Source organism: Pseudomonas sp. 7P_10.2_Bac1 (assembly GCF_025465935.1).
Taxonomy (GTDB): Bacteria; Pseudomonadota; Gammaproteobacteria; order Pseudomonadales; family Pseudomonadaceae; genus Aquipseudomonas.
The window spans coordinates 1-57,671 of record NZ_JANLNV010000041.1; the positions used below are offsets into that span (position 1 = coordinate 1).

The window sequence follows — 57,671 nt, forward strand, 5'->3', positions numbered from 1 at the left end:
GATCGGCTGGTCAGGGTCCCCGTCAAAGTACTGGATGATTAGCTCCTGGCCGATGCGTGGTATGGCCATCGCACCCCAAGTGGTGCCCGCCCAGCCTTGAGCCACGCGGATCCAGCAGGAGCTGTGTTCGTTGTTTTGGCTGGCGCGATCCCAGGGGAAGCTGACTTTCACGCGGCCCCATTTATCACAGAAGATTTCTTCGTTGGGTGGGCCGACCACGGTGGCGGTTTGCGGGCCGTCGATGCGCGGTTTGGGGCGCAGTGGGGCTTTCCAGTCGAACGCGGCAGGCGCCAAGGTGGCGGTGTAGTGATAGCGGGTGCCTGAGGTGCTGCCGGCGGCTTCTTCCTGTTGGCTGCTGTGCTGGATGCCGGTGTGCTCGATGCTCACCGTGCGCCAACGGATGTTCATGTCGTCGCGTGGGTGGTCGATCAGATCGAAGGATTTTCCCGGTTGCAGGCGGGCATCGTCGCCTTCGACCTCGGCGATGCGGGCATCGCTGCGTAGGGCATTGAGCCGGGTTTTTGTGAAGGGCTTGCCCGCGATGTCACGCTTGTAACGGCCGGGATAATCGAAGCGCTCATAGTCGCGCCCCTGGTGCTCAAGCTGGGTGCCGGTGGCGATGTGTTCCTGGTCGTAGCGGGGGTGGGTAAAGGTGTAGTCGCGCTGCACCTGGCGGGCGGTGCGCACGTGTTCGGTGTAGCAGAAGCGGTGCAGGGCAGGTGCGGGCTGGTCGCCGCCGCCGTTGGCCTGATAGAGGACGTTGCAGGCTTCTTCGGGATCGACGGTCTCGTTGGGGGTGATGGTGCCGATGGCACTGACCCGGTCGGTGATGATCAGGCGATGGCCGTCGGTGCGGTGTTCGAAGGTGTAGAGCAGGCCTTCTTCAGCGGCCAGCCGGGCCATGAAATCCAGATCGGTTTCCCCGGCCTGGACGCAGTATTCGCGAGGTTGGTGGTCGTAACTGAGGTGTTGCACAGTGTCGTGCAGGCGATGGGCCTTGAGCACGGCATCGAGGATTTGCGGCACGCTCTGCTGCTGGAAAATCCGCCAGTTGGAACACAACCGGGTGCGGGCCAGCGCGGGTTCAACCACGGCGCTGTAGCGGGTGCGGCGAAAGCCGGTATCGCCTTGGGACAGGGAACTGATGAGGCCGTGTACATAGCGCACCGGGGTTTCGCCCTGCCAGATCGTCAGCAGTGCGGGCTTGTCGAGCAACGTGCCGAAGTCCAGTTCGGCGTCAATGCTGGCCAGCTCCAGCGAGAGGTTGAAAGGCCGGGACAGGCCTTCTTCAAGCTTGAATTCGATGACCTCGAAGGCGGCGCCGCTGGCCGGTTCAAAGGTGAAACGCAGGTCGCTTTGGCGGGGCATAACGCCCTCCTTGGTGCACGCTACCGCCCAACCCGTAAGCGTACGCTCGACGGGCTGGAAGGCAGCGAACAGTAGAAGCCCTGCCCATCAGTGGGGCAGGAGGGGTGGGTTAAACCGGCTTGCGCCAGTCGTCCGAGCCTTCGGTGCCTGAGATGCTGTGTTCCCAAACGATTTTTCGGTACGACATGCTGACTTTGATCAGTTGCGTGTAATCGCTGTTGGCAGGGTTTTGGGCATGGGGCAGCTTGGTGTCTATGGCGACGATGACGGCGTCTTCGAGCTTGGTGCTAAAGAATTTCTCCTGCTTGCCTTCGGTGGAGGTGCGATACCAGTCGACTTCAACGGACGGCAACATTTCTCCAGTTGCCAATGCCTGGTAGAGCAAGGGCGTGGCCTTGTTCAAGGCGCAAGCAAAAGTGAATGGGCCGTGCACGCGCTGCCCTGAAGGCTGTCCGCTTTGTGGATCGGTCGGTGTGGAAATCAAATGATCGATTTCCTGAACGAGAATTTGGTCCTCATGACCTTCGACAAACACATTGCCGACCGAGTCAGCGGTGAAGGCACCTTGAGTGATGAGACCCTGAGTTTTCCCTTGGATCTTGATATACGCGGGTGTAGGCATGGCCAACTCCTTGTAGCGATTAATAAACGACCCGAGGGTCGCCACCGTCGACCTGACGGTGGGTACTGGCGCTCAAGGCGCCAATTCGTGGATCGCGCTCAGCCGTCAAGACCGAGCGCGATGGCATTCAGTGGGCTGTCCGAGGCTATAAATTGAGAATCCCGTTCAGGGCGTGCAGCACTTCCTGGGTGATGGTGTTGAGGCGCACGGCGTACACCGTGTAAGCGGCCATCAGCACTGCGGTGACCGCAGCCCAGGGTGTCCACCATGGCCATTGCTGGTTGACCCGGTAGTGGCGCGGGGCGACGTTGCTCAGCGGGTCGGTCAAGCGCTCGGGCGCAGGGCCACGCAGTTCACGGAGGGTGCGGTGCAGTTTGGTGATGATCTTTTGCCGCTCGGCATCGCCGTTGGGTTGCAGGGCGTATTTGCCTTTAAGGCCCATGCACAGGCACAGGTACATGAACTCCAGCAGGTGTTGGTACTTGGCCGCGTGTATTTGCAGGCGTGAGAGCACGGTGAAAAATTTCTCACCACCCCAGGTTTCTTTGTGGATGTCACTGAGCAAGGAGCAGCCACTCCACGTGGAGTGTTTGCCCCAAGGCGTCGCCATGACGGTTTCGTCCATTAGCAGGCACAGGCTGTAGGAGTAGGCCAGCCGGGTGGCATCGTCGTAGTCCGATTGGCGTACTTCTTCGAGGATCGTGGTGATCTGGTTATGCACGCTGCGGTACAGGGCGGGCACGTCTTTGCACTGATCCAGTGAGCGCAGACGGATGACCAGCCCGAACAACGGCATGGCAGCGTCGGCCAAAGGGTTGTAGGCCAGGCCACGCAGTTGGAATTGCGGGTCTGCCTGTTCCCGTTCCTGCGGCGTTTGAGGCGCAGCGGCTGATGCAGTCGAGTCGCCGTCGGTTACTTCGTGCAGCATCTTATTCAGTGACGGATCGGGCTCATCGGTGTGAGGTGCAGTAATCGAATCTGTCATCTCATTGGCTCCTGATGGCCCAGAACTGCAGTTCCAGTTCCGGGAAGTCGGCGGCGATATGGAAGCCGAAGCCGGCCGCGCCGCTCAGGCTCTGCCAGGCGGGATGATGGCGGTCGAGTTCGAAGTAGCTGAACCCGGCATGGAAGGGCAGGTGCCGAGGCGCCACGGGCAGCGGAATCAGTGGGATACCCGGCAATTGCAGGCTGACCAGTTTGCTGAGTTGCTCCAGCGAGCTGACCTTGGTCTGTTGCAGGAACTGTTGACGCAAGATCTCCAACGGCATCTGTGCGCGCACCGCGAGGATGAATTCGGCGTCCTCCAGCAGCAGGCGGTCATTCACGGCGGCAGTCAGCACCCCGTATTGCTGGGTTTCGATCGGCAAGGAGACGGCGCGCGGTTGGAGCACGGTGCCCAAGGCCCGGCGCAGGGTGTCCTGCAGAGGTTTGAGCGATTTGCGCAGGCTGTCATGTTGGTAGGCCGGATACTCCAGAGGCAAACGACCGTCGTCGGTAAAGGTGACCAGTTCGCCACAGGCCTGGCTTAAAGCGATGTAGAGCTGTTCCGGATGCACATGGTGGCGGCGTGCCAAGTGCTGGAACAGCGGGTAGAGGCGGTTGAGGGTTTGCAACAGGTTGAAGTCGGTGACATCCGCCACCCCGGATTGGCTGGCCGAGCCGATACGCTCGGCAATGGCTCGGGCACGTTCGCGCATCAGCCCGGCAATTTCACCCAAATAGCGCTTGAGCGGTGGCACGGCGTACACGGACACACTGGTGGGGTAGAAATCTTCGTCCATCAACAGGCTGCCATCCGGGCGCTTGTCCAGAATTCGCCCTAATGCGATACCGGTAAATGCACTGCGATCATCGCGTTCGAGCATCATTTGCAGGTTCGGTACTGCCAGCTCCATGCCCACTTGGTCGCCTTCTTCGCTATGGGTGTCGTGCACCTCGCTGCGCTGGGCGCTATAGCGGCTTTTGACGTAGCTGTCCGGCCATTGCACCTCCACCGCACCATCGCTGCGTAATAACAGGCACAGGTGCACGATCTGGTTCACCGCCGAGCTGTCGGGGATGTCCAGTGGTGGCGGGGGGGGCTGATCATTGGGAATATCAAAGACACTGCCATCGGGCATCACGCCGCGGGCGCGGATGATGGCGATCTTGCCGAAACTCAGGTACTCGGGATTGAGCTCCAGCTCACTGAAGCCATACAGCATGTCATTGAGGCAGTTGAGGCGTTGCTGCAACTGCGCCTCGCTCGCACGTGCCTGCTGCTGAAAATGTTGGGGTTTGACGAACAAACCTTCGTGCCATATCACGGGGTTGGAACTCATTGGCAGGCTCTCTGCAAAGGTAAGAAAGGAGGAGTCGTCGAAGGACAAAAGATTCGGACGCAGCGGGTCATGGCGTCTCGTCCTTGAACTCGATGTGGGTGCTATCGAAGTGCGCCAGCAAGGCGTACTGACGTCCCTTGGGGTCTATGCGTAGAATCTGCTTCCACTGTGTGCCACTGGTTTCGTGGTAGCGGGCAATCACCGCCAGGTAGCGGGTTTTTTCGTCGATGGGCTGGTAGTCGATGAACTTGAATTGGCCGGGTAGAAGCACGTAGTCATCGGCATCGATATAGGTGCTGCCCAGTGCCTTTTGCAGATCTTGGGTCAGCCCTTCGAGGTTGGCGTTGCGCAGCAGCGAATCGTCTTTCAACTGCACGATCTTGAAGGCAATGGGTGTGGCGATGTCTTCGGGTGTGGGTGCTGTGGACGCACGGTGGCCTGGCTCTGTGAGGCTGACCTGCGGGTCGGTGTAGTCACCGAGTACGGAGCGCTCAAGGGGTGACATCGCAGGGGCATCTGCCGAAGGTGTCTCGGCGGAGTACGCAGGGGATTGGGTGTAGAGGTGGTCGAGCAGAGCTTCCAGTTTTTCTGTCAGATCGAGCGGGTTATTGGCGCTTAAATTCACCGTATAGCCGGTAGCGGCTAGAGTCACACTGTCTACTTGATTACCTGTCGCCAGATTATCGCGCACGCTGCCAGCGTTCGGGTTGACGGTGTGGGTGGCGTACAGGCTCAGGGCGATCTGGGTAGGCCGATCTTCTGGTGCGCCGACAGGTGTGGAGGGGTTCATGATGACGTGGCCAATTTTGCCCAGCATCGTGCAGCCCCCCAACAGCAAGCAGGCGAGGATTAAGGTGAGGGTGCGTGCGACCACCGCAGGGTATCGCGCCGGCGATGTGCCGGCCGAAACAGGCTGTTGTGTCATGGGAGTGCCTCCAGCGGCGAGTCGGCAAGAAAGATCGGGGCGGCGCACGTTTTCGAACGTCGCCAGCGTCAGCGCTGTAGTGGCCGGGGTTGTTGGAATCGCATCCAGCGCCCGCAAGGGGTCATGCTGTTCATGCGAGCCGAGCGGTGTGCCCAGGCGTTCGAACTCAGGTGAGTGCTCCTGAGTGAGGACATCCGGTTGCGGGGTGGGTTGATACTCATCCAGCAATGTTTCCAGCGGGCAGCGGCTTTGATTGAATAGCGCCGTGATCGCGTGCTGGCTGAGATGTTGGTAGGCCATGCTGTCTATTGCGCTAGGGTCGTGCTGCAGGAACACGTTTAGCGAGTAGGCACCTACATGCAGGCAGTCGCCGTCGTTGAGTCGTACCGTAGCGTTGCGTCCCATGGGCAGGTCATGACCATTTAGACGAGTGAGCCCGCAACGGTCGATCACGCAGAAACGGCCTTCTACCAAGCGTATTTCGCAATGCAAAGGCTGAATCGCATGTTGGCGGTCGTTGAGCACCCAGTCACAGGCCCCACTGCCGATGCTGCCACCCGCCGTATTGAACTCGTGGTTGGCCGTACACCCATGCAGCAGGTGTTCCGGGTTGCGCACCACCAAGGTCAATCGAGAAGCCGTCGGGGTCATGAGCGCCCCTTGATGCGCACCACGGCGGTCTGGCGGTGGTCCTGCTTATCAAGAAAGCTGGTCCATCCCAAGTGGGTGCCGTGTTGGCGGCCGAGGTTGAACGGCGGCACATCCTCCTGGCGCAATCCCAGTTCCAGGTCGTAGGCAATCACGTCCCGCATCAACACATTCATCAGCGTGCGCAAAGCTTGAAACTCTTGGCCGCTGGGCAGGAACTGGCGAAAGCGCGTTTCATCCAGATCCGGAATGACCAGGGTGAATTTGCTGCGGCGGGTTTTGACGCGACCGCCGATAACAAAATTGTCGCCCAGTACCCCTTTGTCAGGACGGCCTAATGCCAATTGTTCAACGGGCTGGAGCAAGACGTAGCGCGCCTCGAACTCGCGGATATACACCCCCTGCAGATCAAAGCAGTGGCCAACGATCCCGGCGACGATGGTGGGTGAGCGACTACGACTGGCGAGCAGGCCGGCAAAGCTCAGCAAGCGGCTCCATGGGAGTGCCGTGTGACCCCGCAGTTCGCTGTCGCTCAGCCCGATCATGGCAAAAACGCAGCGCGAAAAGCCGTCGCGCGCCTCTGGCTGGAAGCGGATGTAGTAGCGATAGCGACGCCAGCTGTCATGCAACAAGGTCAGCAGGCGGTGGTTGAAAAAATCCAGAAACGCCGGCCGAATGCCACGGCCCTGGGCGTCTTCATAGGCGATCAGATCCAGGTAGTAGCCGGGCAGGGGCGAGTCGCTGCCGTGCAAGCCCAGGAACGTGGTCTGCACACGGTAATGGTCTTCATCCAGACGTTCGGCCATGGTCACGTCGGAAGCCGGAAACCCCAGCCTAGGATGGCTTTGCAAGCGTACACGTCGATGCTTGGCTGCACTCGGCGCATCGACTTCAAGGTCATCGCCATGCAACGCATGCAAATGCTCCAGCAGGCGATAGAACGAGTAGTTCCGTGCGTCGGCCAGCAGCGTGTCAGTCAGATCACGGGTTGTTTGCCGGTCAGCAGAGGCCATTGGTAGTGCTCGTTGTTGGTGGTATTGGTCACTTCCAGTTGATGGAAGGAATTGATGCTGGCGTAGAGCGCGAAGAAGTGGGAAAGCACGGTGCTGAACAGGTACAGGTCGCCCTCGCACAGGAAGGCTGATTGATCCAGCTTCAGGTGTGTGGTCAACCCGCGTATGGGCAAGCCCTTCATCAGCAGGTCAATGGGCCGGGTTGTGGCTTCGCCGATGCCATCCAGACGCTTGCGTGTGGCGCGGGCTTGTTGCAGGTCGTGCAGCGCAGCAAAGTCATAGGCACGTATCACCTCTTTCATTGGCTCGGCCGACAACAGCGACAGGTAGTTCAGTGACAGGTTGGAAATCAGTGTCCAGTGCAAGCTGGCATCCAGCACGGGTGGGTAGCTGCGGGTCGGCGTGGTGAGGTTGGTGTAGGTGGCCAGCGTCGGAGTGTGCTCGGTGGTCAGGCACAGGTCGCCCACGGCCAGTGACTGAGGCAAGTCGCGGTTGCTGCACGTCAACTCAAGCGAAACAGTTTCCTGGTGGTTGATATAGGTGCTTTCATCGCCACGCACAAAGGCGATGCGATGCGTCACGCCTTCGCGGCCCAACGAGTCTTCGACACGGAGACGGTAGTAAAGGGCCGTGCGCTGCTGGGCATGTTCAATTTCATGCTGGAACGATTCGAAAGGGGTGTAGGTGCGGGCGCTGAAACCTTCCGCTTGACCGGTCACCTGGTCGACGCTGAACACCTCGTAGGCATCCGGGCGCTGGCCACTGGGCTGGACACGCTGGTCCACTGTGCGTGGGTTAAGGTTGAGCGGTTCCGCGTCATGCTTGAACAGGTTGACTGCGGGTGCACAGTACAGGCTGATGTCACTGGTTTTCAGCCGGACCGTGGACGGCATGGGCCTGGAGAACTCGAACTCAAAGCGCAAGTGCTGGGCCTGAATGGCTGGCCATACCCGCCGCAGCCGCGTCAGGCTGAAAAAATGAAACCGTTGGGGGAAAACAAAGTATTCCTGCAGTATGCGATAGCCATCGAACACATTGCGCGGGTAGGGCAGCAAGGCCTCCTCGGGGCTGAAACCTGGAAAGGCCAGGTCTTTGCTGGACAGGCTGTGACGCGTACCGTCGATCTGGACATGCACCGATTTGAGGTAGCGGGCGATCCACAGGTACAGGGTCAGGGCGGTGCTGTTGTCGCCACTCAGGTGAAAATCCAGGCGATCACAGGCGATTTCATTGAGCGGGTGTTGGGTCTGTACCTGGAGGTCAATGCGCATCACCGATTTTTCGCGGCTGTGCGCATCGCTGACCTGGAGCAGTGACAATGGATAAAGCGTGACATCGGTGCAGGTACGAAATTCGCAACGGATACCATCCACTTCCTTGGCGAACAAACGGCTGCCTTTGGGCAAAACCTGGCGCTGGGTGACCGATTGCTTGACCGGATCGAAGCGCACCATGGTCATGCTGGGCAGCGGCCGCAGGTAGTTGGGCCACAGCATTTGCAGCAGGGGATGGGTCAGCTCTGGAAAATCACTTTCAATTTTCAGGCGCAATTTGGCGGTCAGAAAGGCGAAGCCTTCCAGCAGCCGCTCCACGTCCGGGTCGCCTGCCTCGTCACCGAGAAAGCGTGCCAACTGCGGATTGTCCTGGGCAAACTCGCGACCCAGCTCGCGCAGATAACGCATCTCGTCGCTGAACATGTCACGTAGATTCATAGAGTCCTCAGGTCACGCGGGTGTAACGATCCTGGCCGTGCATGGCCACGGTGAGTTGCACCAATTCGTCCTTGTTGTTCAATCGCACCTGGCAGTCGAGCCGGAACGTCAATTCCAGTGGCAGTTCCGGATTGGGCTGGAACCGTACGCCGCGTACTTTGATCCGCGGCTCGAAGGCTTCCACTGAACGTCGGATATCGGCGCTGATGTGGATCACCAGGTCGGCACTGCCCATCGCGCCCCCGTTGAAATCACTCAAGCCCAGTTCGGGGCTGCTCTGTGAGCAGCCCCGACGAGCATTAAGCAAGCGTTCCAAGTGCTGTTTAATCGCGTCGACTTGATGGCGGGCCAGTTGCTCGCGTGTCTGGCGCTGACGCAGTGGGGCGTCGGGCTCAAGCCGTTCGAACAGGCTGGCCACCAATAGGCCCCGTCACTGCGTGTCCAACCGGCCGACCAGCGAGATTTCAAAGTTGGCGCCCATGTATTTGAAGTGCGGGCGCACTGCCAACGAGACCTGATACCAACCTGGATTGCCCTCAACGTCATGCACCTGGATCTTGGCGGCACGCAATGGACGGCGGCTGCGTACATCGGAGGAAGGGTTTTCCTGGTCGGCGACGTACTGCTTGAGCCACATGTTGAGTTCACGTTCCAGATCCTGACGCTCCTTCCAACTCCCTATCTGCTCGCGCTGCAACACTTTGATGTAGTGAGCCAGACGGTTGACGATGAACAGATAAGGCAATTGTGTGCCCAGCTTGTAGTTGGTCTGGGCCTCTTGGCCTTCTCTGGTCTTGGGGAAGTTCTTCGGGCGCTGTACGGAGTTGGCCGAGAAGAACGCCGCGTTATCGCTGTCCTTACGCATGGTCAGCGGCATGAACCCTTCTTCGGATAGTTCAAACTCTTTGCGATCGGAGATCAGTACTTCGGTCGGAATCTTGGCCTGTAACTGCCCGAATGCCTCGTACAGATGAACAGGCAGATCTTCGACTGCGCCACCCGATTGCGGGCCGATGATGTTGGCGCACCAGCGGTAACGGGCAAAACTGTCGGTGATGCGGCTGGCAATCAGGTACGCGGTATTGCCCCATAGGTAATGGTCGTGTTGGCCGTCGATGGTCTCGTCGTACATGAAGCTGGTGGTCGGGTTTTCTAGCGTGTCGTAAGGCTGGCGCAACAGAAAACGCGGCATGCCCAATACCAGATGGCGTGCGTCCTCGGAGTCACGCAGGGCACGCCATTTGGTGTGGCGCGGACCGTCGAAGATGTCTTTGACCTCTTTGAGGTTGGGCAGATTCTGGAAGCCGTCCAGATTGAAGAACTCCGGGCCCGCCGCGGTCACGAAAGGGGCGTGGGCCATGGCGCCGATCGAGGCCATGTAGCTGAGCAATTTGATATCCGGTGAGGACGGACCAAAGGTGTAGTTGCCGACAATGCTGGCAACCGGTTCGCCCCCGAACTGGCCGAAGCCAGCGGTGTAGACATGCTTGTACAGTCCGCTGCGGGTAATGTCACCGGCGTTGTCAAAGTCCTCAAGCAATTCATCTTTGGTGACGTGCAACATTTCCAGTTTGATGTTTTCGCGAAAATCGGTGCGATCAACCAGCAGCTTCAAGCCACGCCATGCTGATTCCAGTTCCTGGTAGGCCGGCTGATGCAGAATCACGTCCATTTGTTTGCCCAGGGCACGATCCACCTCGGCAATCATCTGGTCGACCCTGTGCTTGTTGATCAGTTGGTCGGTGTTGTCGCTTTTGAGGATTTCACTGATGAAGGCGGCCACACCCTGCCGGGCGACGGCATACCCCTCCTGGCTGGGATGAAGCATGGTCTGCTGCATGATTTGATCTAGCAGGGTGCCTTCCAAGGGGGCGTTCTGGACGTCCAAAGAAGTGGCGAGAGGGCTTTGCGTATGCATGGCAATACTCCGTACGAATCGAGTGGCGGGAAGACGAACCAACGTGGGATATCAAGCCGAGGGTGAGGGGGCGTCTAGCGCCAAGTTCAACTCGCTGATCAGGCGGGCCCGTGTCTGCTCATCGCTCAGCAGGTGCTGTAACTGCTTGCGAAAGGCAGGGACATTGCCCATCGGCCCTTTGAGGGCGACCAAGGCTTGGCGCAGTTCCAGTAACTTGTTTAGTTCGGGAACTTGGCGCGCCACGGCGTCAGGGCCGAAGTCATTGATTGTGTTGAACTGCAAGTTAACCTTGAGATCGTTCTCTTGGTCGCCATTGAGTACACATGGGACGGCCATTTCCAAGCCGATGTTGGCCTTGGTCAGCACTTCATTGAATGTGTCTTTATCGATGCGAACGGCTTGACGCTCTTCCAGAGAAGTTAATTCGCCGTGACCTTTGAAATCACCGGTGATCAATAATTTCAACGGTAGTTCTACTTCTGTCTGTTGATCGCCTGTGGCTGGGACATACTTGATGTTGATGCGTTCTTTTGGGGCGGCTGAGCCAATTTTCTTCGACATGGGGAACATCCTTTTTCAGAAGTTGCGATATTTAACTCATAAAAAAAGAGAACTGTAATGTAGGTTATTGGCTTGTTTTTTGTAGGAATATTCATAGTTAATACCTGTTAAGGATTTTACCGCTTGGGATTGTTGGTAATTATTCAAATAAAAGAATATTCCTACTGAAAAATAAGTTTTTTTGTGGTTATTTTGGAGTTTTTCTTATTGTATCTTTTGTGGTGTTATGAGTTGGTTCTGATTATTGCTTTTCGCGTGATTGGTTGTTGGGGGGATTTGATGTAGGAAATTTTGATACGGTTTTTTGTGGGGCTGACTATAAAAATATTGAGAGTTTGGCGATATAAAATTAGCTGGGAATTATTGCGCTATAGGGTTTTTAGCTCTCAAGTTTCAAGGGCTTTTAATGGCGTAGTAGTTTGCCTCATGACGTGCGGCGCAGGACCTCTAAGGCTCAACAAAATGGATGGAACTGTATTGATTAAAAACGCCGGAATATGGCTGCTGGGCAGCGTTGCTGGTTGGGCAGTACAGGCACAGGCAACGCCCGCGCGCGACTGCACTGCGGTGGTGTCGGCTTTGGAGCGTCTTGCCTGTTTCGACCAAGCTGCTGGTACGCCTGCCAGGGTACCCCCCATGTCTTCACCCCGTACGACGGCTGAGCGTCCTACGGACGTGGCGGGTTGGGTGCTGGCGAACGAAGCCCAACGCCCAGCCGAAGACAGTCGTTTTTTGCTGTCACGCTGGCCAGCCTCGGAGGATCCTCTTCAACCGCAGATGTTGATTTCGGCGCCCGCGTTGGGTGCGGTCGGCTTGCGACCTCACTTGGTGATCAGTTGTCAGTCGGGTATCTCAACCTTGCAATTGCTCATGGCCGAACCTGTGGCGCCAAACCGCATACGCTTACGGCTTTTCAAGGATGACCGTCCGCTGGCTGCGGCGCGAGAGTGGCGGGTGCTCGACACCGGCCAGGTTATCGATGCCGGCCGCGGACTCCCCGCCATTGACTTGTTACGTGGCATGGGAGGGGGGCAGCGTTTGCGTTTGGAAAGTGATTATCCAGCGCTGGATGGACTGATGTTCGACGCCGACGGATTAGGCGCGTTGATCGAACAGGAGCGCCAGCTATGTCGCTGGTAATTGATGTGCCGCCGGGGATCGTGGCCTTGCTGCTGGCGCCGATCGATGCACAGCAGCCGGCCGGATATTTTGATGTGGAAGATGAAACGTATCAGGCGATCGATCAGGAGATGGTCAAGCTCGGCGGCCTGCACGAGGCCCGTATTGATTGGCCCTATATCGACGAAGCAGCGCGCCAATACCTGGCCACCCAGTGCAAGCACTTTCGTATTGTTGCCCATCTGCAGACGGCCTGGCTGCGTACCCGGCAATGGTCGCAGTGGGCGGATGCGCTCAGCCTGTTGGCCGGGATGGTTGAGCAGTATTGGGACAGCGCCCACCCGAAGCCGGGTCCGACCGGATACCTGGCCAAACGCAAGCAGGTCAAGGCGCTGTTGCTGCGCCTGATTGAAGCGTTACCTGGATTGGATCCATTGAGTTTCAATTCGGCGCATCAGGCACTGGCCAAGCGGGCCTTGATCCAGCTTGATGGTCGAGTCAAGGCGGCGCAACTGGATCAATCCGAACTTGATTCGCTGCATCAGGCGTTAGAGAAACACGCGATGCAGGCGGTAGCGCCGGCTTCGACCAATACCGTTCGCGGACCCCGACCTCAGGCGGATGCCGCGCTCACTCCGGCGTTTTTGTCTGGCTCCAACGCTATGTCGGCAGGCAATGAGCGCGAGCAGCGCCGTGCGCTATTGAATATGGCTGAGGGGGTGAACCAGCAGGATCTTTACGACCCCACCGGTTATCAGTTGCGACGTTTCGGCCTGTGGTCGCATCTGCATGCAGCTCCTTCAGTGACCCGTGACCGGCGAACAGAGTTGATGGCAGTGCCACGTGACATCGTTGCCGGGTATGAGGACGCGCTGGCGTCCAATGCTGTTGATCCGGGGTTGCTGCTACGCATCGAAAAAAGCGTCAGCGCTGCGCCGTATTGGCTGCGTGGCAGTTTTCTGGCTGCCAGCGTTGCCGCCCGGCTGGAAATGAATGAGGTGGCCGATGGCATCCGCCAGGCCTGCGCGCGTTTTGTGCGTAGGGTTCCTGCCTTGCTGGAGTTGTGTTTCAGCGACGGCACTGCCTTTGTAGACGCGCCTACCCAGGCGTGGTTGAGCGGTACCGATGGGGCTGAAAGCAGCGGTAGTTCGGTACAGGAATACGCCGGATTGCGCGACGAATTGGTGACTCAACTGAATCAGGAAGGTGTGGAAGTGGTGTTGTTGCGCTTGCAGGAAATGCAGGCGGCCTACCGTGCGCCTCGGCAACGCTGTTATGCCACTGTGATTGCCGCCGATTTGTTGGCCGCCCGTGGGTTGGCCTGGCTGGCCACTGATCTGTGCGCCAATGTGGCTCGGGTGATGCAGGCCACCCCAGCCGCGCAATGGGAGCCGGATCTGTATCAAAAGTTGGTAGAGCAACACCCAGCCGAACTCGCCACCGCAATGACTGCCGTCAAGGATTAGGAGCCTTATGCCCCGTCAAAACGACGTGCGTTTCACCTTTGAACCGGCCAGCGGCGCCGCCTTCGAGGTCATCGAGTTCAAGCTTGAAGAAGGCCTGTCCCGGCCTTTCAACCTCTCGCTGGAGCTGGCCAGCATTGACGCCGAACTGGACTTCGGCACGTTGCTCGACAAGCCCGCACTGCTGACGATCTGGCAGGGCGAAACCCCGGTGCGCTATGTACACGGCCTCATCAGTTCCCTGTCCCAAGGCGATACCGGATTTCGCCGCACCCGCTACAGCGCCGTGGTTGAACCCGCGCTGGCCCGCACCCGGTTGTGTTCCAACTGGCGGATTTTCCAGCAGCAGAGCGTGCCGCAAATCCTCGACGCCGTGCTCAAGGCCCATCGCCTGCACGACGTTGTGCAACACCTCAGTTACGACCACCAACCTCGCGAATACTGCGTCCAGGCCGGCGAAACCGATCTGGATTTCATGGCCCGGCTGGCCGCCGAAGAAGGCTTGCTCTACACCTTTGAACACCGCACCGACGGCCATCGCTTGATCATCACCGACCGGGTCAGCGCCATCGGCACCATCACCCCCAACGAGACCGTCGATCCCGAAGAGGCCTGCAACGTCCTCTATCAGGCCAAGGGCGGCGGCGATCAGCCCGAACCAGCGCTGCACAGCTTTCGCTACACCGAACAGGTACGCACCGCCCGCCAGGTGCAGCGCGATTACACTTTTACCCACCCCCGCTACGACCAGGAACACATCGCCACCGGCACCCAGCTTGAGCACCAGGGGCGCGACTATGAGCGATTCGATTATCCCGGCCGTTACAAGCGCGATGTTGCCGGTAAACCCTTTACAAAAACCCGGTTGAATGCCCTGCGCAGCGATGCCCGCATCGCCGAGGTCGAAGGCGACGATGCCCGCCTGCAACCGGGAAAATCCTTCGATCTGATCGACCACCCACGCGACGACATGAACATCCGTTGGCGCACGGTGAGCATTGAGCACACCGGCACCCAACACTGCAGCCAACAAGAAGAAGCTGCCGACAGCGCCTCGGGCACCCGCTATCACTACACCGCCACCTTGGCGCCTGCCGCCTTCGACTGGAAAGCCCCACTGTGCCCCAAACCGCGCATCGACGGCCCGCAAACCGCCACCGTGGTCGGCCCACCCAACGAAGAAATCTTCTGTGATGAATGGGGCCGCGTGAAAGTCAGCTTCCCTTGGGATCGCGCCAGCCAAAACAACGAACACAGCTCCTGCTGGATCCGCGTGGCTCAAGGCTGGGCGGGCACCACTTGGGGTGCGATGGCCATACCACGCATCGGTCAGGAGCTAATCATCCAGTACTTTGACGGGGACCCTGACCAACCGATCGCGATGGGCCGGGCCTACCGCGAAGCCAACCTGCCGCCCTACGAACTGCCCAAACACAAAACCCGCATGACCATCAAAAGCCAGACCCACAAGGGTGATGGTTTTAATGAACTGCGGTTTGAAGATGAAAAGGGGGTGGAAGAGATCTATGTCCACGCCGAGAAAGACCAGAACATCCATGTCAACCACAACGAAACCACCTTTGTGGGCAATGACCGCAGTGAGCGGGTCGACCACAACGAAACGATCTCCATCGGCGACCACCGCACCGAGGACGTTGGCAAAAACGAAACCATCTCCATTGGTGCCAACCGCAGCGTGACCATCGGCGCCAACAAGACGGAAACCATCGCTCTAGCCAAAGCCGAAACCATCGGGCTCGGCAAAGCGCTGACCATCGGCGCGGCCTACCAGACCAGTGTCGGTGCGGCCATGAACACCTCCGTCGGCTTGAGCCAGAGCGAGCAGGTCGGCCTCAACAAAGCCGAATGCGTTGGCAACCGATATTCCATTGAGGTTGAAGACGAGTTTGTGGTTCGGGTGGGCAAGTCCATCTTAGTGATGAAGGCCGATGGCACGATCGTTCTCAATGGTCACACCTTCGATTTTAGTGCCTCAGGGCCAGTCAACATCAGCGGCGCTGAGGTGGATCTGAATATTAAGTTGGTCGAGCACGATAGCGCGGTACTTATCAAGAAGCCTCCCCTTGAATTGCACTACACCTATGCCGATTTGAAGCCAGAGGTTGGGGCGCCATACCGGGTGGAATTTGATGATGGCACGATCACAACCGGCACTCTCGATGACCAAGGCTTTGCACGCATAGACAACCCGCCGGGGGAGGGGGGCGGCTACTTTGGTTACGACACTCGAGACCCCTTTCCCCTTGTTGATAAGGCCAAAAACAGCCTGGCAGGCTGTGTACCCAGCACACCAGAGCAAGCAGAACTCGCCATTGCACGCTATCGCCAACAAGAGACCGAGCACGGGAAAGACCACTACTTCGCCGATGAAATCGCTGTCTCAGGTGCATGGGGTGTGGGTTACGACGACATGATCGACAGTTATGCCTATGCCGATGATCCGGTCAGTGATGAGGCCGCTCCCGCGACCCCGGGTGAACATGAGCAAGTGCCATTGAGCGAAGGCTCGCGAGCTCAATCATGAGCCGGTCCAGTATTGCTCAGCTGGAAGAAGACACCTTTTTACTGATCCTCAACTGGGTTGAAGAGGTGGTCGAAGGCAAGGGAGCGTCCTTGGCGCAGATGATGGTCAGCACCGTGCTGGGGCTGATTCCCTTCGTCGGCCAGGCCGTGGATGCCTACAACATTTTGCGCTGCCTTTATCACCTCTCGCGCACCCCGGACAGCCGCGAGCATTGGCTGGACCTTGTGCTGTCGCTGATTGCGTTGGTGCCAGGGTTCGGGGATGCGCTGAAAAACGTCTGCAACATGCTGCGTCACGACAAGCCTATGGGGCGAATTCTGGACAGCTTGCCGCGCCATGTTCGCGGCGACATCGAAACCTGGTTCCGTACCCTTGACTGGGCGCGTTACACCGCAGAAATGATTCAGAACCTCGACACCATCCTGCAGGGCCTGATCACCATGCTCAGCCGCAGCCTGAGCAGTTGGGCGCTGGGGCGTAAGGGCGTGCAGCAACTGATCAATCAGTTGAGTGAACTGCAAAAAATAGCGGGGCGCAAAATCACCGAAGCAATGGATACCCTCAAACGCGCCCATCAAAAGGCCCTTACCGACCCGTTGCCCAGCACCACCGCGCGCACACCCGCCGCACCGGGGGCGGTCAAGGCACCTGCACCCAACAGCCAAGCCAGCGGCAATGTGGCGATACCCACCGCGGGTACCCGCTTACCGGCCCAGGGTCGGGTCACGGCGCAGCAACGCCAAAGTGAACGCTCCAGCCAGCGTCCGCATCAGATCAGCGTGTCGGGCGAGCACATCACCGATTACTACTTCGTCAAACGCCAACGCCGGCGAAGCAAAGTCAACCATAGCGGCCAGCTTTATGAAATGAGCCAGCCGGGGCACCACGGTATCGACCATGTGTGGCACAGCGGGACGTTGCCGCTGGGTTACCGGATCAGCGACACCAAGGGCACGGGCGGAGCGTTCCATAAGCTGGAAACCGCCAAGGCGGTATTTGCCGGGCTGGAATACGGCATCGATGCCTATTTGGGGATGGACGACGAAAAACGCGTGGAGCGAGCCGTCAATAAACCCACGGTGGGGGATGGGCGGCAACTGAGTCATAAGTGGGTTGCGGCGAAGATCGAGGGGGCCGGGATAACTGAAAGCCACTATCTCCGGTTAACTCGCGGGATCAAGGCGTGGGAGAGAGTGGATTTCAAGCTAGGCGCTGAAACTCAATTCGCAGGCGGTAAGGCCACTCGCCAGTTGGTGAAGTGCCCCTATGACCGGAGCCTTATCACTGTGGTCGGCCCCAACCATAACCTTCATGAACGAGCCAAAGGCCCGGTCACGCCAAAATGCTGCAAAGCCGCGGTGTCACACCAGATTGGTACCGAGTTCGTTTTGCCTACCCAAATGTTGCGAGAGTAACGCCATGAAAAATCTCCCCATGCCCGATTGGTCACGCTGGTTCAGTTGGAAGATCGCAGAAGCTGATTTTGAAGAGCGTCGTGAGCGCTACATACGTTTTGAGAATTACGTGATTAATTTTGAAGACAACGTGAAGGGCATGCACATGATTACTACCGACTTGCCCAAATATCGCGAGCGCTCCAAGCCCGGTGGCTTGATGACTTCGACGCGGCGTCGGCTTTGGGACACCCTAGACTGGCTCAATCTGCAATATTCCGCCGGTGCCCCGGTAGAACAATTGGCGCAGGTCTGGCCCTATGCCCTGGAGTGGGCGGAAGAATACGGAGAGTTTCACGCGCAGTACCATCAGTCGCCTGAAGCGGGCAATTACATGACACCTCACGCCGCCTTGCGCACCGAAGAGTATTGGATCGTTGCCTTGCGTCTGACCTGTTGCGGCTTGCTTAGCGGTTACGCGCATTGCATGCCCAGGGTCATGGCATTTCTGGATTACGCCAATGAATTGATGGGCGTGCGCGACGGTTTACTGGAGCGCTTGGTGCGCCCGTTTGTGCCGGATCGCGGCACGCCGCCGGACAGCTGTACCCGGCATTTGCCGTATCGAAAATTGCTCAAGGTGTTCAACGGTATTCCGGCCAAACGTCCCGGATTGCTCAAAACCTATTTGGATGAGTGGTACCACGCCAGCCGCCGCGAGCCTTATATCGATAGGCATGAACGGGGCGGGTTTAGTCATTTTGGCTACTGGTCCTGGGAAGCTGCGGCAGTGACCTGGTTACTGCGCATCGACGACAGCAGCTACCGCGATATGCCGTTCTACCCCAAAGACTGGGCCGATTTCGCCCGGCAATACCCTCCACCGCCCCTTGATTCGATCCGACGTAACGCAGACAGCTGCCCGCAAAGCGGTTGGTGGTGGAGCGATGCGAGTAGCGATTCCCTGCGCCGTTTTGAGGCAGGGGAGATTTTCCCGGACGCAGGCACCGCCCGAGGCATCACGGTGTGGTACTGGGCGCTCGACCAGCGCAGGGAGGGTTGAGCTCATGCCTGAACTTTGACTGATCAACCCGTCACCCCCCCCATTTGATCACCCGTTAGCGGACGCGACCTAAGTAAAAGGTGCGCAGGAGTTGTACATGCTGAATATCTGGAGTTACTTCACGCGCTGGGGACTGCCGCTGCTGCGCCAAGTCAACAGCGCCGCGCCCGTTTTGGTGGCGCTAGCGGTGTTGTTTGCCTTGGTCGGGATCTGGTGGTTAGGGCCGCAGTGGATATGGCGTGAACATAAGCCGCTGGCCGAGTTACACATGCGATTGGTCGTCAGTGTGTGGGTGCTGCTGGTACCTATCGTTATTTGGGCATGGTGGAGTCGGCGTCGTTATAAGAAGTGGCAGACCGAGCGTCAACACGAGGCTGCGGTAGAGGCTGATCCCTGCCTGCCCTATGTTGAGGCGCAGGAACGGGCGCTGGACCGCAGCTTGGCCAGCTTGCTGGATAACATGGAACACCGTCGTTCACTGTATCAATTGCCGTGGTATTTGGTGCTAGGGGAGGAGAATGCCGGTAAGACCAGTCTGATTACCCGTTCCAATCAAAGCTTTTCGCTGTCTCATGTGGCCAAGGCCGGGGCACGTGCCTATCACGACGAGATGTTGGCCTACACCGTGGATTGGTGGATAGGTCATGAAGCGGTATTGATTGACCCGCCAGGCGAATTCATCACCCAGCCGAAGGGGGGGCCGAGCACAGGTCCGACTGATATGACCGGGGTGGTGAAGCAGAGTGTTGATAAAGAGAAGCCGGTCTTGCCGGCGGGCACCCATCCACGGCTGTGGCTGCATCTGCTTGACTGGCTGGGCCGCAACCGCAGCCGGCGTGCCTTGAATGGCGTGGTATTGGTGGTTGATCTCCAGGCTTTGCTCAAGCAAAGCCCAGAACAACGCAAGGCGCTGGCGACGGTCTTGCGCACGCGCGTCTATGAACTGACCCGGCAGTTGGGCACGCGTTTGCCGCTGTACGTGGTATTGAGCAAGCTTGATCTGCTGGAAGGCTTCGAAGAGTTCTTCGCCCGTTTGCCCCGTTCAATGCGCGAAGACCTGTTGGGCTTTACCTTCAGCCTGGAAGGCGTAGACGACTTTGATGCATGGCTGGCGGAGTTGAGAACACGCTTTGACCGTTTTGTAGAGCAGTTGAATGATCAGGTACTCGACAGTCTCAGCGAATCGCGCGCGCAGGAGGAGCGGGATCGGATGCTGGCCTTGGTGGGGCAGTTGTCAGGGGTGCGCCCGGCGTTGTTCAGTGTTCTCACTGAAATGCTCGGCAGTGATCGCTTCACGACCCCGGCCTTGGTGCGTGGATTGTATTTGTCTTCGGTTTACCAGCAAGGTGAGCTGAGTAATGCGTTCGTCCGTGAAGCAGCTCTACCACACGGCCTGAAGGCACCTGCGCCAGAGGCCAAACCCGCTGGGGGCACGCTGATTTATTTTGCCCAGCATCTGTTTCAGCGCATTATTTATTCCGAAGCGGGACTGGCAGGCGATAACGTCAAGGTCACGCAGAGCAAGCGCCGTTTGCTTTTGGCCGGTTCTGTCGTGGCCGCGTTGGGCGGGTTGCTGGTGGTCGGTGGATGGCAGTTCTACTTCGGTATCAATCGCGATAAAGCCGATACCGTCCTGCTCAAAAGCCGGGAGTTCAGTGCCCGTGATATCGACAGTCGCGTGGATGTCACCGGGCGCAATCTGTTGGCACCATTGGACCAGATACGGGATGCGGTGGCCGTTTACGGCGACTACCGCCAAGCCTGGCCTTTGCTGGCCGAAATGGGCTTGTATCAAGGTCGGGCAATTGGGCCGATGGTGGATGCGGCTTATCTCAACCTGTTGTCCAAACGCTTTCTACCAGCCATTGCCGGTGGTGCCATGACGGTGATCGATACTGCACCGCCAGGCAGTAGTGAGCAGTTGGCAGCGTTGCGCGTGTATCGGATGATCGAAGAGCGGAAGAATCGCCGTCCGGCGATGGTCAAAGAGTGGATGGCCGCTCAGTGGCAGCGTGCTTATCCCGGCCAAGGCCAGGTGCAGGCCGATTTGATGCATCATCTGGATTACGCTTTGCAATACGCTGATGCTGATTTACCTCAGTACAGCGGGCGCGTGGCTGAGGTGCAGCAGGAACTACGCAAGGTCCCCCTGGCGCAGCGGGTGTATGCGCGCATGAAGCAAGATGCTCAAGCGCGGTTGCACGCGCCGCTGGATTTGCGTCACGAAGTGGGACCAGCGTTCGATATGGTCTACCAGTCGCTGCCAGGTGCGGGGGAGTCCAGTCATGAGGCGCAATTGACGCTGGCGTCGTTGTTAACCGCCAAGGGCTTTCGCGACTATTTCGAGGCCAATACCTCACAAGTGATTGAACTGGCGATGATCGACGCCTGGGTGCTGGGCGAGCGACAAAAGCTCGACTACTCCGAGGAAGATCGCAAGGTTTTGACAGAGCGTGTGCGCACGCTGTACAGCGCCGATTATGTGGACAGTTGGCGCCGCGCCTTGAATGCGCTGGCCGTCACCGATTTTCGTGATTTGAGTCATGGTGTGGCCGTGCTGGAGCAGGTGACGGGTCCGGCTGCGCCATTGCGCCGTTTGTTGGAAAGCGTGCGTGACAATACGGTGATCTACCCTCCGCTGGCGGCTGCGGGCACATCGCTGGCAGTGGCCGAGGTCAAACAGCCCCAGTCTGACGAGGCAGGGCAGCGCCAGGCAGCAGGCATCCGACGTGCCTTTGCCGGGCTGTCCGATTTGCTCACAGACAAGGGCGAGCGTCCGTCGTATTACGACGAGACCCAGCAAGCGATCCTGGCAGTCTACGACTATGCCAAGGCTGTTCAAGACCAGCCGGATCGAGGTAAGGCCGCGCTCAACGCTGTACTCAAACGATTCTCGATGACCGGCCCCGATCCGATTGCGACGTTGCAGCGGGTTGCTACCGGCTTACCTGAACCCATGAATCAGCAGGTAAGGCATCTTGCGGACCAGACCTCACAGGTGCTGGTGTTTGAGGCGTTGCGCGAGCTGGAAAAGCGCTGGGATACGGAGATCTACAGCTTCTACCAGCAACGGTTGGCCGGACGTTACCCGTTTTCGGGCAGTTCGGTGGATGCTTCACTGGACGACTTCGAGGCCTTCTTCGGGCCTCAAGGTCGCTTGCAGAAGTTCCAGGATCAGTACTTGAACGTATTTATCAAGGATAACTTGGACGCGTTGTACTCCAGCCAGCGTGGCAACTATTTAGTACGCACAGATGTACTCACCCAACTGGAAACGGCCCAGCGCATTCGCGATACCTTCTTCAACCAGCGTGGCGCCCTCAGTGTGCAGATGACTCTTGAGCCGCTGGCCCTGAGCGGCAATCAGCGCAGCAGTTTGCTCAGCAGCGACGGTCAGCTGATCCCTTACAGTCACGGCCCTAGCCAGAGTATCGGGTTGATCTGGCCGAACGTGCTGGGGGATGCCAGTGGGAGCCGGTTGACCTTGGTTAACAGTGCAGGCAACAGTGTCAGCCTCGGTTTCCGTGGCCCATGGTCTCTGTTTCGCTTGCTCAACCGGGGGCAGCTCAATGCTCGTACGGCCACTAGCGTTGACCTGAGCTTTATTGCCGGTGACGGCATGATGCGTTACCGGATCAGCGCTGAGAAGGCCAACAACCCGATTAGCCAGCGCAGTTTCGAGGGCTTCGTTTTGCCCCGGACTTTGCTTCAGGATCGGTCGAAATCTGGGGTGAGCGAGGTCGCCCAGCGTTAAGAAAGAGGGGGGGTAACGGATAGAGCTCAGACGCTGAAATGTGCAGTCCAGGCGCTGGAGCAGTTCTGGGCCTCGCTGCCCTTTGTGCGCGAGGACATGCCGGGGATTCAGGCTGCTTACGAAACGGTGCTGGCCCTGTTGCGTGATAGCGTTAAGTTCTTGCTGCCCAATCGCGCCGAACTCGTGGACATGAGCGAGCTTCGGCAAGTGCATGTGGATATGGCGCGGCTACCATAACTATTGAAAATCCAGCGCTGAGTTTTATCAGATAACGCTGCATAGCGGGTGCTGTCTCGGTATTGCCGATCGGTGCAGGTATGAACTGTGAGGCAGCGATCAACCCTCTGGTGTCGCGCAAACAACAACTCAGCGTGCTCAAGCACATCGAGTTGGCCCGCCAGCAAGGTGCACGCGTGGTGTCGGGTGGTGAGTTGCAAGAAGGTGAGGGCTTCTATGTGCAGCCAACCATTTTGGCGGACATTGACCACAGCATGGCGGTTGCCCGCGAGGAAGTGTTTGGACCTGTGCTGGCCGTAATGCCGTTTGATGATGAAGATACCGCCATCAATCTGGCCAACGATAACCGCTATGGCCTGGCTGCCAGCCTCTGGACCAACGATCTGACCAAGGCGCTGAACCTGGTGCCACGCATTGAAGCCGGCACCGTGTGGGTCAATGCCCATGTGCTGCTTGACCCGGCCATGCCGTTTGGTGGCGTCAAGCAATCGGGCATGGGGCGTGAATTCGGGCGCATGGTGATCGAGGCCTATACGGAGCTTAAGTCGGTGTGCATCGCACACTGATTACGCCAGCTTCGAACGCAGAGGTGAGGGGTCGCAATGCCCCTCACGCGGACACCTGTCATTAATTTTATGTCGACTGATACAAAACCTATGATAAGGTCCGCAACACACCTCAAGAGCACCTGTGGAACATGGCCCGTCCTCGTACATTCGATGAAGCACTCATTCTCAACGCAGCCGTTGATGCCTTTTGGGTGCGGGGTTATGAGGGGACTTCGACCCGGGATCTGGTGAAGTGCACCGGCCTCAGCCAGCCCAGTCTCTACAACGCCTTTGGCGACAAGCGAAGCCTGTACCGTCGCTCTCTTGAACATTATCTGGAATGCAGCGTACGTGATCGAATCCGACGCCTTGAGGCCTTGTCGGACGCGGGTAGGGCGATTACCGGTTTTTTTGCTGAGGTGCTTGAGCGTTCGCTGAGCGATCCCCTTCATCGTGGCTGTTTGCTGGTGAACTCGGCCCTTGAAGTGACAGCCGAAGACCCGGACTTGCGTCAGGCCGTGGCCAGTGAGTTAGAGACTATTCGGCGTTTTTTCCAGGACCGTTTGGCTGCATTTCATGACCAGCAGGGTGGAGTACCCGCGGTTGATGTTCGTCGGGGTGCCAATCACCTGTTGAGCGTTCTGCTGGGCATCAGGGTCCTGGCGCGCGTCAACCCGGAACCCGAAGACCTGACACAAGCCATTGATGTTGCACTTAACAGCCTGGGCTTGCCGCCCCTGGCCCCTTCCTGCGCTCACTAAGCTCACTGTATGGAGTCACCCCATGATCCAGTTTTACTATCACCCGTCCCCCAACCCCGCAAAAATTGCGCTGTTTCTGGAAGAGACGGGCTTGCCCTACGAGCTCATTCCGGTCGATACCCGCAAGGGTGAGCAGCACGATCCTGCGTTTCTCAAGATAAACCCGAATGCCAAGACGCCCGCGATGGTGGACGGCGACGCTATCGTGTTCGACAGCAATGCCATGTTGCTGTATCTGGCCGAGAAAACCGGCCAGTTTCTACCGAGCGGCGACCTCAAGTCACGTGGTGACATGTACAGCTGGTTGATGTTCGTTGCCACCGGGATTGGGCCTTACTCGGGGCAAGCCGTGCATTTCAAGCATTTTGCCCCTGAACCCAAAGACTATGCCGTCACACGCTACAACTACGAAGCCTGGCGTCACTGGTCCATTATCAATGATCGCCTGGCCAACAGCCCGTACATGCTGGGCAACGAATACACCTTGGTCGATATGGCGGTATGGGGTTGGGCGCGCGCAGTCCCGTTCATTCTGGGTGAGAACGCCTGGGAAAAGCTGCCAAACGTCAAGCGTCTTCTAGATGAGATCAATACCCGACCGGCCGCGCAGCGTGCTGAGGCACTGAAGACCCAGCACACTTACAAGACTGAAATGGACGCTGATGCTCGCAAAGCGATGTTCCCGCAGATCGCGCATTAAACAGCACGACGCTACTTAACTGCAGGTACTGCTCAAGGCGTCCTTTCTGATTCAGTGATGAAATACCGGCCCATTGGGCTTTAGCCGGATCCCGTCACGCAGCCTTGTCCAAGGGATGTCGGCGGGGTCGGCAGTCATCGGGCCGGGTGCCTTGGCTACCAGCACGTGCTCGGCAATGGGCTGGAAGTCGGCGCGAAAATGCACTGAGCTTTTGTTGACCAGTACGCTCATTTTTTCAGGAATTATGCCGGCCAGTCGGTACAGGGTACGGTCCAGCATCTGGCATTTGCTGGAGCTGACGGCGATCTGCACATCGCCAATCTTCAGGCAGGCAACGGGGCCGACATCGACGTCCATGCCATTCATCATAGGCCCTTCGAACCGGCAACGGCCATCGGACAGGTGGGTCACTTGAAAGCGCCCGCGCAGAGGCGAGTCACCCGGCACGCCAGATTGCCCGCCCAATGAGATGTCGATGACACTGCCAAGCCCTGCGGCAATGGCGGACTGAACGGCTGCCGGGTCGTAGATCAGCCCCACGGCGGCGTTGCGCGCGTCATGTTTGATCAGGGCCTTGAGCAGGCCCATGGTGTTGGCATCGCCGCCCGCTCCGGGGTTGTCCTGGGTGTCTGCAATGACGATGGGGCGCTGTGCCGACTCAGCCAGGGCCATCGCCCGCTGCACGGCTTCGTCCGGCAGCAGCAGGGGCACTTCCCACTGATATTCTTCACTGACCAACTTCTCATACAGGGTGGTGACGGCCTGGTTTAACGGCTGTGAGTGCAAGCCATAGCCCCAGATGACCGGTCCGCATTCTTCGAAGTCCGCCGCAGGAAAACCCGGCGTGAAGGACAGTGACAAGTCTTCGGACTCAAGCTGCGCCAATTGCAGGTAAAGGCTGCGTGCAGGATCGAGGAGGGTGCACATGCCATTGACTGGAATCAGGAAGGGCAGCCGCAGGTGGGCGCAATGCAGCTTGCCGCAGCGTAGCCGCAGGTCGAGCAACCGAGCCGCCTTGACGCCGGTGTCGGCCATGTCCACGTGGGGGTAGGTGCGAAAAGCAACCATGGCATCGGCTTGCTCGAGCATCACTTCGGTCACGTTGGCGTGCAGGTCCAGTGACACCACGATCGGTAGCTCCGGCCCCACGACCGCGCGCAGTCGACTGAGGAGCGTGCCTTCGCCGTCGTCGGTGTGTTCGGCAACCATGGCGCCGTGCAGGTCCAGATAAATGCCATCGATGGTTTCGTTGGCCGCCGCCTCGATGATTTCACCGGCAATGCGCTCATAGGTCTCTTGGGTGACGTGGGCCGATGGGCTGGCCCCGGCCCAGATCACCGGAACCACGTCATAACCCAGGCGTTCGGCCTCAAGCAAAAAGCCGCCAGCCGGGATGTTGACCTCGCGTAACTTCAACAGGTCCTGGCCTCTGACCATTTGCGGAAACCCTTCACCTCTGACGAAGTTTTCGTAGGCCGCTTTGGAAGGCGCGAAGGTATTTGTCTCGTGCTGGAAACCAGCGACCAGAATTCGATAGGTCATGGCAGTAAAGACACCTTTTTATAATTGATTTAGACGGGCTGGGAAGTCGTTGCGGTGAGTCGGGGGTGTTCCGGTTTATTGGCCGCCAGAAGCACGGCACCGATCAGAAGAATGAGCGCGATGACCATCAGGCCCGAGTCGGAATGACCGGTGGCGGTTTTGACATAACCGATCAGTGTGGGGCTGAGGAATCCGCCCGTGAGCCCGATGGTATTGATGATTGCAATGCCGCCGGCGGCTGCATCACCTTTCAGATGCTGCGAGGGAATTGCCCAGAACACGGTGTAGGCGGCCCACATCATGGTGGTGGCCAGGGTCAGCATCAGCAGGGATACAGCGAAGTTGGTTTTATAAAACACCGAGGCGGTCAGGCAAATTGCCCCGAGCAATGCCGGTACGGCGGTGTGCCAGCGACGCTCATAGAAACGATCTGAGGTCCGGCCAAAGATCAACATGCCCGCCATTGCGCCAATGTAAGGAATGGCCGAGTACCAACCGATCTGCATGGTGTCGTGAATGCCGGACTCTTTAATGATGGTCGGCAGCCAGAAGCTCATGGCATAGATGCCGCAAATCAGACAGAAATACCCGGCGGCCATCAGGTAAACCCGCGGGTCTTTCAGAACCTGCTTGAACGAATGGTGATCGCCCCGGCCAGTGCCGATGTGTCGCTCCAGCGCCAGTTTCTCGCTGTCGTCCAGCCAAGGGGCGGTGGCGGGCTTGTCACTCAGCACCTTTAGCGCGATCACACCCAGCAGCACAGCGGGGATGGCCTCCAGGAAAAACATCCATTGCCACCCGGACAACCCGTGCACACCCTCGAAGGTGGTCATTAGCCAGACCGAAAGCGGTGCGCCAAATATCCCGCCCAGCGGAGCGGCCAGCATGACGATTGCGAGCACTTGCCCCAGGCGTTCGCGGCCGTACCAATAAGTCAGATAGAACAGCATGCCCGGCGCAAAACCCGCCTCAAACACACCGAGAAAAAAGCGCAAGACATAAAAGGCGCGCTCTGTTTCAACGAACATCATGCAAGCCGATGTCGTGCCCCACAGGATCATCACGCGACTGAGCGTCTTGCGGGCGCCGATCTTGGGCAGCAGTAAGTTGCTCGGCGTTTCGAACAGCGCGTAGCCAATAAAAAAGATACCGGCACCCAGGCCATACGCAGCATCGGACAGGTTCAGATCGCTTTGCATCTGAAGTTTGGCGAACCCCACGTTCACCCGGTCCAGATACGCCACGAAGTAACACACCAGCAAAAAAGGTAATAACCGCCAGTCGATCTTGCGATAGATGGCCGATAGCTCGCGCGATGGATTGATGCTGCTCTGCATACTGCTCTCCGCTGTCGCTTTTTTATTGTTTGAAGGATCTTCAAGTGGAATCCTCCCATGAGCAAGAGCAACTTTTTCATGTTAGCGTTGCCCTGAAAGCAACAGAGTTCAACTCAGTGGGTGGTCTGTGAGAGATTTGAATCAACGCCGCATGCGTTATTTCTATGAGGTGCTGTCCAGCGGTTCCATTCGCGGGGCCGCCGAGAACCTAAACACCGCGCCTTCAGTGATTACCCGGCAAATCCAACTGCTGGAAGAAGAGGTTGGCGCTGTCTTGTTTGAAAGACAGGCACGCGGTGTGGTGCCCACTGAAGCAGCGCAGTTTCTCCTGGAGTTCTGGCGTGGCTGCCAGGCCCAGCAAGAACATCTCGAGGACCGCTTGCGAGGGCTGAAGGGCTTGAGGGAAGGGGATATTCGCATTGTCATCAGCGAAGGCTTCATCGACGTGCTGATCGACAAGGTCTTGAGTGATTTCACCCACACCTACCCCGGCATTCGCATCACCCTGGACGTATTGCCGGTCAACAGCGTGCTTGAGGAAGTGGCGCAAAGCGCCGCCAGTTTTGGCCTGGCCTACAATCCTCCGGCGCACCCCGAAGTGACGTATCGCGCCTCTTCGCTGCAACCGGTGCGGTTATTGATGCGTGCCGATCACCCGCTGGCGCAGCTCAGTGAACCGTTGCAGCTGGACGAGATCCTGCGTTACCCGCTGGCCGTGATGCCATCGGAGTACGGCCTGGGGCAAATCATCCAGCTCGTCCTGCACACCGAAAACCTGTCCATTCGGCCGGCCATGGTCACCAACTCGCTCACGGCCCTCAGGCGTTACGTGATGAGCGGCGACGCGGTCACCATGATGAGCGAGTTTTCGGCATTCAACGACAGGGCAAGCGGTGCGCTGGTGACGCGCTCGATCGATCACCCGCTGTTTCAGAATGTCCATGCCCGACTGTTGGTCAAACTCAAGAAGCCCCAGTCGGTGGGGGCTGAAGAGCTTCTCAAGTGGATCGAGCAACGGACCTTTATTTTCAACCCTGACCTTGAGCCGGAGGCGGCCCGTTCAAGCCCAGCCGCTCCATGATGAACGTGACGAAAGCATTCAGCTTCGGCAGGGATTTTTTGGAGCGCAAATACACCATTTGAACCGGCTTGGGCTCCGGTAAACAGGCATTCATGATGGTCACCAGCTCACCGTTGGCCAGCGCCGTCGCCACTAGAAAGTCGGGTTGCATCAAGATCCCGCAACCGCCAATCGCCGCTTCCAGAAGGACTTTGCCATCGTTGCTTTTGAGCACCGCCCGCTCAGGCCACGGCACTTCTTTATTGCCGTGTTTCAAGGGCCAGGCAAAGCGATTGTTCCAGGACGTGTGGGTGAGGATGTTGTGCCGATAGAGCTCTTCCGGGGTGTGCGGCTCCTGCCACTTCTCCAGGTATTTGGGGGCCGCGCAGATCAGCATCCGGTAGGGCGGTAGAGGTTTTGAAACCAGATTGGCGTCCACCAGCTCAGAAATCCTGAAGCCCAGATCAAACGAGCTTTCGTACAGGTCCACCACTTTGTTGCTCAGGATCAGCTCTATCTGTACCTGCGGGTAAAGCTGCATGAACTCGGTCACCAGCGGACCGATCAACGCGCTCCCCAGGGTCATCGGCGCCGTGACACGAAGCAGGCCGCTGGGGTTGGCGGTCGAGGCTTCGACCCGGCTGAAGGCGAACTCGATCTGCTCGAGGGCGATTTTTGACTCCTCGTAAAACAGGCGGCCTTCGCCCGTGACCGACTGGCGGCGGGTTGTGCGCTGTATCAGCTTGGTGTTCAACGCCTTTTCAAGGCTCTGAATGTATCGCCCCACCATGACTGCGGACATGCCCACCTGTAGCGCGGCGTCAGCAAAACTACCGGCCTCGACCACGGCTACAAAAACTTCCATTTGCCTGAGTTTGCTCATCAAAAATGCCTTCTGGCCGTGCCCAAAAAATCTGAAAAACCTTATAGCTCAATTGCTGGCCAAACGTTCAGTCAGCATCGATTACGAACCTCAGGTTATACAAGTACTAACTTTCAGTGCGTTTATTACCCACTGGTTTGTTCCTATATTAATTAAGAACACACATAAGCGATGAGGTCACATCACATGCAAACCAGACTGGACAAGGCCTTGAGCGCTTTCAGCCGTGCGGATCTGTTGCAAGGTGCCACCGGCATTCAACGCGCCGGACGGCTGGAGCAACAGTTGGGCTTGCGCGAGCAGGGCGTCAGTCTTTACCTCAAACGCGATGACCACATGCTCATCGGCGGTGGCGGCAATAAGCTGCGCAAGCTGGAGTTCCACTTGGGCGCAGCGCTGGAGGACGGCGTTGATACGATCATCACCGTTGGCGGCATTCAATCCAACCATGCGCGTCTGACGGCAGCTGTCTGTGGCCGCTTGGGCATCGCTTGCGAACTCATCCTGACTCGCTCGGTGCCCAAGGCAGACACCGATTACGAACTCAATGGCAACGTGCTGCTGGATCACCTGTTTGGTGCCCGTTTGCAAGTGCTGGAAAAGGGCGCCGATTCGCTGGCCGCCGCCGAACGTCGGGCCACTGAACTGCGTGCTGCCGGGCGCAAGGTCCTGGTCATTCCCACCGGCGGTTCCACCCCGTTGGGCAGCCTGGGATACGCCCGTTGCGCAGCAGAAATAGTCCGGCAAGAGGCCGAGCTGGATGTTCAATTCACCGAAGTAGTCATCCCCAACGGTAGTGCGGGCACCCACGCCGGGCTTGCTGCGGGCTTCGAACTGCTGGAGCGGGGAGCTGGCACCGTCAGGTCGTGGTCGGTTCTGGCCGATCAACCCACCTCTGTACTCAAGACCCGGCAGTTGACCGAAGAAGCCCTCGCATTGCTTGGCCATCCGACAACGCTTGCGCAGCAGGCCATCAATATCGATGGCAGCCAATTGGGCGAGGGCTACGGGCTGCCGACGCCTGCAATGATTGAGGCAGTGCAACTGTTGGCCCGTTGTGAAGGGCTGTTGGTCGATCCGGTCTACTCGGGCAAAGCCTTCGCCGGTCTGATCGCTGACTTGCGACAAGGGCGCTATCGCTCAGGCGATAACGTGCTGTTCGTGATGACGGGTGGCACCCCGGGACTGTACGCCTACCGGGACACCTTCACCCAGGCATCTGAATAACCTGACTTGACGCAAAACCTGCCATTGCCGCCCGTACACGGGCTGCGATGACAGTCCCGGCCGCCCAGCCGTTGGCTAAATATAATAAATAAGGAGATCGCTATGGATGCGCCAAACGAACGTTCGGCTGCGGGTTCAATCGTCCCGCTTGATACGGATCGCGATGAAACGCAGGAGTGGCTGGAGTCGCTGGAAGCCGTCGTTCGCGACGATGGTTGCGAACGTGGGCAGTTTTTACTCAAACAGTTAGAGCAACACGCAAGAGCACTTGGCATCACCGCGCACGTGCATCCGTACTCGGCCTATCGAAACACTATTTCGATTGAACGCCAGGGGCCTTACCCAGGCGACCTGGCGGTCGAGGAACGGATTACCTCGATCATTCGCTGGAATGCATTGGCCATGGTGGTGCGGGCCAACCAGGCTTACGGGGAACTGGGCGGGCATATCGCCAGTTATGCCTCTGCGGCGGAAATCTTCGAGGTGGGGTTCAACCACTTCTTCCGTGCCCGCGATGAGCAGCATGGCGGCGACCTGGTGTTTTTCCAGCCGCATTCGGCCCCCGGTGTGTACGCCCGGGCGTTCCTTGAAGGGCGCTTGTCTGAAGAGCAACTGGGCAATTATCGGCAAGAGGTCGGTGGCAATGGGCTGAGCTCTTATCCGCACCCTTGGCTGATGCCAGACTTCTGGCAGTTCCCCACCGGCTCGATGGGCATTGGCCCTATCAGTGCCATTTACCAGGCGCGTTACATGCGTTACCTCGAACACCGCAACCTGGCCGACACTGCCGAGCGCCATGTCTGGGGAGTCTTTGGTGACGGCGAAATGGACGAGCCGGAATCCATTGCCGGGCTCACGCTGGCCGCGCGGGAAAAACTCGACAACCTGACCTTTATCGTCAATTGCAACCTGCAACGTCTGGACGGCCCGGTGCGCGGTAACGGTCAGGTCATACAGGAGCTTGAAGCGCTATTTACCGGAGCCGGGTGGAACGTGATCAAGGTGATTTGGGGCTCGGACTGGGACCCCCTGTTTGCCCGTGACACCCACAACGCTCTGTTGCAACGCTTCGCCCAGACTGTCGATGGTCAATACCAGACACTCGGGTCCAAGGACGGCGCCTATAACTTGCTGCACTTTTTCCAGCAAGACCCCGAGATCCAGTCGCTGGTCTCGCACATGTCCGATGCCGAAATCGATGCCTTGAAGCGCGGTGGTCATGACTTGCGCAAGCTGTATGCCGCGTTCGCCGCTGCCAAGGCGCACCAGGGGCAACCCACCGTGATTCTCGCCAAGACCAAAAAAGGATATGGCATGGGCGGCGCCGGTGAGTCGCGCATGACCTCGCACCAAGCCAAAAAGCTGGATGTCGAGGCGCTCAAGGCGTTCCGTGATCGTTTCGCACTGCCGCTGTCTGACGACGATGTGGAGCAGTTGCGCTTCTATCGCCCGGCCGAAGACAGCCAGGAGATGCGCTACCTGCGTGAGCGCCGGGCGGCGTTGGGCGGCTACTTGCCTGCGCGCAACAAAGGCCACGAGCCTATTGGTGTGCCGGACCTGGCCGACTACGCGCGTTTTGCCTTCGAGGCGGACGGCAAAGAAATGTCCACCACCATGGCGGTGGTGCGCATGCTTGGCGGCCTGCTTAAGGACAAGACACTGGGGCCGCGTATCGTGCCGATCGTGGCGGACGAAGCGCGTACTTTTGGCATGGCCAACCTGTTTCGCCAGATCGGCATCTACTCGCCAATGGGCCAGCTTTACGAGCCGGAAGATGCCGGTTCGATGCTCTATTACCGTGAAGCCCGTGACGGCCAACTGCTGGAAGAGGGCATCACCGAAGCGGGGGCTTTGTCTTCCTGGGTGGCGGCGGCGACCTCCTACAGTGCCCACGGCAAGCCGATGTTGCCGTTCTACATCTATTACTCGATGTTTGGTTTCCAGCGCGTCGCGGACTTGATCTGGGCCGCCGCCGACCAGCGTGCCAGAGGCTTTTTGCTGGGCGCCACCGCCGGGCGAACGACCCTGGGCGGCGAAGGGTTGCAGCATCAGGATGGCAGCAGCCTGGTGGTGGCCGCCACCGTACCCAACTGCCGAGCCTACGACCCGGCATTCGCCGGCGAGTTGGCGGTGATTGTCGACCATGGCATGCGCCAGATGATGGAACGCGATGTCGACGAGTTCTACTACATCACCGTGATGAACGAGAACTACGCCCAGCCGTCGCTGCCATGCGGGGTTGAAGAGCAGATTATCCGCGGCATGTATCGCTATGCGCAGACCGAAGCCGATACCTCTCGTGGTTTGGTTCGCCTGCTGGGCAGCGGGACGATCCTGCGCGAAGTGATCGCTGCCGCCGAACTGTTGGCGATTGACTGGCAGGTGTCGAGCGAGGTGTGGAGTGTCACCAGTTTCAGCGAGTTGGCTCGCGAAGCGCGGGAGGTCGAGCGCCACAACCGGCTCAATCCTGCCGAGCCGGAACAGGCCAGCCATCTGAGTGCTTCTTTGACCGGTGATGCGCCGGTGATTGTCGCCTCCGACTACGTTCGCGCCTGGCCACAACTGATCGCCAGCTATGTGGATGCCCGCTTTATAGCGCTGGGAACCGACGGATTCGGCCGCAGCGATACCCGTGCAGCGTTGCGCGATTTCTTTGAAGTGGACCGTCACCACGTGGTCCTGGCAGCCCTGGACGGGCTTGTGCGTGACGGCCGCCTGCCGCGTCAGGTGTTGGCTGATGCCGTTGCGCGTTATGGGCTGGACGGTGATCGCCCAGCGCCCTGGACGTGCTGACGGTTGTCTTTCCATGCGCTCGATAAGCGCTCCCTCCGCTCCGCGAACGCGGAGCCGGACCATTTGCTGGCGGCGGTAAGTCATGAGTGAAATCAGAGAAATCCAGGTCCCTGACATCGGGGACTTCAAAGACCTTCCGGTGATTGAGGTGTTGGTCAAGCCGGGCGATACAGTGGCTGTCGATGATCCGTTGCTGACCCTGGAGTCGGACAAGGCCTCGATGGATGTACCCAGCTCCGAGGCCGGGGTTGTGGTGTCGGTGAATATCAAAGAAGGCGACCGGTTATCCCAAGGCAGCCTTATCCTGACGTTGCAGGTGGCTGTCGACACGCTGCCTGCCGCTCAACCGGCTGCAAGCAGCTTCGTGGAGACTCAAGCTGAGTCGGGTGCCCGTGAAGTCGTGCAACCGCCGCTTATTGGGGCGGTAAAACCTGCAACCGTAGCGCCAGCCAACGCATCGGCTCGAGCACCTCATGCCAGCCCCTCGGTACGCAGTTATGCGCGCAAGCTGGGTGTCGATGTTTCGCGGGTGCAGGCCACTGGCAAGGGCGGGCGCATGCTGCGCGAGGATGTCGAACGCTTCGTCAAGGACGCGCTGGTGCGTCTGCACAGCCCCGGACAGCCAGCCGGTCACAGCGGCAGGCTTGACCTGTTGCCGTGGCCGGAAGTGGATTTTGCGCGTTTTGGCCAGATCGAAAAGGTCGCGCTGTCGCGCATCAAGAAAATCTCGGGTGCCAACCTGTCGCGTAACTGGGTGATGATTCCCCATGTCACCAACAACGAGGAAGTGGACATCACCGAGCTGGAAGCGTTTCGCCAGCAGCTCAATCAGGAAGGTGGCAAGGAGGCGGTCAAGTACACCTTGCTGGCGTTTTTGATCAAGGCGGCGGTTGCGACGTTGAAGGCGTTCCCGGCGTTTAACAGTTCGCTGGGCGACGAAGAGGGCGAGCCGATTCTGATCGTCAAACAGTACTACCACATCGGTTTTGCGGCAGACACGCCCAATGGCCTGGTGGTCCCGGTGATCCGCGATGTCGACCAAAAGGGCATCGCCCAGATAGTCAGCGAATGCGCCGAGCTGGCCCGAAAGGCTCGGGATGGCAAGTTGGGACCTGCCGACATGAGCGGCGGCACCTTCACCGTGTCCAGTCTGGGAGGGATTGGCGGTACGGGGTTCAACCCGATTATCAACGCGCCGGAGGTGGCGATTCTCGGGGTCACCCGGGCGCAAATCCGGCCGTGCTGGGATGGCCAGGCGTTTGCACCACGCCTGATCCTGCCCTTGGCCCTTTCATGGGATCACCGCGTCGTCGATGGCGCTGCGGCGGCGCGTTTCCTTCAGCATCTGGCGGGGCTTTTAGCTGATTTCCGTCGAATTACCCTGTGAGGGAACACGTATGAATCAGGTGAATGAAGTGAGTCTGGAGTGCGACGTGCTGGTTCTGGGCGGTGGCCCTGGCGGTTATTCAGCGGCCTTTCGCTCGGCAGATCTGGGCCGTAAAACCGTGCTGGTGGAGCGTTATGGGACGCTGGGCGGCGTGTGCCTCAATGTGGGCTGCATCCCTTCCAAAGCGGTGCTGCACATCGCCTCGGTGATGGAAGAAGTGCCGCGTTTGGCGTCGTTGGGAGTCGACTTTGGTGTCGGCACCGTTGACCTCGACAAATTGCGCGCGCATAAAAACGCAGTGGTCAGCCAGTTGACGGGCGGCCTTGCCGGGATGGCCAAAGGTCGCAAGGTCGGGGTGGTGCGCGGGCTGGGGCGTTTTCTGGACGCCCATCACCTTGAAGTGGCGCTCTGCACGGGGCCGGGGCAGGAGCCAACGGGCGAAAAACAGGTGATCCGCTTCAAGCAGTGCGTGATCGCTGCTGGCAGTCAAGCGGTAAAACTGCCGTTCATGCCCGATGATCCGCGCATCGTGGATTCAACGGGAGCCCTGGCACTCAAGACTGTGCCCAAGCGCATGCTGGTGGTGGGTGGCGGGATTATCGGGCTTGAAATGGCCACCGTTTATTCCGCGCTGGGGGCGCGCATCGATGTAGTCGAGATGCAGGATGGCCTGATGCAAGGGCCGGATCGCGATCTGGTCAACGTTTGGGACACGCATAACCGCCACCGTTTTGATCAGGTGATGCTGAACACCCGCACGGTGAAAGCCGAGGCCAGCGAGCAGGGCATTCATGTGTCCTTTGAGGGTGAGCAGGCACCTTGCGAACCTCAATGCTATGACTTGGTACTGGTCGCGGTTGGTCGCAGACCCAATGGTGACCGGTTGGGCGCTGAGCAAGCGGGCGTCCAGGTCGATGAGCGCGGGTTTATTCGGGTCGACAAGCAGATGCGAACCAACGTGCCGCACATCTTCGCCATTGGCGATATCGTTGGCCAACCGATGCTGGCGCACAAGGCCGTGCATGAAGGGCACGTGGCAGCCGAAGTGGCTGCGGGTGAGGCCACCCACCAACCGGAGCTGGCGTGCAGTCATTTTGATGCAGTGCAGATCCCGGGCGTGGCTTACACCCATCCGGAGGTGGCCTGGGCGGGTTTGACCCAACAAGAGGCCAAAGATCGGGGTATTGCCGTCGAAGTCGCGGTCTTCCCGTGGGCCGCGTCAGGCCGGGCAATCGCCAATGGTTGTGATGAAGGCTTTACCAAGCTGCTGTTCGACGCCCAGACCCATCGAGTAATTGGGGGAGGGATAGTCGGCACCGGCGCGGGGGATCTGATCAGCGAGGTCTGCCTGGCGATTGAAATGGGCGCCGATGCACTGGACATTGGCAAGACCATCCACCCGCATCCGACCTTGGGCGAAACCGTGGGCATGGCCGCAGAAGTCGCCCGCGGCAGTTGCACCGACTTGCCCGCGCGCAGGCGCTAGGGTGGTCACATCCTGCTTGCCTCCTGCCTTGGGAGCAGGCAGGAAGACCTGAATCAGATAATCCCGCCGTTGGCACGCAAGGTCTGGCCATTGATCCATGCGCCGTCCGGGCCCGCGAGGAATGCCACGGCGGCGGCGATGTCTGCTGGTTCACCCAGGCGTTCGAGCGGGGCCAGTTTGGCCAGGCGATCGATCACTTCCTGGGGTTTGCCGTTAAGAAACAGGTCAGTGGCCGTTGGGCCTGGCGCCACGGCATTAATAGTGATGTTGCGGCCGCGCAGTTCCTTGGCCAGCACGCTGGTCATGGCTTCAACGGCAGCTTTGGTGGCGGCATAGATCGAGTAGGTCGGTTGCAGCAGGGCGGTGACGCTGGATGAAAAGTTGATAATCCGTCCGCCATCGCGCAGGTGCCGGGTGGCTTCGCGCAGGGTGTTGAACGTCCCTTTGAAGTTGATCGCCAGCAAGCGATCGAAGGTGTCGTCGTCCGTTTCGCTCAATGGAGCCAGCGCCATGATTCCGGCGTTATTGACCAGCACATCGACACCGCCGAAGGTGTTGAGGGTGGTTTCGAACAATTGCTTGACCGCCGCACTGTTGCTGACATCCGCCTGAACCGCGAGCGCACTGCCACCCTGTTGGGCGATTTTATCGACCAGGGCCTGGGCCGGTACGGCGCTTCCTGAATAATTGACTACCACTGCGAAACCGTCTTGCGCCAGACGTTCGGCAATGGCTGCGCCAATGCCCCGTGAAGACCCGGTTACGATGGCGACTTTTTTGCTGGACGTACTCATTTTGCAAACCCTCTCGGAAAAAAATAACGCCCCCGGACCGTTGGCCCCGTCATGAGAGCGGCCTGAAATGCGTTCTGCGTAAAGATTTACATGTTTTTAGGGGTGAATAAACAGGGTTTTTATGCAGTCTCTATTCGTAAAATCACAACAATGTTGGCCGGAACGCCACCGATAATGAAAAAAAAGTCATGTTTTTTAATTTGATGAACTCCCGGTCGCTCAATTACTTTTCATCGACCGCAAACCCGCAGCGCTCGTTGTACGCATCCGCCCATTGAACCGGCAGGCAACGTGTACAGCTATGTACTGTTTGATCAGCAAGGCGATGTTTCAGTGTGGCTAAACCCTGCGCTGACATAGCTGCCATAAGGTCCGAAAAACACAGCCTCTAGCTCGGCACTCCCAGCATATCGACTGCTCGACAGGGTTCATGCCCCTGCGCTGCGCGAGCCGGTGTGCTCGCTGCCCATAGCGTGTACGCGGGGTGTGCGGTTGGCTGTCCGAACCGCTGTAATGCCCCCGAATTCATCGCCCACGTGTGCAACTTTCGGTCGCCACATTGACCGAAGGCTCATTTCGCGTGCCGCACGTACCGGGATCATTCTTTTCACAACAACAAATAAAGACGAGGAATCAAAAAGTGTTGGACAGGATAGTAGGGCCTCTTTTGCCTGTTGCATTTGTCATATTCCTCGGTTTCATTGCTGGCAAGCGCGGAAAGTTAAACCATTCGGACAGCTTGTTGATCAGCCGTCTGGTGCTCGGTTGGATCATGCCGGCGTTGCTGTTCATTGGTATGGCAAACACCCCGCGGGAGCAGTTACTGGACTTGCGGTACATCCTGGCGACGGTTGTGGGCATCATCGGCATGTTCGGGATCGCGCTGGGTATTGGCTGGTTACGTCTTCGCGACCTCAAGGCGGCAACCCTCAAAGGCCTGGTCAACGGCTTTCCTGATGCTGCGTTCATGGGGATTCCAATCCTTGGCGCCATGTACGGGCCGGGCAGTCTCTACTCGGTGCTGGTGCTCAACCTGGTGGCGACCTTGATCATGATCCCCTTGACCATCATGTTGCTCACCCTGGCTGATGGCAAAGGCAGTGGCGCTCAGGCGTTTATGTCGAGCCTTTCAACGGCGGTGCGACGCCCCCTTGTCTGGGCGCCTGCGCTAGGCATTGTGGTGTCACTGCTTGAGATCAAGTTGCCTCCTGTCGTCGGCGAGTCATTCAACCTGTTGGGCAAGGCTACCCCTGGCGTATCGCTGTTTTGCCTCGGTCTGATCATGTCGACCGATAAATTGAAGATGTCGGGTGAGGTGTGGTCAAACCTGGGGCTCAAGTTGTTTATTCAACCTGCGTTAATGTTTGGTGCGATGGTTGTCATGGGACGGCATGGATTATTTGCGCAGCAAATGATTTTGTTGAGTGCGCTGCCCTCCGCGACGATACCCGCAATGTTCGCCAATCAGGCCGGTGTGTATCAGCGTGAGGCTGCGACTTCGATTTTGATCAGTACGGTGCTGTCGGTTGTTACTTTTTCAGCGGCGATTTACTTGATCGACGGTGGTCTAGCGGCCTGAGTGTCGGATTCTGTAGAAGATCCCCCGTGGGCTGGTCGCGGCACTGTCGCGTGAAGCTGCTGCGCTTTTTGAGTGGATTGGCGTATATATCCAATGGATGCGCAGCGGCGATCTACGGGTTTCGCCCTTACGGCGGGGCACTTTTTTTCGGCAGCGCCGCAAGCAGGTTGCCCGGCAGTTGATCTGGTTTTTGCTGTTGCTGTTGATCTGGCTTGTGATTTTGATGTTAAAGGCCCCATTAAACCCTGCTGGCCGAGCGCAGGTTTTGCGTAGTGGGTAACCCGGCAGGACGCCGGGTTAGCCGCGACACGGCCATGGATGGCCGATCGCGGCGGGCCCACGGAGCAAGGCCTGTGGCGAGGCACCGAGGGGTAGGGGCGAAAGCGTTTGGCCACTTTGCGCTTTTCAAAGTGGCACGCCGTAAGGGCGTAACCCTAAGTGGCCGTTACCCATCGAATGGATATGTACCCAGTTATTCAGTTGTTATTCCGGTGTACATATCCATTGGATGCGCAACGCCGATCTACGGGTTTCGCCCTTACGGCGAGGCACTTTTGTCAAACAGCCACAAAAGTACCCAAAAAGGCCTCGCCCACGCGTACGGCCTTCGCTGCGCTCAGGTTCCCTCGCTCCGGTCCCGCTCCGTGGGCACGCCGCCACGGGCCATCCATGGCCCATCGCGGCTCTCCCGGCATCCATGCCGGGACACCCACTGCGCAGAACCTCCACTCGGCCTCCCGAAGGGGCGGATAGATCAAAAACCAAAGCAACAGCAACAGCAACGGCAACGGCAACGGCCAGATCAAAAGATCGCAGCCTGCGGCAGCTCGGCTAGCAGATTGTCCGGCAGTTGATCTGGCTGTTGCTGTTGATCTGGCTTGTGATCTTGATGTTAAAGGCCCCATTAAACCCTGCTGGCCGAGCGCAGGTTTTGTGTAGTGGGTAACCCGGCAGGACGCCGGGTTAGCCGCGACACGGCCATGGATGGCCGATCGCGGCGGGCCCACGGAGCAAGGCCTGTGGTGAGGGTATGCCGAGCCACAGCGAGGCACCGAGGGGTAGGGGCGAAAGCGTTTGGCCACTTTGCGCTTTTCAAAGTGACACGCCGTAAGGGCGTAACCCTAAGTGGCCGTTACCCATCGAATGGATATGTACTCAATCATTCTTTCATTGCCGCCGGTGTACATATCCATTGGATGCGCAACGCCGATCTACGGGTTTCGCCCTTACGGCGAGGCACTTTTGTCAAACAGCCACAAAAGTTCCCAAAAAGGCCTCGCCCACAGATTCCTGCAGGGCTAATTTCTCAGTAATGACCTTGCGTCAGGGTGCTCCGGTCGATCTGGTCTACCGAAGTCACACCCGTGAGTGTCATGGCGACGCGCATTTCCTTGCTGAAAATATCCAGCAGGTTTTCTACGCCGTTCTGCCCGTCGGCGGCCAGTGCGTAGGCGGTGGATCGTCCCAGCAGGCAGGCTTTTGCCCCCAGGGCCAGCATGCGTACCACGTCCAGCCCGGAACGAACGCCGGAGTCCACCAGTACGGTGAGGTCATCGCCCACGCGGTCGGCAATCGGCGGCAAGGCTTTGGCGGTGGATAACACGCCGTCGAGCTGGCGGCCGCCATGGTTGGAAACGACGATGCCGTCTGCACCAAAACTCACGGCATCCTTGGCATCTTCCGGGTCGAGGATGCCTTTGATAATCATCGGGCCTTTCCAGAATTCACGGATCCACTCCAGATCTTTCCAACTGATGGAAGGGTCGAAGTTGTTGGCCAGCCAGCCAATGTAGTCTTCCAGCAAGGTGGGTTTGCCCAGATATTTGGAGATATTGCCCAAGTCATGGGGGCGGCCGAGTAATCCGACATCGAGCGCCCAGCTGGGCTTGGTCATGGCTTGCAGGATGCGCCGCGAAGCTGCGTAGGGGCCGGACATGCCCGAATGGGCGTCCCGGTAACGCGCGCCAGGGGTTGGCATGTCGACCGTGAAGACCAGCGTCGTAACGCCCGCAGCCTGTGCGCGCTCCAAAGCGTTGCGCATAAAGCCGCGGTCCTTGAGTACGTAAAGCTGGAACCAGATCGCTTGCGGGCTTTGTGAGGCCACTTCTTCGATGGAACACACCGACACGGTGGACAGGCAAAAAGGAATGCCTTTGTTGGCCGCCGCCTTGGCCGCCTGCACTTCGCCGCGACGAGCATACATGCCGGTCAGGCCGACCGGGCTAAGGATGACCGGCAGCGCGTGTTCCTGGCCAAAGAGCGTGGTCTTGAGGCTCAGGTTGTCGACATTTCTGAGGATGCGCTGGCGCAAGCTGATATCGGCCAAGTCGGCGCTGTTGGCGCGAAGGGTGTGTTCGGCGTAGGCGCCGCCGTCGATGTAATCGAACAGAAAGCGCGGCAACTTGCGTCTGGCGGCTTCGCGATAGTCCGAAGCGGATGAAATAATCATGTCAATCATTCCTCAAAATCCAAGTGAACTCAGTGACCGCGCCGTGTCGCCGAGGTGGGTTCACGATAGACAAAAAACCACTATGATAAAAACGACTTTTATTCCGTATGTTGAGTCGGTATTGGAATACTCATGAATCTAAGAACGTTACGGGCCTTTGTCGAGGTGGTGCGCCAAGGCGGCTTTTCCCAGGCGGCGCAGGTGGTCTCCCTGACGCAGTCCACGGTCAGCAAGGCGGTCAAGTCACTTGAGGACGAGTTGGGGACGCCCTTGTTTAACCGCGCCGGTCATAAAGTGGAGTTGACCGCTGCCGGTGAAATCGCTTACCGACGTGCGCTGGTTTTGCTCTCTGAGCGTAGTGATCTGGTTGCTGAAATCAATGAACTGCTCAACCTCAAGCGTGGCCGGTTACGCATCGGCTTGCCGCCGGTGGGCTGTGGTGTCGTGTTTGCGGCTATGTTCGCAACTTATCGCCAGCGCTACCCGCAGGTGGATATCGAGTTGATCGAGCACGGTAGCAAGCGGCTGCAGGAATGCCTTGAGGCCGGGGAGGTCGACCTGGCCGCGTTGCTGATTCCGATGGACGAGGCTTTTGATTATCAGGCGGTGCGCAACGAGCCTTTGGTCGTAGTGCTGCCTGCTGGCCATGCACTCTGTGGTCGCAAGCAAGTGGATTTCACCGATTTGGCCGACTCGCCGTTTATTTTGTTTGAGGCGGGCTTTGCCCTGAACGCAAAGATCATGGCGGCCTGCGAGCGCAAAGGGGTGGTGCCCCGAGTCACGGCACGCAGTGGGCAGATCGACTTTATCGTCGACCTGGTCGCGGCCGGACTGGGGGTGGCATTTTTACCGCGCATGCTGGCGCTCAAACACCAGCAGGCGAGCATTGCGCTGGTGCCGCTGGATGAGCCACACACCGACTGGCACCTTGCTCTGGCCTGGCGTGCCAATGCGCACCTGCCACCCGCCGCTAAAGCCTGGCTGGAACTGGCCAGGGAAATGAACGCCGGCTAGGGCCAATTAAAGTGACAGTCATCGCTGCCCAGGCACAAAGATCGCGAGCAAGCTGGCTACCGTTTTAGGGTGCCCCGTAGGCTACGCTCCATCCGCGCCAGGCCTTCTTGCAGGGTTGAGCGCGGGCAGCCAAAGTTGAGTCGGGCAAATTGCTGGTAAGCCGCGCCGAACTCGCTCCCGGCACTCAGGGCAACCTTGGCGTGTTCAAGGAAAAACTGCTGCGGGTCTTCCAGGCCCAGTGCGGAGCAGTCCAGCCAGGCAAGGTAAGTGCTTTGCGGCGCGTGCAGCGTGATACCCGGCAGGCGCGTACGCACGGTGTCGATCAGGTAATCACGATTGCTCTGCAGATAGGCCAGCAGTTCGGCCAGCCAGGGTTTGGCATCGGCGTAGGCAGCACGGGTGGCTTCCAGGCCCAGCGCATTGACACTGTCGACCATGCCGGCTCGGGCATTGTCAAAGCGTTCACGCAGTTGCGGGTTCTGGATCACTGCAAATGCGGTCTTCAGACCTGCGATATTGAAAGCCTTGCTCGCCGACATCAAGGTGACGGTGCGGTGTGCAAACTGAGGGTCGAGTGACGCAATTGGCACATGCCGAAGCTGATCGAGTTGCAGGTCGGCATGAATTTCGTCGCTGATGATCAGCGCATCGTGTTCGATGCAGGCGTGGCCGATGGCCGTTAGTTCGCTGGCGGAGAAGGTCTTGCCCAAAGGGTTGTGCGGGTTGCTCAACAACAGCGCCCCGGCGCCGACAAGGGCCTGATGCAACGCTGGCACATCGGTAGTGTAGTGCCCTTGGGCATCGGCCTTGAACGGCAGTTCGATGCTTGGCAACTGCCAGTGACTGGCGGCTTTGCGCAGTGGCAAATAGTTCGGGGTTTGCACAACCACACCGGTGCCGGGTGTGACCAAGGCACGCAGGGCCATGCTGACGCCCGGCTCAATGCCTGGCAGAAAAACCAGCGCTTGTGGCTCGACCTGCCAGGCATAGGCATGCCAGAGGTAATCGACCAGGGTCTGGCGCAGCGCATCAGTGGCCTGGCTGTAACCGAACGAGGGGTGTGCGATGCGTTGTTGCAGGGCCTGTTGAATGGCCGGGGCGACGGCGAAGTCCATGTCCGCGACCCACATCGGCAGCACTTCATCCGGGTAACGGCTCCATTTTTTACTGCCACTGCCGGTACGATCCAGCAACGTATCAAAGTCAAAAGTCATGCTGATCTCAACGTGTCAGGGCGGTGCTGGTGCAAGGCTTGCACTGCCCTCTAAAGCGCTTGGGAAGGGTCGTTATGCGGGGCGCAATAGTACGCGCGTTTACACCCCTGCGGCGACTGCCGTCTTTATAAGCACGCTGAAGTTTTTCAGGCATTGGACGACTCTGGACAGGCGCCGTGTTGAGCTGGGCCTTGAATCAACAGTGATGGGGGCATGTTGATGGTTGAGTCTGATCAGACCTCGACCATGTGCAGTTCATTGATCAGCGCGTCAACCAGATCATTCATCGTGTTAAAGCGGCGCTGGCTGACTGTGCCAAGCGGGGGGTGATCAATATAAAACTGCGTGCCGTCGAGCATGACGGGTAAATCGTTGCGTCTGCTCTGTGCGTCCATGCAATGCATGACGGCTTGGCCGTGCGGTGAATCGATGATCGTGAACAGATTGGGGCTGTGGAGTCGTGTGAGCACGGTAAATGTCTGCAGTGAACTGGGAATGTGCAGCAACAGATCGCAGCGGATGCTTAAGGAATGCGTACGCAGGGGAGAGAGGATGATGACGCCAGGGTCACGTGTTGTACGCATGAGTAACGTAGGGAGCCTACTGGCCAGGCGAAGGCTGGTTCCACCAGTCAGTTCTGCCAACCCTGGGATACTTTGAAGCTTGCAAGTATGGGCAAGCCCGACCAAAGCTATCCAGCGATGTGGCCCCAGGGTCAGTTGATCGTGGGTAATTTTCTTGTAGGCAAAGAAATTGAACATCGACACCCGGTTCAACTGTTCGGGTAAAGTTCCTGCCGCCGCGGCCGGTGAGAGATCACCCGGTATGAGCATTGAACACGCCGTTGTGTCCAGTGCCATCACCTTCACGCCTTGCGCGTGCGCTTCTTGAGTCAACTGCAGGTAGCCATGATTGCTGGCCCTGTTGAAGCGTGAATCCAGCCACAGCAGGCGCTCTTTCAATAGTGTGGGCATTGGGGTCGTCGGTGATGCGTTGAAGGTATCCAGCAGCCCTTGATGGAGGTCTGTATTCAAAAACTCCATGTAAATGCTGTTCAGCGACTGCCGTTTGAGCGCTGGCATGTTTTCGATCAACAGTTGGCGGGCCAGGGGGTTCAGGTGGTTTTCTCCGATCACCAGACCGTTGCGCTGATTGAGCAAGTGTCCAAAAAGTGGTTCGGGCTCAAGTGTGTGCAGCGGCAATGCAAGCGGATTGGTTGGCGGATGAAACGTTCTGATAAACGTGGCTGAGTGCCTGCGCAGACGGGACTGAATCGCAAAGATGTGCAACACACTGGCTGAAGTGACCAGTTGCAGGGGCTGGGCCAGCTGGCTCAGGTTGAAGCCTCCCGCTAGCGTCTGATTAACCCCCGGTAGCGAGGCCAGATCAGCGGCCGGTAGTTCGTAATCCCGGTAGGTGGTTTCCAGTGGCCCTTTTTCCAACGGGTACATGCCTCCGCGAAGCCTGGGCAAGGCTTCGACGTGCCAGTTGTCCAGTGCCGCGTCCTCGACCAGCGGGTAACGCAAGGTTTTAAGTGCTGTGCCGGAGGGGTAAATAAAGCGGTTACCCTGAGCCACGTCGCTCAAGTAAAACCTGCCGTCCAGCAAGGCATATTGCTGCGCCGAGGTCTTGCTCTGGAACATATTCCCCCTGACATGATTCAAGTCCGCGCGGCGCACCTGCACCTCAAGCCCCGAGAGGTCGGGCGATGGCCGCAGTGGCGCAAGTGCACCGAGCCGGGTGACCACTTTGGGGCGATGAACCGCGCCGGTAATGGACCACAGAGCCTGGGCGGACGATTTTGAAGAACCTGCCTGCTTGAGCAGCAGAAATACCTTGGAGACATTGCGCAGCGTATTGAGCGTGCCGGCGATGGGCAACAGTGGGACCAGGTCCATCGCCAAGTCCCAACCGAAAGTGATTTTGTTCCAGAGTGATTGTTCTGCGACTTCGTCATTGCTGGTCGAGTCATGGTTGGCGTTGCGCCGCAATGTATCGACCTTCTGTTCATACAAGGCGTCGTGTAGTGGGGTGTTCACGGCAAAGAGGTGGATGTTCTCGAAAGGGTTCCTGACCCGGCTTCGGGCACTGAAGAGCAGTTCATGGAGCACTTTCTTGCGTTCAGTCAGTGCGGTTTGCCCGGTTTTTGACATACGTTGCAGGACATAACGACGCCAATCAGAGGACACGTCCCATTGTTGCTTCAGGAAATGCTGAAGGGCTTGCAGGTTTGCAAACTCCTTGCACGCCTGGCCATTCGGAGCGTCAGGGGCATACAGGATGACATGGGGCACAGGGTCGCGTTGTTCGAGGCTAATGATCAAGACGTCATTGAGGTCATAACCGTTTCGGGTGCCCGCGGAGTTGGCTATCACCAGTGAGCTAGCGACGACTTTATACCCGGCCACGGTCTTGCGGCTGCTCAGGGTATCGCCCTCGACAATTGCCTGAAGCCATTGGTAGCCACGGTGTCGCGGATGTGGCAGCAGACTGTCGGGGTCCAGTCGTGCGGTCAGCGCAGCGCACGCCAGGCTGGTGCGGTGTGCGTGCTTCCAGGCCTCGCGCACCTGGGAACCGTCAGTTAGAAACTGCTTTTGCAATAACTGGTCGTAAGCGCTGCTGACGTCGGCCCGGTGTATCAGCGATTTGAGAGAGGCTTCGTCGAACTCGATGAGCTGGCCGGAAGGTAAATGGACGCTGGCGGACAGGGTGGTCCGCGCTCCGGTAAATATCGTGTAGAAGCTGTAATCCCACGGGTCGATATTGCGCAAGGCCAAAGCGCTCAGCGTCAGGGTGAGGGTATGACTGGGGCGGGTTTGTGGATCGTCGGTGAACGGCACGTGGTCAGGGCCGGCACCTCCGGCGAGGCTGGCGGGGTTGAGGCTGTGGGTTATCCTGACTTGTATCGTGTCTGGGTCAATGGCCTGGCCGGGATGGTCTGCAGCCAGTTGGCGAATCAACTCAGCGCGAGCAAATGCCTGCAAGGTGGGGAGTTCAAGCGCCTTCAAGAGCCCGGCCAAGGTCTGATTTGCCGCACGCTCGGCGTTGATCAAACCATCCAGCGCCTGCTTGTCTGTGGCGCTGGCGTTCCGGTACCACACAGGCAAATTGGCCTCGATGTAGCGCCTACTGCGCGCCTGCATCCGACGCCTGATGTCCAGAAGCGGCCCGATATGTGCCAGGCGGTTGAACAGTTCGTAGACCTCCTTGCCGCGGGTTTGGTGTCGGGGGAGTTGACGCCAGCCATAGGCGATGTCCTGTTCTTGCAGGGTCAGCAGGGAGCGCACGCAATGCTCGAAAGGGTTGCCCTGAACAGGTGTGTAGCTAAAGCGCAGGGATGATTGTCGATAGCCTTGCGCACGAGCCTGGTCTTGCCAGTTGATCGTCATCAACAGTCCGTTGTTCTGGATGGGCTCGGCGAGGCGGGTGCGCAAGGCGTTATCCAGGGTCTGCAGTGACAGGTATGAGTCAAGGCCGGCATCGGGCGTGAAAAGCACAACGCTACCGAGGTCGGTATTGGCATACACATCACCTGTCGAGCCTTTGCTTGAGACGATAAACACCCCGGCCAAGGGCATGTCCGCCTGTTGGTCTTGCCCTTTGAGGGACACTGCAAAAATCGCCGGAGTTCGGGCTGGGTCCGAAGAGGGGCTGGCAAGCCGTTCGACCAGCGCCTTGCCTGTTGCATCAAGTGTTTGGTCGGCCACACGCAGTGCGGCCTCAGTCTGCAAAGACCTGCCCAGTTGCTCTGCGAGCCATTGGGCGCGGCTGAGTGAACTGCTGGGGGAAAACTTGGCATTCCAGAAACTGTCCAGTTGCTGTTGAAAGCACTGATCGGGTCTGCGGATCAGCGTATCGACAAACCGTTCGAAATCTGGGGTGCTGACGGTCGTCAGGTGAACGGTACGTTTGCGGGAGGAACCTTGCTCGTCGTAGATGGTTTTGGTCGAGTAGCGATACACCCGGTTGGGCGCTTCGAAGTCCTCACCGCCCCAGGGTGTGTTGTTGAACAAGTCGGGCAAAAGTTTAGGCGTGGCGGATTTAGGCAGTTCAAACAGTGTTGAGCCGGACAGCAGGGTGAGTTTGATGTTTTCTTCGTAATGCACAGCGTCCAGCGCGATGGGTAACGGGTGTTTGCGAAAGCCGCGTTGGACCTGGGCATGAAGCGCATCCATCAGTGCTTGCTGCGCGTCAGGCAACGCATTGAGCAAGGGTTGTAACGCGTTCTGATAGGCCAGTAATTGCTCCAGGCATTGCTGTTGCTGGGCCTGTGTCGCAGCGATGTCGGTATCGGAAGGGGTCATGTTTTCTCCTGGAAATGAATAACCAAAAGAAGACGCTACACAGATTCAGTGGCGTGGCTGACATAGGTAAATGGCACCCAGAACTGAGTTTGTCCTGATATTCGAGAGGTGATCGGCCCGTTGATACGTTTGAAGGCAATCGCTAGTCTCGGCAAGTTACCCTTTGGCGCTGGCAAGCATCATCTTGATGAAAGCGCGCTGAGTGGCCAGCCTTGGGCTTGTCGACACTGTGCGGCGGCGATTGCTGAATAGTTAAAAGTGATTGCGCTAACGGTTGCTGTTGTACTGGCAACGTGTAAGCGCGACGTCGATAGATAGGATGACTGCCATGAGTGAAATGGCAACCCTTGAACCGTCTGGAAAAGGACTTGAGCCAGCGTTATGGACATCTCATTAAGAACTGCCAACCTGAATGATATCGACGCTATTTTTGATATTCGGACCCGTGTGCGGGAAAACCATTTGTCTGTGGAGCAACTGGCAGAGATCGGTGTGACGCCAGACGCGATACGTGAGGCCATTGAGCAGGCGCCTTGCATCTGGATCGCGGAGGTGGAGGGTGTTCGCGCGGGGTTTTCCATGGCCGATATGGAAGAAGGATGCGTGTTTGCCGCTTTCGTACTGCCGCAATACGAGGGGCTCGGATTGGGCCGTTGTTTGATGGCCAAGGCAGAGGCATTTCTGTTTGAACAGCATCAGACGATATGGTTGGAAACAGCTGAGGCCAGTCGCGCCAACGGGTTTTATCGAGCGCTCGGCTGGCAACCTGTAGCGCTTTTGCCCGAGGGTGATATTCGCTTTGAAAAGAGCCTGCCCCAGTAGCAGATGACAAGCTTTGCAAGGCTACGTCCCGTTGATGCGCCCACTCGGCGTTCTTCTCAATTTGCCAAGTGGTTCAAGATGTCGTTGATTTAAGCCCGTCCCAGAGCACTGCGAACTTTTTTTTGTGACATTGCCGCCCTAAAATGGCGGCCTTGAATCGCTCATCGTGATTGGTCTTTCTGATACCCAAGGGGCTGCACCTCTATGACAACTACTTCCAAACCTCTGATCGTTATTACGGGTGCCAGCTCCGGGATCGGCCTGGCCACTGCGCGCTTGCTGTCGAGCGAAGGCCATCCATTGCTGTTGCTCGCCCGTCGCCTGGAACCCATGCAGGCACTGCAATTGCCTAATACCCTGGTCTTGTCTGTGGACGTGACTGACCGTGAAGCCGTGGTCAATGCCGTTAAACAAGCCGAGGAAAAATTTGGTCCGGTGGATGCCATCGTCAACAACGCGGGCGTGATGTTGCTGGGCAGCATGAGCGAACAAAACCCGTCGCAATGGGACACGATGCTCGACGTTAACGTCCGCGGCTTGCTCAATGGCGTGCTGGCAGTGGCCAGTGGCATGGTTGAGCGCAAGCACGGCACCATCATCAACATTGGCTCGGTGGCCGGGCACAAGACCTTCCCGAACCATGCGGTGTATGTCGGCACTAAATTCGCGGTGCACGGGCTTTCTGAAAACCTTCGTGAAGAGCTCTCGCCAAGCAATGTGCGCGTTGTGACCATCGCCCCAGGTGCGGTAGAAACCGAACTGCTGGGCCACACCACCGACGAAAGCATTAAGGACGGCTACCAGGAGTGGAAACAAGGCATGGGCGGGGTGGTGCTGTCTCCGGAAGATGTCGCCCGAGCCATCAGCTACGCCTATGCACAACCACAAGGCGTGTGCATTCGTGAAATCGTCATCGCTCCGACCCGCCAGGAGCCTTGATTCGCTGCACGGTGCTCATCTGCGCATGAGCACCTTTGCCCAGGCTGGACGACACTTGCGCACTGCGCGTAGATTGCCCGTCCGACTTTAGCTTGGGAAACATCCTTATGACTGATCGTCAACTCATCGTTCCAGATGCCATGAAATTACTGGCTGAGCGTGCCGGGTATGCGCCTGCAGTAAAAGTGGGTACCACGCTGTACTGCGCAGGCCAGGTGGGGCGCACACCGGACCTGACGGTGATCGAAGACCCTGAGCAGCAATTCCTGGCCGCCTGGGAGAACCTGCGCATCGTGCTCGCAGCCGGTGGCTGTGACTTTGAGGATGTGGTTGAAATGACCACGTATCACATCGACATGAGCCGCCATATGCCGCTGTTCAGAACGGTCAAGGACCGGCTTTTCCCCCGCAACACCTGTGCCTGGACGTGCATCGGTGTCAGTGAACTCGCCAGGCCCGGCTTGCTCGTGGAGATCAAGTGCATCGCCGTGCAGCGATCAGCCCGGGCAAGTGAACAGGCTTAAGGATTAATCCGCACCTATTCACGCCACGCATGCTATATACAGCTCCCCAAAAAAAGGAGCTGTAGCCATGGATATCAAATGCTCGGTGTTTATCGCCGCCAGTGTTGACGGTTTTATTGCCCGCCCGGATGGCGATATTGAGTGGCTTCACTTGCCAGAATACGAATGCCCCGCGTTGAACGGCCTCAGTTATGACGACTTTATGGCCAGCGTCGATGCCTTGGTCATGGGGCGAAAGACTCTGGACAAAGTGCTGTCCTTCCCTGAGTGGCCTTATGCAAACAAACCCGTGGTGGTGCTTTCCCGTCAGGGCGTGATATTGCCTGAATCTTTGCACGGCAAGGTCGAGGTAATGGCGGGCGAGCCAGCCGATATCGTGGCGCAACTGGCGGCCCGCGGCATGAAGCATCTGTACATCGACGGTGGCCAGATCGTTCAGGCTTTTCTCGCCGCTGGCCTGATCAACGAACTGGTCATTACTCGTATTCCGGTGTTGCTGGGCAAGGGCATCCCCTTGTTTAGCCAGTTGGGGACAGAGCAGAGTCTGCGCCTGATCGAATCGTCAGTGTCGGATAACGGCTTCGTCCAGACGCGCTATCAAGTGCGCTGATCACCTTTTAACGTCACTCCCCAAAATGCCAGGGCTGCCAGGCTGACGCTGCCACCGAGCACGCACACGCCCGTCCATCCATACAGTGTGTAAAGGGTGGTCGAGGCGAGTGCGCCCAGCCCGCTGCCCACGGCATAGAACAGCATGTAGCAGCCCACGATGCGGCTGTGTGAGCCAGTGCTGGCGCTGAAGATCATGCTTTGATTGGTCACATGAATGGCCTGTGCGCCCAGGTCCAGAATCACCACACCCAAGACCAGCCATGCGATGGAATAGGGAGTGAGCGCCAACAGCACCCATGCCAGTAGCAACAGCCCTAGCGACAGGCCGGTTGTCCATTGCCCAAGGCCTCTATCAGCCAGCACCCCGGCACGAGCCGCTGCCAACGCACCTACCACGCCGACCAGGCCGAAGCTGCCCAGGGTGGTATGTGAAAAGTTGTAGGGCGGATTCGTCAGCAGAAACACCAGCGCGCTCCAGAAAATACTCAGCACGGCAAAAATGAACAGTGCCAGCATGCCGCGTACCTGCAAAACCCGGTCATTTTTCAACAGCGTAAACATCGAAAACACCAGTTTCGGGTAGGGCATTGGTGCTGCTGATGGACGCTGCGGCACCAGGGATTTCCAAAGGGTAAATGCCAGCAGCAGCATCACCAGCGCGGCGCCCAGGTACACCCAGCGCCATCCGGCAATGTCGGCAATCAATCCGGCTGCCAGCCGCGACAGTAACAGGCCAATCACAACCCCGCCTTGAACCGTCCCCACCACACGACCGCGCTCCTGTGCCGAGCAGGCGGTTGCGGCATAGGCAATCAGCCCTTGTGTCATGGCCGTACCCAGCAGGCCAATGCCTAACATGCTGACTAACATCACAGCCGAGGAGTGGGTGATACCGACGCAAAACAGTGCGCCGATCAAGGTGACGATTTGCTTCAACATCAAAGACCGACGGTCCATCTGGTCACCCAATGGCACAATCAGCAACAGCGCGAGTACGCTGCCTATTTGAGTCGCGGTGATCACACCGCCCACGGCGGCCTGGCTAATGGCAAAGTCGGCAGCTACTTGATCCAGAAGCGGTTGGGCGTAATACACATTAGCCACACTTAATCCGCTGGCGCAGGCAAACAGCCCGACCAGCCCGCGTGGCATCGAGTGGGTTGGAGCACGAGAGGGCAGGGTATCCAGGGGTTGGCATTGATCTAGGGACATGATTAAACCTTCTGATAATCCAGTCTCAAAAAAAGACTTGTTTGATTCTAGGCTTGATAGTCTTAAAATGAAACTACTTTTGCGGATTCGCTCATAAGTCCGTCCCAAACAGTGGAGCTTGCATGGCCAAAACACACAGTAATTCAGCATCAGCGTGCCCAGTGGCAAGGACTGTGGACCTGATTGGAGATCGCTGGTCGTTGCTGATCGTGCGTGACGCCTTTGATGGCGTGCGCCGTTTTGGCGATTTTCAAAGTGGCCTGGGCGTGGCTCGCAGTGTCTTGACCCATCGCTTGAAAGCCCTGGTTGAAGCGGGAATTCTTGAAGTACGACCGGCCTCTGATGGCACCTCGTATCAGGAGTACGGGCTGACGGCTAAAGGCCAGCGCTTGTTTACCTTGGTGGTTGCCCTGCGCCAATGGGGCGAACAGCATTTGTTCGGGCCAGACGAAGCGCATTCGCTCCTCGTCGACACCGCCACGCAGCAACCGCTGGCCTTGATGCAGCCGATCGCTGCGGATGGGCGGGTGATTGCCCCGGATCAAACCCGAGTCAATAAGTTACCGGACTAGGCTTTTTACTCCCTGGTTAAAGTGGGTGCGGGCTATTCAGTCAAGGCGAGGTGAACAATGAGAATTGGTGAACTGGCGAAAATCAGTGGTCTGGCGCCTTCACGCATTCGCTTTTATGAAGCGAGCGGTCTGATCTCATCGGTCGTGCGTAAAGCCAATGGTTATCGCGACTATGCTCCCGAAACTCAGTGGGTACTTGAGATCATCACCGGCGCCCAGGCGGCGGGGTTTTCTTTGGAGGAAATCCGTCAATTGCTGCCGATGAAGGCAAACGACAGTCGCCATGACGAGTTGCTTGCCGGGCTCAAGCGCAAGGTTGCGGAGATAGAAGCCCTGCAACAGCGTCTGGCCCAGAACAAAGCGCAACTGCTTATGGTCATCGAGAGCGTCGAAAGCAAACCGCAAGGCATGGCGTGTGCGGACAATACCCAACTGCTGTTGCAGCGGCTGCGTGAAGAGGCCAAGGGAGGCCAGACAGCGTCACTGCTGCAAGACGGTTGATCAAAAAGCTATTGACCTTAAAGTTCACTTCAACCTTAAGGTGGTCAACATTCAACTGAGGACTGCCCCATGAATGTGTTCGCCACCCTGCAACTTCCCAACGGCTCGACCCTCAACAACCGCATCGCCAAGGCGGCCATGGAAGAGAACATGGCAGACGCCGAGCATGCACCTTCCCAAGCACTGATGCGCCTTTACCAAGCGTGGGCTGACGGCGGTGCCGGCCTGATCATCTCGGGCAACGTTATGGTCGACGGCCGGGCCATGACCGGGCCAGGCGGTGTGGTTTTGCAAGATGACCGGCAACTGGACAGGTTTAAACGCTGGGCGCAGACAGGTCGCTCGGGCGGTGCGCAGTTTTGGGTGCAGATCAATCATCCAGGCCGTCAGATGCAGGCCAATCTCGGACAAACCACCTGGGCACCGTCTGCCGTCGCGCTGAACCTGGGCAACCTGTCCAAGCATTTCGCCGTACCCCGGGCGATGACGCAGAGCGTGATTCAAGACGTGATCCAGCGGTTCGCACGTACTGCACAGTTAGCCGAGCAAGCAGGCTTCAACGGCGTGCAAATCCATGCGGCGCACGGCTACTTGCTCAGTCAGTTTCTGTCACCGCTCAGCAACCAGAGAACGGACGAGTGGGGCGGCTCCCTGGAGAACCGCGCGCGACTGCTGATAGAAATCGTCAAGTCGGTGAGGGCGGTGGTCTCCAAGGATTTTGCGGTAGCGGTCAAACTCAACTCCGCCGACTTCCAGCGCGGAGGCTTTAGCGCCACTGACGCCAAAAGAGTGGTTGAGTGGCTTAACGACCTAAATGTGGACCTGGTGGAATTGTCAGGTGGCAGCTATGAAGCCCCGGCGATGCAGGGTCAAGCGCGCGATGGCAGCACATTGGCCCGCGAGGCTTACTTTGTGGACTTTGCTCGAGACATCCAGACCGTCGCCCACATGCCGGTGATGGTCACGGGGGGGGGGCGGCGGCTTCCCATTGCCGAAGCGGTGATCCAGAGTGGAGTAGACATGGTGGGCGTTGGCACGGCCTTGGCCCTCGATCCCAATCTGCCGCGAGACTGGCAGCAAGGCAAAGACAGCGCTCCACAATTGCCCCCGATCTCCTGGAAAAACAAAGCCATCGCCGCCTTGGCCGCCATGGCGCGGGTCAAGTATCAACTGCGCAAACTGAGCCAGCATAAAAAGCCCGATCTTACTGTCTCGCCGCTGCGCGCACTGATCGTGCAACAGATGGGGATGGTCTGGCGCACGCGCCAATATCGGCGGTGGGTGGGTAGTAAAGCGTTCAGCCGGTCATAGCCGATTGGCTACACGCTCGTGTAGTCGCTGACGAGGAGCGAAAGCGGTGCACGAGGCTATGTCCGAACTGCCCGTGTGATCAAGAGCCTGGATGCGATCATTTGCGTCGCGGCCTTGGTGCGACGCCGAACAGTTGTTCCCTGGCGCAGGCCCAGGCGAGGTGCAGCCCCGTGCGCAATGCCACTGCATCGAGGGTCAAGAAGCGCACGCTGACCCCGCAATCGTTGGGCAGCGCGCTGACGCCCACGTAACTGTCGGGCAGGTTGCTCAAGGTATCGCGCAGGCGCGTCTTGAGCGTGTCGATCGGCAGGTCATGACCTATCAGCATGAAGGTCCCCAGCGCCTGCATCCCTTCGCTGACCCCAGGTAATCGGCGGCGCATGTCGTGCCCGGTCAGCGCCAGGCGATCGCCTGCCAACACCCGGCCGTCTGGGGTGTGCACGTGCAGGTCGGCTCGATAGGCGTCGAAAATCCCTGGGTTGCCTTCAGGTGCGTGCAGGCAGAACGCGTCACAAAGCATCACCCTGGCCGCGGGGTGCAGGGTCACGTCGACCCGGCTGTGCAGGTTGGCGTGGGGAAACAGGATTGTCGTCATCGGCAGGTATTCGAGCAAGGCGCCGCTCTTGGCTTCAAGGCTGACCACCTGCTGCGCTGGCTGTTCGAGCATGCTGTGTACGACGGTGGCGGCGCCGGTGCTGATGTGTGCCTGGCTACCGGGTTCAGCCTGTACCTGCACGTGCAGGTGCTCCCCCGCGAAGATGCCCCCCGAACACGATTGCAGGTACACCGCTGCCATGCCAGGTGGATCATCGGGCAGTTTGAGGGTACGGCCCAGATGAAACGGGTAGCCAACCTGCTGTTTAGAAATGTAGCTGCCACCATTGGGGGTTTGGCTGAACGTAATCCGCGCCTGTGGATCGACGGATTCGGTCAAGGGACGAAACAACGTCTGAGGTGCGTTCAAGGGCTATCGAACAGCACAGCGCGGCTAATGGCATCGACCACCGCATCGACGCCTTCGCCCGTGGCGCAGTTGGTGAACAGTACCGGCTTCGCGCTGCGTGCCTCGGCGGATTCACGACGCATGCGTACCAGATCGACCCCGACATAGGGGGCCAGATCGTATTTGTTGACGACCAGCAGGTCGCAACTGAGTACTCCTGGCCCTCGTTTTCTCGGAATGTCATCGCCCCCTGCAACGTCGATCACGAAGATCCAGTAATCCACCAAGTCCAGGGAAAAGGTCGACGCCAGGTTATCACCGCCGGATTCGATCAGAATCAGGTCCAGGCCGGGGAAGCGCGCTTCAAGCTCGTCCGCCATCTGCAGGTTCAGCGTCGGGTCTTCGCGGATCGCTGTGTGCGGGCAGGCGCCGGTCTCCACCGCGCGCACCCGCTGCGGGTCGATCAGGCCGCTGCGCCTGACTCGCTCGGCATCCTCGCGGGTCACCAGGTCGTTGGTGATCACCGCAAGCTCCGTGCCTCGCGCGATAAAGCGCGGGATCAGCTGTTCCAGCAGACGGGTCTTGCCCGAGCCGACCGGCCCACCGATCCCCACTCTTGCAGCACCGGGATGTGGGACCGGCTCGGCGACCGGCAGTGCATTGACACGGTTATTCATCATCGGGCTCCTTGTACCAATAGGGTTCAGCGCAGCATGTAGCGCTGGGCCAACGGGACTTCGCTGACCGGCTCGCAGGTCAGGCGCTGGCCATCGGCATATACGTCAAAAGTCTGCGGATCGACCCTGATTTCTGGGCAGGCGTCGTTGTGCAACATGTCGGATTTGCGCAAGGTGCGGGTGCCGATGGCCGGTAGCAGGGCTTTTTTGAGGCCCAGTTTCGCGGCTGTGTCGCTCTCTACGGCCAGACGATTGACGAAATTCACCGACAGCGCCTGTTTGGCCTCGCCGAACGCGCCCCACTGAGGGCGCATCATCAATGGCTCGCAGGTATAGAGCGATGCCGCCGAATCCCCCATCACGGCGTTAACGATGAAACCACCCTTGACCACCAGTTCCGGCTTGATCCCGAAGAACGCCGGACGCCAGAGCACCAGATCGGCGATTTTGCCCGGCTCCAGCGAGCCAATGTAGCGGTCTATGCCGAACACCCGTGCTGCGTTGATGGTGTATTTGGCGATGTAGCGTTTGATCCGTTCGTTGTCGCCCAGCGCAGTGTTTTCCTCTGGCAGGCGGCCGCGCTGGTCCTTCATCTTCGAGGCCAGTTGCCAGGTGCGGCAGATCACTTCATTGATTCGGCCCATGCCCTGGCTGTCCGAACCCAGGATCGAGATCGCGCCGGTGTCATGCAGGATGTCCTCGGCGGCGATGGTTGGCGGGCGCACCCGTGATTCGGCGAAGGCGACGTCTTCCGGCACGTCGGGATTGAGGTGATGACAGACCATGATCATGTCCAGGTGCTCATCGAACGTGTTCACGGTGTAGGGGTTGGTCGGGTTGGTGGAGGAGGGGATGCAGTTGGGCTTGCCGGCCACACTGATGATGTCTGGCGCATGCCCGCCGCCCGCACCCTCGGTGTGATACATGTGAATGGTGCGATCGCCGATGGCTGCCAGGGTGTCTTCCAGAAATCCCGATTCATTGAGGGTGTCGGTGTGCAGTTGCACCTGGAAATCGTATTCGTCGGCGACCTTCAGGCAGGTGTCGATCACTGCCGGCATCGCGCCCCAGTCTTCGTGAATCTTCAAGCCCAGGCAGCCACCGCGCAGTTGCCCGAGCAACGATTCGGGTTTGCTGGAGTTGCCACGCCCCAGAAAACCGAAATTGACCGGCCAGGCTTCGGAGGCTTGTAGCATCTTGCCCACGTTCCATTCACCGCCGCAGTCGATGCCTACCGTGATCGGGCCCAGCGAACCGCCGATCAGAGTCGTCAGCCCTGCCGCCAGGGCGTGCTCGCACAGCTGCGCAGAGTCGAAATGCACATGCACATCGATGCCTCCGGGGGTGACGATCAGGCCTTCGGCGTCGCGCACAGTGGTCGCCACGCCGCAGATCAATTGCGGGTGCACACCGTCCATGACCTGTGGATTGCCGGCTTTGCCGATGGCGACGATCTTGCCGTCCATGATGCCGATATCACCTTTGACGATGCCGATCACAGGGTCGATGATCAACGCATTGCAGATCAGCATGTCCAGCGCTCCGTCGTCGCTGTCGTGACCCGGCATCAGGCCCATGCCATCGCGCAGTGTCTTGCCGCCGCCGTGCAGGCATTCGTCGCCCGGCACCGAGTAATCAAACTCGACCTCGGCCAGCAGCGAGGTGTCGCCCAAGCGTACGGCGTCGCCAACGGTGGGGCCGTACATCGCGGCGTATTCTTTGCGGGTCATTGTTGCCATGCTTCAGACCCCCTTGAAGTGTTGAGCACGAGCGCGGTCCAGTGCTGCGGCCTTGCAGGCGGGATCGTGCAGGTTGCC

General features: G+C 58.6%; 45 protein-coding genes and 1 pseudogene (1 of these 46 running past the window's edge). 24 read left to right on the top strand and 22 right to left on the bottom strand.

Annotated elements, in window-relative coordinates; translation table 11 throughout:
* The 10 genes from tssI to tssB form a co-directional block, all read right to left on the bottom strand.
* The coding region (gene tssI, locus NTD86_RS07805; protein ID WP_262201609.1) for a type VI secretion system tip protein TssI/VgrG at nucleotides 1–1,368 on the bottom strand (1,368 nt) is incomplete at its 3' end.
* A 109-nt stretch (nucleotides 1,369–1,477) separates the two neighbouring features.
* Nucleotides 1,478–1,990, bottom strand: a complete 513-nt coding sequence (locus NTD86_RS07810; protein WP_262201610.1) for an Hcp family type VI secretion system effector — start codon at nucleotides 1,988–1,990, stop codon at nucleotides 1,478–1,480.
* A 145-nt stretch (nucleotides 1,991–2,135) separates the two neighbouring features.
* Nucleotides 2,136–2,975: a type IVB secretion system protein IcmH/DotU gene (icmH, locus tag NTD86_RS07815; RefSeq protein ID WP_262201611.1), complete on the bottom strand. Its 840-nt coding sequence runs from the start codon at nucleotides 2,973–2,975 to the stop codon at nucleotides 2,136–2,138.
* A 1-nt stretch (nucleotide 2,976) separates the two neighbouring features.
* A complete protein-coding gene (gene tssK / locus NTD86_RS07820; protein ID WP_262201612.1) occupies nucleotides 2,977–4,311 on the bottom strand; it encodes a type VI secretion system baseplate subunit TssK in 1,335 nt (444 codons plus the stop codon).
* Nucleotides 4,312–4,378: 67 nt separating this feature from the next.
* Nucleotides 4,379–5,887, bottom strand: a complete 1,509-nt coding sequence (tssJ, locus tag NTD86_RS07825) for a type VI secretion system lipoprotein TssJ (RefSeq protein WP_262201613.1) — start codon at nucleotides 5,885–5,887, stop codon at nucleotides 4,379–4,381.
* The gene (tssG, locus tag NTD86_RS07830; RefSeq protein ID WP_262201614.1) at nucleotides 5,884–6,897 is read right to left on the bottom strand and encodes a type VI secretion system baseplate subunit TssG; all 1,014 of its coding nucleotides are present in this window, start codon (nucleotides 6,895–6,897) and stop codon (nucleotides 5,884–5,886) included. The genes tssJ and tssG overlap by 4 nt, the downstream gene beginning before the upstream one ends.
* Entirely contained in the window at nucleotides 6,861–8,609 is a 1,749-nt protein-coding gene (tssF, locus tag NTD86_RS07835) for a type VI secretion system baseplate subunit TssF (RefSeq protein WP_262201615.1), read from the bottom strand. Before tssF ends, tssG begins: the two co-directional genes overlap by 37 nt.
* 7 nt (nucleotides 8,610–8,616) lie before the next feature.
* The gene (gene tssE / locus NTD86_RS07840; RefSeq protein ID WP_262201616.1) at nucleotides 8,617–9,027 is read right to left on the bottom strand and encodes a type VI secretion system baseplate subunit TssE; all 411 of its coding nucleotides are present in this window, start codon (nucleotides 9,025–9,027) and stop codon (nucleotides 8,617–8,619) included.
* A 12-nt stretch (nucleotides 9,028–9,039) separates the two neighbouring features.
* Complete coding sequence (gene tssC / locus NTD86_RS07845; RefSeq protein ID WP_262201618.1) at nucleotides 9,040–10,527, bottom strand: type VI secretion system contractile sheath large subunit; 1,488 nt, start codon at nucleotides 10,525–10,527, stop codon at nucleotides 9,040–9,042.
* 51 nt (nucleotides 10,528–10,578) lie between these two features.
* Nucleotides 10,579–11,088 (bottom strand): type VI secretion system contractile sheath small subunit, encoded by a 510-nt coding sequence (gene tssB / locus NTD86_RS07850; protein WP_262201619.1) that lies wholly within the window; start codon nucleotides 11,086–11,088, stop codon nucleotides 10,579–10,581.
* A gap of 570 nt (nucleotides 11,089–11,658) precedes the next feature.
* Between tssB and vasI the strand changes: the two genes are divergently transcribed.
* From vasI to NTD86_RS07900, 10 genes and pseudogenes are all read left to right on the top strand, one after another.
* Nucleotides 11,659–12,228, top strand: coding sequence for a type VI secretion system-associated protein VasI (gene vasI, locus NTD86_RS07855; RefSeq protein WP_262201710.1), 570 nt, complete (start codon nucleotides 11,659–11,661; stop codon nucleotides 12,226–12,228).
* The gene (gene tssA, locus NTD86_RS07860) at nucleotides 12,216–13,673 is read left to right on the top strand and encodes a type VI secretion system protein TssA (protein WP_262201620.1); all 1,458 of its coding nucleotides are present in this window, start codon (nucleotides 12,216–12,218) and stop codon (nucleotides 13,671–13,673) included. Before vasI ends, tssA begins: the two co-directional genes overlap by 13 nt.
* A 7-nt stretch (nucleotides 13,674–13,680) precedes the next feature.
* Complete coding sequence (locus NTD86_RS07865) at nucleotides 13,681–16,215, top strand: type VI secretion system Vgr family protein (protein WP_410016962.1); 2,535 nt, start codon at nucleotides 13,681–13,683, stop codon at nucleotides 16,213–16,215.
* Complete coding sequence (locus NTD86_RS07870) at nucleotides 16,212–17,630, top strand: hypothetical protein (protein ID WP_262201621.1); 1,419 nt, start codon at nucleotides 16,212–16,214, stop codon at nucleotides 17,628–17,630. The genes NTD86_RS07865 and NTD86_RS07870 overlap by 4 nt, the downstream gene beginning before the upstream one ends.
* A gap of 4 nt (nucleotides 17,631–17,634) precedes the next feature.
* Nucleotides 17,635–18,672 carry a DUF1911 domain-containing protein gene (locus tag NTD86_RS07875; protein ID WP_262201622.1) on the top strand — a complete coding sequence of 346 codons (1,038 nt, stop codon included), beginning with the start codon at nucleotides 17,635–17,637 and terminating at the stop codon, nucleotides 18,670–18,672.
* A gap of 97 nt (nucleotides 18,673–18,769) precedes the next feature.
* Complete coding sequence (gene tssM / locus NTD86_RS07880) at nucleotides 18,770–22,426, top strand: type VI secretion system membrane subunit TssM (protein ID WP_262201623.1); 3,657 nt, start codon at nucleotides 18,770–18,772, stop codon at nucleotides 22,424–22,426.
* A 96-nt stretch (nucleotides 22,427–22,522) separates the two neighbouring features.
* Nucleotides 22,523–22,663, top strand: a complete 141-nt coding sequence (locus NTD86_RS07885) for a hypothetical protein (RefSeq protein ID WP_262201624.1) — start codon at nucleotides 22,523–22,525, stop codon at nucleotides 22,661–22,663.
* 41 nt (nucleotides 22,664–22,704) lie between these two features.
* A pseudogene (locus tag NTD86_RS07890) lies at nucleotides 22,705–23,229 on the top strand (aldehyde dehydrogenase family protein); the annotation flags it as partial.
* A 131-nt stretch (nucleotides 23,230–23,360) separates the two neighbouring features.
* Nucleotides 23,361–23,972, top strand: a complete 612-nt coding sequence (locus tag NTD86_RS07895) for a TetR/AcrR family transcriptional regulator (protein WP_262201625.1) — start codon at nucleotides 23,361–23,363, stop codon at nucleotides 23,970–23,972.
* Between the two features lie 22 nt (nucleotides 23,973–23,994).
* Entirely contained in the window at nucleotides 23,995–24,672 is a 678-nt protein-coding gene (locus tag NTD86_RS07900; protein WP_262201626.1) for a glutathione S-transferase family protein, read from the top strand.
* A 51-nt stretch (nucleotides 24,673–24,723) separates the two neighbouring features.
* Here NTD86_RS07900 and NTD86_RS07905 read toward each other — a convergent pair whose 3' ends face one another.
* Nucleotides 24,724–26,214, bottom strand: a complete 1,491-nt coding sequence (locus tag NTD86_RS07905) for a M81 family metallopeptidase (RefSeq protein WP_262201627.1) — start codon at nucleotides 26,212–26,214, stop codon at nucleotides 24,724–24,726.
* Between the two features lie 29 nt (nucleotides 26,215–26,243).
* Nucleotides 26,244–27,551: an MFS transporter gene (locus NTD86_RS07910; RefSeq protein ID WP_262201628.1), complete on the bottom strand. Its 1,308-nt coding sequence runs from the start codon at nucleotides 27,549–27,551 to the stop codon at nucleotides 26,244–26,246.
* Between the two features lie 127 nt (nucleotides 27,552–27,678).
* On the opposite strand from NTD86_RS07910, the gene NTD86_RS07915 reads away from it, so the two are divergent.
* A complete protein-coding gene (locus NTD86_RS07915) occupies nucleotides 27,679–28,632 on the top strand; it encodes a LysR family transcriptional regulator (RefSeq protein WP_262201629.1) in 954 nt (317 codons plus the stop codon).
* Here NTD86_RS07915 and NTD86_RS07920 read toward each other — a convergent pair.
* Nucleotides 28,580–29,494 carry a LysR family transcriptional regulator gene (locus NTD86_RS07920; protein WP_262201630.1) on the bottom strand — a complete coding sequence of 305 codons (915 nt, stop codon included), beginning with the start codon at nucleotides 29,492–29,494 and terminating at the stop codon, nucleotides 28,580–28,582. The two genes, NTD86_RS07915 and NTD86_RS07920, sit on opposite strands and share 53 nt — an antisense overlap.
* Nucleotides 29,495–29,680: 186 nt before the next feature.
* On the opposite strand from NTD86_RS07920, the gene NTD86_RS07925 reads away from it, so the two are divergent.
* The 4 genes from NTD86_RS07925 (at nucleotide 29,681) to lpdA (ending at nucleotide 36,387) form a co-directional block, all read left to right on the top strand.
* Nucleotides 29,681–30,721, top strand: coding sequence for a D-cysteine desulfhydrase family protein (locus NTD86_RS07925; RefSeq protein WP_262201631.1), 1,041 nt, complete (start codon nucleotides 29,681–29,683; stop codon nucleotides 30,719–30,721).
* Between the two features lie 102 nt (nucleotides 30,722–30,823).
* The gene (gene mdeB, locus NTD86_RS07930; protein ID WP_262201633.1) at nucleotides 30,824–33,514 is read left to right on the top strand and encodes an alpha-ketoglutarate dehydrogenase; all 2,691 of its coding nucleotides are present in this window, start codon (nucleotides 30,824–30,826) and stop codon (nucleotides 33,512–33,514) included.
* An 82-nt stretch (nucleotides 33,515–33,596) separates the two neighbouring features.
* Complete coding sequence (gene aceF, locus NTD86_RS07935) at nucleotides 33,597–34,901, top strand: dihydrolipoyllysine-residue acetyltransferase (RefSeq protein WP_262201635.1); 1,305 nt, start codon at nucleotides 33,597–33,599, stop codon at nucleotides 34,899–34,901.
* Between the two features lie 10 nt (nucleotides 34,902–34,911).
* The gene (gene lpdA / locus NTD86_RS07940; protein WP_262201637.1) at nucleotides 34,912–36,387 is read left to right on the top strand and encodes a dihydrolipoyl dehydrogenase; all 1,476 of its coding nucleotides are present in this window, start codon (nucleotides 34,912–34,914) and stop codon (nucleotides 36,385–36,387) included.
* A gap of 53 nt (nucleotides 36,388–36,440) precedes the next feature.
* Here lpdA and NTD86_RS07945 read toward each other — a convergent pair whose 3' ends face one another.
* The gene (locus NTD86_RS07945; RefSeq protein ID WP_262201639.1) at nucleotides 36,441–37,181 is read right to left on the bottom strand and encodes an SDR family oxidoreductase; all 741 of its coding nucleotides are present in this window, start codon (nucleotides 37,179–37,181) and stop codon (nucleotides 36,441–36,443) included.
* A 640-nt stretch (nucleotides 37,182–37,821) separates the two neighbouring features.
* Here NTD86_RS07945 and NTD86_RS07950 point away from each other — a divergent pair.
* Nucleotides 37,822–38,760 carry an AEC family transporter gene (locus tag NTD86_RS07950; RefSeq protein ID WP_262201640.1) on the top strand — a complete coding sequence of 313 codons (939 nt, stop codon included), beginning with the start codon at nucleotides 37,822–37,824 and terminating at the stop codon, nucleotides 38,758–38,760.
* Between the two features lie 1,306 nt (nucleotides 38,761–40,066).
* Here NTD86_RS07950 and lldD read toward each other — a convergent pair.
* Nucleotides 40,067–41,209 carry an FMN-dependent L-lactate dehydrogenase LldD gene (lldD, locus tag NTD86_RS07955; protein WP_262201641.1) on the bottom strand — a complete coding sequence of 381 codons (1,143 nt, stop codon included), beginning with the start codon at nucleotides 41,207–41,209 and terminating at the stop codon, nucleotides 40,067–40,069.
* A 132-nt stretch (nucleotides 41,210–41,341) separates the two neighbouring features.
* On the opposite strand from lldD, the gene NTD86_RS07960 reads away from it, so the two are divergent.
* Nucleotides 41,342–42,223, top strand: coding sequence for a LysR family transcriptional regulator (locus NTD86_RS07960; protein ID WP_262201642.1), 882 nt, complete (start codon nucleotides 41,342–41,344; stop codon nucleotides 42,221–42,223).
* A 56-nt stretch (nucleotides 42,224–42,279) separates the two neighbouring features.
* Here NTD86_RS07960 and NTD86_RS07965 read toward each other — a convergent pair whose 3' ends face one another.
* Together NTD86_RS07965 and NTD86_RS07970 are read right to left on the bottom strand one after the other, a co-directional pair.
* Complete coding sequence (locus NTD86_RS07965) at nucleotides 42,280–43,437, bottom strand: MalY/PatB family protein (RefSeq protein ID WP_262201643.1); 1,158 nt, start codon at nucleotides 43,435–43,437, stop codon at nucleotides 42,280–42,282.
* A gap of 233 nt (nucleotides 43,438–43,670) precedes the next feature.
* Nucleotides 43,671–47,741, bottom strand: a complete 4,071-nt coding sequence (locus NTD86_RS07970) for a membrane-targeted effector domain-containing toxin (RefSeq protein WP_262201644.1) — start codon at nucleotides 47,739–47,741, stop codon at nucleotides 43,671–43,673.
* A 381-nt stretch (nucleotides 47,742–48,122) separates the two neighbouring features.
* Here NTD86_RS07970 and NTD86_RS07975 point away from each other — a divergent pair, with 381 nt between their 5' ends.
* The 4 genes from NTD86_RS07975 (at nucleotide 48,123) to NTD86_RS07990 (ending at nucleotide 50,636) form a co-directional block, all read left to right on the top strand.
* A complete protein-coding gene (locus tag NTD86_RS07975) occupies nucleotides 48,123–48,563 on the top strand; it encodes a GNAT family N-acetyltransferase (protein ID WP_262201645.1) in 441 nt (146 codons plus the stop codon).
* 204 nt (nucleotides 48,564–48,767) lie between these two features.
* Nucleotides 48,768–49,502 (top strand): SDR family oxidoreductase, encoded by a 735-nt coding sequence (locus NTD86_RS07980; protein ID WP_262201646.1) that lies wholly within the window; start codon nucleotides 48,768–48,770, stop codon nucleotides 49,500–49,502.
* 107 nt (nucleotides 49,503–49,609) lie between these two features.
* Nucleotides 49,610–50,026, top strand: a complete 417-nt coding sequence (locus NTD86_RS07985; RefSeq protein ID WP_262201647.1) for a RidA family protein — start codon at nucleotides 49,610–49,612, stop codon at nucleotides 50,024–50,026.
* A gap of 67 nt (nucleotides 50,027–50,093) precedes the next feature.
* Nucleotides 50,094–50,636, top strand: coding sequence for a dihydrofolate reductase family protein (locus NTD86_RS07990; protein WP_262201648.1), 543 nt, complete (start codon nucleotides 50,094–50,096; stop codon nucleotides 50,634–50,636).
* On the opposite strand, the gene NTD86_RS07995 is transcribed toward NTD86_RS07990, so the two are convergent.
* Nucleotides 50,624–51,850, bottom strand: a complete 1,227-nt coding sequence (locus NTD86_RS07995) for an MFS transporter (RefSeq protein ID WP_262201649.1) — start codon at nucleotides 51,848–51,850, stop codon at nucleotides 50,624–50,626. The genes NTD86_RS07990 and NTD86_RS07995 overlap by 13 nt on opposite strands.
* A 122-nt stretch (nucleotides 51,851–51,972) precedes the next feature.
* Here NTD86_RS07995 and NTD86_RS08000 point away from each other — a divergent pair, with 122 nt between their 5' ends.
* The 3 genes from NTD86_RS08000 to NTD86_RS08010 all read left to right on the top strand — a co-directional run bounded on the left by NTD86_RS08000 (nucleotide 51,973) and on the right by NTD86_RS08010 (nucleotide 54,234).
* Nucleotides 51,973–52,422 (top strand): winged helix-turn-helix transcriptional regulator, encoded by a 450-nt coding sequence (locus tag NTD86_RS08000; protein ID WP_262201650.1) that lies wholly within the window; start codon nucleotides 51,973–51,975, stop codon nucleotides 52,420–52,422.
* 57 nt (nucleotides 52,423–52,479) lie between these two features.
* The gene (locus NTD86_RS08005) at nucleotides 52,480–52,923 is read left to right on the top strand and encodes a MerR family transcriptional regulator (protein WP_262201651.1); all 444 of its coding nucleotides are present in this window, start codon (nucleotides 52,480–52,482) and stop codon (nucleotides 52,921–52,923) included.
* A 69-nt stretch (nucleotides 52,924–52,992) separates the two neighbouring features.
* Complete coding sequence (locus NTD86_RS08010) at nucleotides 52,993–54,234, top strand: NADH:flavin oxidoreductase/NADH oxidase family protein (protein WP_262201652.1); 1,242 nt, start codon at nucleotides 52,993–52,995, stop codon at nucleotides 54,232–54,234.
* 97 nt (nucleotides 54,235–54,331) lie between these two features.
* On the opposite strand, the gene NTD86_RS08015 is transcribed toward NTD86_RS08010, so the two are convergent.
* The 4 genes in view from NTD86_RS08015 to NTD86_RS08030 are tightly spaced (at most 26 nt apart) and all read right to left on the bottom strand, a layout consistent with a single transcriptional unit that may run on beyond the window.
* On the bottom strand, nucleotides 54,332–55,198 hold the full coding sequence (locus NTD86_RS08015; RefSeq protein WP_410016963.1) for an urease accessory protein UreD: 867 nt from the start codon (nucleotides 55,196–55,198) through the stop codon (nucleotides 54,332–54,334).
* A complete protein-coding gene (ureG, locus tag NTD86_RS08020) occupies nucleotides 55,195–55,854 on the bottom strand; it encodes an urease accessory protein UreG (protein WP_262201653.1) in 660 nt (219 codons plus the stop codon). Before ureG ends, NTD86_RS08015 begins: the two co-directional genes overlap by 4 nt.
* A gap of 26 nt (nucleotides 55,855–55,880) precedes the next feature.
* Nucleotides 55,881–57,593 (bottom strand): urease subunit alpha, encoded by a 1,713-nt coding sequence (gene ureC, locus NTD86_RS08025; RefSeq protein ID WP_262201654.1) that lies wholly within the window; start codon nucleotides 57,591–57,593, stop codon nucleotides 55,881–55,883.
* 3 nt (nucleotides 57,594–57,596) lie between these two features.
* Nucleotides 57,597–57,671, bottom strand: partial view of an urease subunit beta gene (locus NTD86_RS08030; RefSeq protein WP_262201655.1) — the 3' end only. It continues 621 nt past the right edge of the window; 75 of the gene's 696 nt are visible here — the last part of the coding sequence; its start codon lies beyond the right edge, outside the window; its stop codon occupies nucleotides 57,597–57,599.

Coding starts and splice junctions, on each gene's coding strand:
- tssB (WP_262201619.1), bottom strand. CDS start 11,088: ATGTCGAAGAAAATTGGCTCAGCCGCCCCAAAAGAACGCATCAACATC.
- tssF (WP_262201615.1), bottom strand. CDS start 8,609: ATGAATCTACGTGACATGTTCAGCGACGAGATGCGTTATCTGCGCGAG.
- NTD86_RS07865 (WP_410016962.1), top strand. CDS start 13,681: ATGCCCCGTCAAAACGACGTGCGTTTCACCTTTGAACCGGCCAGCGGC.
- tssJ (WP_262201613.1), bottom strand. CDS start 5,887: ATGACCCCGACGGCTTCTCGATTGACCTTGGTGGTGCGCAACCCGGAA.
- mdeB (WP_262201633.1), top strand. CDS start 30,824: ATGGATGCGCCAAACGAACGTTCGGCTGCGGGTTCAATCGTCCCGCTT.
- NTD86_RS07945 (WP_262201639.1), bottom strand. CDS start 37,181: ATGAGTACGTCCAGCAAAAAAGTCGCCATCGTAACCGGGTCTTCACGG.
- NTD86_RS07875 (WP_262201622.1), top strand. CDS start 17,635: ATGAAAAATCTCCCCATGCCCGATTGGTCACGCTGGTTCAGTTGGAAG.
- tssG (WP_262201614.1), bottom strand. CDS start 6,897: ATGGCCTCTGCTGACCGGCAAACAACCCGTGATCTGACTGACACGCTG.
- NTD86_RS07925 (WP_262201631.1), top strand. CDS start 29,681: ATGCAAACCAGACTGGACAAGGCCTTGAGCGCTTTCAGCCGTGCGGAT.
- NTD86_RS08005 (WP_262201651.1), top strand. CDS start 52,480: ATGAGAATTGGTGAACTGGCGAAAATCAGTGGTCTGGCGCCTTCACGC.
- ureG (WP_262201653.1), bottom strand. CDS start 55,854: ATGAATAACCGTGTCAATGCACTGCCGGTCGCCGAGCCGGTCCCACAT.
- NTD86_RS07810 (WP_262201610.1), bottom strand. CDS start 1,990: ATGCCTACACCCGCGTATATCAAGATCCAAGGGAAAACTCAGGGTCTC.
- NTD86_RS07960 (WP_262201642.1), top strand. CDS start 41,342: ATGAATCTAAGAACGTTACGGGCCTTTGTCGAGGTGGTGCGCCAAGGC.
- NTD86_RS07905 (WP_262201627.1), bottom strand. CDS start 26,214: ATGACCTATCGAATTCTGGTCGCTGGTTTCCAGCACGAGACAAATACC.
- NTD86_RS07965 (WP_262201643.1), bottom strand. CDS start 43,437: ATGACTTTTGACTTTGATACGTTGCTGGATCGTACCGGCAGTGGCAGT.
- NTD86_RS07975 (WP_262201645.1), top strand. CDS start 48,123: ATGGACATCTCATTAAGAACTGCCAACCTGAATGATATCGACGCTATT.
- lpdA (WP_262201637.1), top strand. CDS start 34,912: ATGAATCAGGTGAATGAAGTGAGTCTGGAGTGCGACGTGCTGGTTCTG.
- tssA (WP_262201620.1), top strand. CDS start 12,216: ATGTCGCTGGTAATTGATGTGCCGCCGGGGATCGTGGCCTTGCTGCTG.
- lldD (WP_262201641.1), bottom strand. CDS start 41,209: ATGATTATTTCATCCGCTTCGGACTATCGCGAAGCCGCCAGACGCAAG.
- NTD86_RS08000 (WP_262201650.1), top strand. CDS start 51,973: ATGGCCAAAACACACAGTAATTCAGCATCAGCGTGCCCAGTGGCAAGG.
- NTD86_RS07900 (WP_262201626.1), top strand. CDS start 23,995: ATGATCCAGTTTTACTATCACCCGTCCCCCAACCCCGCAAAAATTGCG.
- ureC (WP_262201654.1), bottom strand. CDS start 57,593: ATGGCAACAATGACCCGCAAAGAATACGCCGCGATGTACGGCCCCACC.
- NTD86_RS07920 (WP_262201630.1), bottom strand. CDS start 29,494: ATGAGCAAACTCAGGCAAATGGAAGTTTTTGTAGCCGTGGTCGAGGCC.
- NTD86_RS07885 (WP_262201624.1), top strand. CDS start 22,523: ATGCCGGGGATTCAGGCTGCTTACGAAACGGTGCTGGCCCTGTTGCGT.
- aceF (WP_262201635.1), top strand. CDS start 33,597: ATGAGTGAAATCAGAGAAATCCAGGTCCCTGACATCGGGGACTTCAAA.
- NTD86_RS07970 (WP_262201644.1), bottom strand. CDS start 47,741: ATGACCCCTTCCGATACCGACATCGCTGCGACACAGGCCCAGCAACAG.
- NTD86_RS07990 (WP_262201648.1), top strand. CDS start 50,094: ATGGATATCAAATGCTCGGTGTTTATCGCCGCCAGTGTTGACGGTTTT.
- tssK (WP_262201612.1), bottom strand. CDS start 4,311: ATGAGTTCCAACCCCGTGATATGGCACGAAGGTTTGTTCGTCAAACCC.
- NTD86_RS07995 (WP_262201649.1), bottom strand. CDS start 51,850: ATGTCCCTAGATCAATGCCAACCCCTGGATACCCTGCCCTCTCGTGCT.
- NTD86_RS08010 (WP_262201652.1), top strand. CDS start 52,993: ATGAATGTGTTCGCCACCCTGCAACTTCCCAACGGCTCGACCCTCAAC.
- NTD86_RS07980 (WP_262201646.1), top strand. CDS start 48,768: ATGACAACTACTTCCAAACCTCTGATCGTTATTACGGGTGCCAGCTCC.
- icmH (WP_262201611.1), bottom strand. CDS start 2,975: ATGACAGATTCGATTACTGCACCTCACACCGATGAGCCCGATCCGTCA.
- NTD86_RS07870 (WP_262201621.1), top strand. CDS start 16,212: ATGAGCCGGTCCAGTATTGCTCAGCTGGAAGAAGACACCTTTTTACTG.
- NTD86_RS07895 (WP_262201625.1), top strand. CDS start 23,361: ATGGCCCGTCCTCGTACATTCGATGAAGCACTCATTCTCAACGCAGCC.
- NTD86_RS07985 (WP_262201647.1), top strand. CDS start 49,610: ATGACTGATCGTCAACTCATCGTTCCAGATGCCATGAAATTACTGGCT.
- tssM (WP_262201623.1), top strand. CDS start 18,770: ATGCTGAATATCTGGAGTTACTTCACGCGCTGGGGACTGCCGCTGCTG.
- NTD86_RS07910 (WP_262201628.1), bottom strand. CDS start 27,551: ATGCAGAGCAGCATCAATCCATCGCGCGAGCTATCGGCCATCTATCGC.
- tssC (WP_262201618.1), bottom strand. CDS start 10,527: ATGCATACGCAAAGCCCTCTCGCCACTTCTTTGGACGTCCAGAACGCC.